This window comes from Streptomyces sp. NPDC041122 (assembly GCF_055592445.1).
In genome coordinates this window covers 683,401-739,555 of sequence record NZ_JBVIYQ010000001.1, presented here as the reverse complement: position 1 = coordinate 739,555, position 56,155 = coordinate 683,401, and the positions used below count along the sequence as shown (strand labels likewise).

Below are 56,155 nucleotides of genomic sequence, written 5' to 3'. Positions count from 1 at the left end.
TGCCGAAGTAGGGGTTCTCGGCGCCCTTCACCTCGGGCAGGTCGTACGCGGCGTCGGCGCTCGGGAAGCTGGCCCGCTGGTCGAAGAGGGTGGCGAGCTGCTTGGGCTCGGTCAGCCAGGCGGCGAGCTTGGCGGCCTCCTCCTTGTTCTTGCCGGCCTCGGGCACGGTCAGGAAGGAGCCGCCCCAGTTGCCGGGCCTGGGGGAGGGGGCCACGTCCCACTTGTCCTTGCCCTTGTCGCCCGCCTTGTCCTTGATGTAGCCGAGCATCCAGGGCGGGCAGGTGAGGGTGGCGAACGAACCGTTGGAGATGGCCTGGTCCCAACTGGGCTGGAACTGCTGGAGCTTGGCGGTCAGGCCGGACTCGGCGAAGTCGGCGGCGATGTCCCAGCCCTCCTTCACCGCGGCGCTGTCCTTGTAGATCAGCTCGCCGTCCTTGTCGTAGAACTTCTCCTTGCCCGAGGCGTGCACGGCGGCCATCACGCCGGTCGCGCCGTCCACGAAGGAGGTGCCCTTGGGCGCCTTGGCCTGGTAGCGCTTGCCCGCCGCGAGGTACTTCTTCCAGTCGCCGGCCCAGAGCTTGCCGACCTCGTCGCGGTCGGTGGGCAGGCCGGCCTTCTCGAAGAGGTCCTTGCGGTAACAGATGCCGGTCGGGCCGATGTCGGTGCCGAGTCCGATCGTCTTGCCGTCCTTGCTGGTGCCCTGCCGCCACTTCCAGTCCAGGAAGTCGTTCTTGTCGACGCCGTCGACCTTGCCGAGGTCCATCAGCTTGGCGGAGTGCGTGGTGGTCAGCTCGGCGATGTTGCCGACCTCGACGGCCTGGATGTCGGAGAGTCCGCTGCCGCTGCTGAGGTGGGTGAGCAGGGCGGGCCAGTAGTTCTCGTTGCGCTGCACGGAGTTCTGTTTGATCTTGATGTCCGGGTGGAGCTTCTCGTACTCCTTGTAAAGACCGGCCTCCTGGAGGCCGAAGGCGCCGAATACGCCGATCGTGAGCGTCGTCCTGCCCTTGCCGCCGCCCCCTCCGCCGCCGCCGCCCGAGGCGCCGGTGTCGTCTCCGTCGTCGGCACAGCCGGCCAGCAGCCCGGCGGCCAGAGCGGTGACGGCCGCGAGGACGGTCACCCTGCGGTATGTGCGAGTCCTGTGGCGCATTACGTCCTCCTCGTGCCCTGACGTGCCGACCGCCCTCGGTCAACTCGGCAGCGATGGCTGTGAGTTGAGGAGTCGAACGCGGGCGGGGGACGTGCGGGTCGGGTAAGAGCCGAGTACGGTGGGAGCGCTCCCATGTGTGATGTCTTGAAGAGTCGCGGCTCTCCGCGGGGGTGTCAAGGCAGCGGACGCCAAGAGTTGAAGGCAGCGGATGCCACGGGTCGAAGGCAGCGGATGCCAGGAGTCGAAGGCAGCCGTCCGGCGGTGGCCGGGCCGTCCGCGGTCCGGGTCCGGCCCGCGGGCGGGCCGCGCACCGGCTGTTAGATTCGCGTCGACGGGAGGCACGGATGGGGACTGGTCAGCCCAGGGGGCGCAGTGGTGGGCGGCCCACGCTCGAAGAGGTGGCGGCGCGCGCCGGAGTCGGCCGCGGCACCGTGTCCCGGGTGATCAACGGCTCGCCGCGGGTGAGCGAGCGCACCCGCGCCGCGGTCGAGGAGGCGGTGGCGGAGCTCGGTTATGTCCCGAACACGGCGGCGCGGGCGCTGGCCGCGAACCGTACGGACTCCATCGCGGTCGTCGTGCCCGAGCCGGAGGCGCGGTTCTTCGCCGAGCCGTACTTCTCGGACATCATCCACGGCGTCGGCCAGGCCCTCGCGGACACGGACATGCAGCTGGTGCTGACCTTCGCGGGCGGCGACCGGGAGCGCAGACGGCTCGCGCAGTATCTGGCCGCGCACCGGGTGGACGGCGTCCTGCTGGTCTCGGTGCACGCCGACGACCCGCTGCCCGACCTCCTCCAGCAGCTGGACACGCCCGCGGTGATCAGCGGCCGCAGGTCGGCCCACGAGACGCTGGCCTCGGTGGACTCGGACAACTTCGCGGGCGCCCGGGCGGCCGTCGCCCACCTGGTGGCCCGCGGCCGCCGCACCATAGCGACGATCACCGGCCGTCTCGACGTGTACGGCGCCCGGCGCCGCCTGGACGGATACCGCGAGGGTCTGCGGGCCGCGGGCCACCCGGTCGACGAGACGCTGATCGCGCGGGGCGACTTCACCGAGGAGGGCGGCAGCCGTGCCATGGCCGAACTCCTGGAACGCAACCCGGACTTGGACGCGGTCTTCGCGGGCTCGGACGTGATGGCGGCCGGCGCCCGGCAGGTGCTGCGCGCGGCGGGCCGGCGCATACCCGAGGACGTGGCCCTGGTCGGCTTCGACGACTCGGCCATCGCCCGCCACATGGACCCGCCCCTGACGAGCGTGCGCCAGCCGATCACGGAGATGGGCCGCACGATGACGGAGGTCCTGCTCGCCGAGATCGCGTCGAGGGCCGAGGCGGGGGAGTCCGGGCAGACCAGAGGGGCGGGGGAGACCGGGGGGCGGCGCGCCGCCGGTGGCGGTGCCGGGTCCGGGTCCGGGTCCGGCGGTCGGCGGCAGATCGTGCTGCCGACGGAGTTGGTGGAGCGCGCCTCGTCCTGAGCCCCGCCGGGCCGGGGAAGGCGGGAAACCGGCCCATGACCAGCCGTCACCACGCTGCGTGACGCTCCGACGTGCGCCTCGCCGCACCGCGCCGGAAGCTGTCAGCGGAGGGCAGGAGTCCCCCCGCGAAGGAGGCCCACCATGGGCATGAAGGACCAGTTCCAGGACAAGGCCAAGGCGCTCGAGGAGCAGGCCGATAAGGCGCGGCGCGGCGCCCGGGACGAGGCGTCGGAGCGCGGCCGTCAGGCCGGGGACCGGGCCGAGCGGGGCCGGGACCGGGCCGAGCAGGGCCGGGACCGGCTCCGCGACACCGCGGACGACGCGCGGGACCGCTTCCAGTCCTGACGGCGCGATCCCGGCAGGTCCTCGGCCGATGGCCAGGGCCCCGGTGAGCACACGGTAGCGGCTGTGGCGCCCCGTGAACGCGTGAACGAGCCCCCGTCTCGTCGATCGAGGCGGGGGCTCGTCGCGCGTTCTCAGTTGTTGGCGTTGACGCAGGTGTTGCCGGCCGCCGGGTTCAGCAGGGCGAGGACGTCCACGCCGATGCCGCAGGCGTTGACGGGGACCTCGACCGGGATCTGGACGTTGGTGCCGGAGAGGATGCCGGGGCTGTTGCCGGTCGTCGCGGTCGGCCCGTCATCGGCCAGGGCCTGCCCTGCTCCTCCCAGAACGGTCAGGCCCGACAGCAGTACGGCGGCGGTGAGAACTCGGGCACGGCGCATGGAAGACCTCCAAGGGTTCGGGAACGCGTGCGAGTCCAACTCACCCCAGTCCCGTCCAACTCGCGACCGCTGACGGCCATATGAACGACGGGGCACTTCGCGGCGCGCCCCGCGCAGCGCCGCCCGAGGCCCTCCGCGATCGCTGAACCGCCGTCACCTCGAACGGGGCCCCGCGCGACCTCTCCGGTGGCGGGCCGCAGGAAGCGTGCATAGAACGGGAGACACACGCTCACCATGCGGGGCGAGAACGCCCTGCTGAAATGGAGAAGTGACATGGCCGCTGAGCCTTACTCTGCCGCCGGGGAAACGTCCGGGACCGGCGAACCTGTGGTTTCGACGACGCTCCACTGGGGCACCGCGCAGCTCGGCGCCCCACCCCGCGAGCAGCCCGCCCCGATACCGCAGACGGCGGAGTCCGACACGCGTCCCGCCGCGGGCCCCGCCGGCCACCCGACCGGCCCCACCACTGACCACACGGCCCACATCACCGAGCCCACGGGCCGCATCACCGGCCCCACGGCCGACATCACCGACCCCACGGGCCACATCACGTACCCGCCGGCCGGTGTCGTGGTCCCGGAACGGCCCACGCACGAGCCGGACCGGCCCCCCACCGACCCCGACCGGCCCCCGCAGGAACCGGGGCGGCCCCCGAACGCCCCGGCCGAGCGGCCCGCCGAGCAGGCGGCGCCCGCCCCCGAGGCAGAGGCGGAAGCCGACGCCGACGACGACGCCGTGGTCGAGCTCATACGCGTCGCCGTGGTGTCCCGTCCGCTGGACGACGTCGTCGACCTGGTCACCCGCCTGGAGCAGTCGCCCGAGGAACGTGCGACCGCGCGGTCGGTCCTGCGGCTCGCGGCCGTGGCGCGCTCCGTCGAGGACGTCACCCGGCTGGTCGAACTCCTCGGCCCGCCCGAGTACCCGGCCGACCACATGGACGAGGCCATCCGGCACGCCGCCGAGGAGCGGCCCATCCCCGAGGTGAGCCGTCTCGTCCAGCTGCTCTCCCGTCCCCCGCACGACCCGCACAGCGGCGCCGAAGTGGTGCACGCGGCGGGCACGGCGCGCTCCGTCGAGGACCTGATGGAGCTGATGGACAGCCTGCGCGACCACGCGGGTGACGGCTCCACCACGCACCCCATCAACCTCGCCGCGCTCACCAGGCGGGCGCCGGCCGAGACCGACGCCTCGACCGCGCCGGGCACCCCGGGCGCGCAGCCCGCCGGTGCCGGTCAGGCCTCGCCCGCCGTGGCGAAGGACGCCGCCGCCCCCGGGCGGGCACGTGAGCGCACCCCCGTGACGTGGCTGCGCCGCGTGGCCGGCGTGCTGTTCCTGCTCTGCGCGGCGGCCCACGTCCCGATGGACTGGTCGCACACGCCCACGGCGGGTCTCTCCGTCGCGGTCGGCGTCGCCGCCGTGTGCGCGGTGGCGGGCGTGGCGCTCTGCCTGAGCGGTTCGCCGCTCGTGGCGGTGGCGGCCACCCTGGTGGCCGGTGCCCTGACCGTGGGTCATCTCATCGACGACCGGGTCAACTCCAGGACGCTCGGCTACGTGCTGCGTCCCGACGGGGTGGCACCGCCGCTGCCCGCCGTGTCAGCGATGGTCGCGACGCTGGCCGCGCTGCTGGTCGTGGCGCTCACGGTGGCGGGCCTCAGGGCGGCGGCCAACCGGACCCCCACCCAGGCCCCGCGCCGCTAGGCCGGCCGAGGCAGACCAAGGACATGAGCAGGGCCGACCCGTTCGCACAGGTCGGCCCCGCTCATGTCGTCGGTCGTGCGCCCCCTCTCCATGAGGGCGGGAGGAGTTGTGAGTTCAGGCCGAGTCGCCCGACGAGGCGCGGACGGCGGCTCGTGCGGCCCGCAGCGCGCGACGGATCCTCTCGCCCTCCTCGCAGTCCGCCCAGCGGTGACAGGGCATACACCCGTCCAGGTGCGTGAGGAGGCGTTGGTACGCCTGCCGCTCCCGGTGTTTCTCGGCCTCGGCCATCCGCTTGGTCAACAAGACTCCGCCCCCTCGCCGGCGCTGCGGCCGATGTGGCCGAGGGCCTCCACGGCCAGGGGCTCGCACAGGTGACCCTCGAAGCGCGGCGCCACCACCCAGTGCGTGCCGGGAGGTTCGGTACGGGTGAGCTTCGGTACGCCGAGGTAGGTGCCGGCCCCCAGCCACGGGGCGACGTCCTGGTGCCGCCAAGTCCCCTGGCGCCGGGGCCTGGTCAGCGCGTAATAGGCGCCGCCCATGGTGCGGCCGTCGAAGATCACGGGCCCGTCGAGGTTCTGCGCGAGCCGGGCTGCGATCACCGTCGGGTCGGTGGACCGCACAGCGCTGTGCACGAGACGCTCGGGGAGGCGGACCGCATCGAACCGGCGACCGCAGGGCAGCAGGGCCACGCCGGTGTCGGCCCATTCGCGCCGGGCCTGCGCCGGCTCCTGCTGGGAACGTGCGAACCAGTCGGCGGCTTGTTCCACCACGGTGCTCATGCCGGTACCCCTGCGGGCCCGCCCCCGGCGGGCGGCAGCCATCGGCCCACCCACTTGTGCGGTGCATACCTGTTCCACGGACGCAAGGAGCCTCTCCTCGCTTGTCGTCTCACCCATCGTGCCCCCTGACCTGTCGGCGTCGATGCACAGATCATGGGAGTGGGACGAGGTGGTAAGGACTACACCTTGTATCCCCGGAACCGCTTGCGTCACGCGGCCCCGAGCCACCCGACGAAGTTGTCGAGTGACTCTTCGTCCGCTCGTTTCAGCCGGCGCAGGGTCACCGCCGTCTCGCGGACCCACGGATGCTCGCGCGTATGCAGAGGAGCGATGGCGCGGGCTACTTTCAGGGACTCGAAGGCCTCGTCGAAGCGCTTGCCCCACAACTGCGCGCGGGCGAGCTCGATCCAGAAGCCGGAGCGCCGTTCGGCGGGCAGAGGGTCGGACGGCGCCCAATCCCGAGCGACGGCGAAGGCGCGGCCGATGTGGTCGTTGCCCAGGCTCACGGCCACCGACACCTCATGAATCCGTACCGATTCAGGCCCGAACGCCGTGCCCAAATAGTTTCCCTCGCGTACGCCCTCGCTCAACTGGCGGGCCGCTCGCAGGTGTTCCTCCGCGGCGTCCGCGTCTCCGCCCCTGCCGGCGATGACGGCGGCGCGCATGTGCAGGGCACCCCTTGCGGCCGAGGCCTGCGGAGCGGTCGCGGCCGGCGCGGCGTCGACGGCCGTCTCCAGGGCTTTCAGGCCTGCCTCATGAGCGCGGGCGACGAAGAACGTCTCTGTGCGTACGTATGCCGCCGATGCCGTCAGAAGAGGGTCCTCGACGTGTGGAACGGCCCACCGCATGAGGTCGATGAGGCGCGCCGAGAGATCGCGGGCGCCGTACTTGTAGGCGACGGCGTCGGCGGAGCGGGCGGCGCCGACCACGAGGCGTGCCGCGGTCCTGCGGTCCGGTGCGGTGTGAAAGGCGGCGAGCGCGTCACCGAGGAGAGCGGGGGCGTGCTTGGCGATCCGGCCGTACTGGGCACCGAGCCGCCAGGCGATGGCGTCCCCCACGGTGTCGTACAGCTCGTCGAGGCTACGACGGGGCGGAACAGGGGGGACGTCGTAACCGGCGATGCTCGCCGAGATGTCCGGCAGTGCCGCATGCACGCGGCGTTCGGTCCCCGTATAGGAGGACAGGAGCCGGGTCGGGTCGACGCCGAGCGCGGCTGCGATCGCTTCGAGAGCCGCGTCGCTCGGCCGACGCGCCCCCTGCTCGATTCCTTTGATCGTGGCCAGGGGCAGGTACGCCCTGCGGGCCAGATCGACCTGTCGCAGGCGCTTCGTCTTACGGGTGGTGGCGATGCGCCGCCCCACATGATCGTCAACTGCGCTCATGCTGGCTCCGGTTCGAGGCATCCGCTTCGAACCGTACTCACGTCGTCACACGCCCGTACGCGTACGGCAGCCATTCATCCGCTGGTGGCACCGCTTCATTCGCGATCAGCGGTGGACGATGCCCACGAGATCCATGAGTGAGTCGATCCGGTGGTCCGCCACAGCGATGACTTCCGGGGCGTCCGCCCACAGATGGCCCCACGGGCCACGACGAAGGTGGGCGGTGCGCAGTCCCGCCGCGTGGGCCGGGAACGTGTCGTTGTGCGGGTGGTCGCCGACGTAGAGGATCTCTTCCGCCGCGGTGCCGGACACCGAGATCAGCCGCTCGTAGAACGCGGCCGAGGGCTTGGCGACGCCCCACTCCCCAGACGTCGCGACCACGTCTGTCGGCAGGTCGAGGGCCCGCAGCAGTTCGCCGGCCTTCACCGTCTGGTTGCCCGCGACGATGACGCGGATACCGGCTCGGCGCAGCGCGGCGAGGGCCGGGCGCACGTCGTCGTACACGTCCCTTTCGTCGAGGTCCTCGCCCCGGCCAGCCTCTTCGCGGGCCCGGTACTCCGCCGGGACGTCGATGTGCGGCCGGATCAGGTGCAGCGCCTCGGCGTTGTCCTTGCCCTGCGCGACCACCGCGCCGACGAGCGCTGACACCGTGTGGCGCGGCACACCCAGCCAGTCGGCCCAAGCGGCCCAGTACCGGTCGTCCCGGACGAGGGTCTCGCCTACGTCGAATGCGATGGTACGGATCATGGAGCGACCCTAGTAGGACCGGCCGGGGGCACGACGGAAACCCCACCCGGCCGGAGATGACGGGACGGGGCTCGGCCTATCAGCCGGGCGATCTCGATAGTGGCCCTTGCCTCACCATGCAGGCGGATGATTTTCGCGCGTTCCGTGTCGGCGACCTTCCGCATGTTCTTACGTACGGCCATGACGGTCACCTCATGAAGGCTTGCGACGGCTCTGTTGCGTGAGCAGGGCCAAGCCGCGCTGCGACCGTCTCCGAGGTAGAGGCAGAGCAACCGCAGTCAGCAGCGATCACCGGAGCGAGCCAGCTAGTAGTGGCAGTGGACGCTCCAGGAGAGGGGAAGGATCACGCCATGCAGATGACAGATGCCTTCGCCACGACAGTCGCCGCAGTCGCACCAGTGATTGTGCTCGTGGGTGTTGTGGAAGTAGACCAGCGCCGAAAGTTCCTTCGTGAAGCGCTGGTTGCCGATGTTGAGGAATTCCGCACCGCCCTGGGGCATCTCCCAGGGCATCCGACGCGGGAAGACGTAGACACCGCGCGAGCTCGGCTCGTACCTCTACTTCCTCAAACGCGACGGTGGAGCGACCCATCCTTACGCGCGTACTGCGCAGGGCTGGGGTGGATTCTGATTGTGTTTGCGCTCGTTACGGTCGAGGGGGTGGCGCTTGGCTGGCTTGCGAAGGCAGAAGGCAAACCGGAAGCGGGCCAAGCCATGTTCTGTCTCATGACCGTAATCGTCGGCATGTTCTGGGTGGCGACCCCGCCGATGGTGCGTCTCCTGCGGGCTCCGGTAGATCTACTAGATCAGCGAGCACGTGAGATGCGCAGATTGCAGCAATTGGAAAGGGAAGTATCGGACCGCCGAGACTCTTGAGTTCGCAAACATTCCAACGGCGGACTGTAGTTTCCGGGCATGTCGGATCTGCAGCGTGCACGATCACCGGGAAGAATGCAACGCTCGCCGAATAGGGGCGGGCTATATAACGAAGTGGTGACTCCGGTGCCTTCCGCAATCCCGTTGGTCAGAATCGCTCACACCACGAGCAGGAGTACCGGGAGGGGCTATGGACACTGGAGACCTTGCGACATGGGTGGGCGCGGGCGTCGCCGCTGCCGCTACCTTGTGGACTCTCAAGAGCCAGCGGGATCAGATTGCTGAACAACGTGAGTTCATCGAGCGGCAGTCCGCCGTCCTTGACTTGGAGCGCTCAGAGCTTGTAGCGCTGGCTCAGGACAGAAGGTGGGCACAAGCGAGGCAGGTTCGCCGAGCCGCTTCTACGGCGGGCGGCGTCCTGCTTGACTCGGTCTTGGGGATTAGGGACTCGGACACCCATTGGAACGTCACGGTGACGAACCGCAGTGACAAGCCTCTCTACCACGTCACTATCAACTTCGAGCGTGAGGGTGGCGGAAGTTACAAGGCCGAAATTGTGAGTGGTGGACACCGCGCGCCTGTTCCGATCCTTGGGCCCGAGAAGGAAATCACCTTCGAATCCCGTCGGTGGGGCGCCCATCACGATGTATGCGCACACCGCCCAACCCTGTACTTCCGTGATGCGCAAGGTGTGGTCTGGCGTCTTGATGCTGACGACGAGTTGGTGGAGTGGGACACGATCCCGAGCTAAGCATGACGCGTTCCCGCTGCACCGGGGGCGCGGCGGGACTCGGTTCTCAGGGTGTCACTTTAGAGGGGCGCCCGGGGTGGGCTTGTCGTCGCCCTTTACCTAACCGCCCTGTGTGCTGCGGTAGTCGGTGGCGTGGCGTTGCGGCGCCGTGCGGGCCCCCGGCGTGCGGGCCGGCGGCCGGGGCGTTCCACGATGCTCGCCATAGCGGGAGGCTATGACCCTGGGGTCATGATCGGTTCCCGCTGTGTTCCCAAAGTTTTGGACACGAAGAAGGACCGACCTGCTTTCGCAGGTCGAGCCTTGATCAATCAGGGTGAGTGACGGGACTTGAACCAGATAATCGACCCTATTGCGACCTGCAACGATGCAGAATATCGATGCAAATAGGGCCAGCTTGATGTCAGTCAGTGTCGGTACGCTGTATCGCGTGCCCTCCGGTTTGGCCGCGGCCAAACGGTGGCTACCTTCCGTCCCCGGCCCCACCACGGGTGAGTGCAAAGCGGCGTACCCGAAGACCTAGAACTGACAGCGCCCCGGCGTGAGGCGGTGGCGCCGCTGGCTCTCGCCCGGAACATGCCGCAGCGAGCGTTGAGCGGGTGCCGCCCGCTCCGCCGTCGCCCCGCGTCCTTGCCGCCCGACGGGCCGTAGGCGATCGCATTTGAGTCGCACGACTCCGCGCGGAACTCAGCCAGGAGCGCCTTGCCGATAAGGCCGGCCTCGACCGCCAGGCCATCAACCGCATCGAGCAGGGCCACGCCTCTCCCCTCGACAACCTGATCCGTATCGCCGACGCCCTCGGCGTCCCGCTCCGCGACCTCGTCTGACCTGAAGAGGGTCCGACTCAGCGAACGAGCCGGACCCTCAACGAGGTCAGGTCGCTGGCCCGCCCTCACGCCAGTACGGACTGTTCAGGATGGCGTTCTGCCGCCGTACGGCCGTCCACGTCTGCTCGGGCGTAGAGCCGAGCGGCGTACACAGGTGGCAGATGTAGCTGCCCGCGGCACTGTGCACTGTCGGGGCCGGTGGTCCGGGGTGCTGCGAGCAGACCGGGCCGCCCGTCAGAGAACGGAGATTGTCGCGAGGCGGGGTCCAGGCCTCGCGCTCTCCGCCCGCGGTTTCAGGCTGCGGCGCTGGCCTCGGCGAGTTCCTCTGCGCTCGCCCGGAAGCTGTCGAACTCACCCGCGATCACCCCGTCGAAGAACTTGCTGATCTCCACCCGGCTCATCAGCAGCACCGGTGCGGCCGGGTCCTTGTCGTCGCTGATTGCGATGAGCCGGGTGCCGTCGGGGATGCCGTGGTGTGGATGGCCCTGCGCTTCACCGGCGTCCGCGAGGATCACACAGTCCTTCAGGATCGGGTCGAGATCGGTCCGGCCGGCCTTGCGCCAGTCGAGGCCGGGTGCGGTGTGGTGCTCGTAGGGGACGGTGGTGCGGCCGTTCGTGAGCGTGCCCATGGGGCGCCTCCTGTTGAGTGGTTCGGGCCCCCGGGGTTCAGCCAGGGGCTGGTCACCCTCCGCGGGTGCGGTAGGAGTTGAGAGGGGGGCGGGTCAGTCCGCCGGACGGGCGGCCATCCGGGCGGCGCGGAGTGCGCGCCGGATCCGCTCGCCCTCCTCGCAGTCCGCCCACTCGTGGCAGGGCGCGCACCCGTCGAGGTGGGCGAGGAGACGTTGGTACGTCTCCTGCTCTCGACGCTCCTCGGTGGTCCGCTTGGTCAACACGGCTCCGCCCCCTCGTCGACGCTGCGACCGATGCGGCTGAGGGCCTCCACGGCCAGGGGCTCGCACAGGTCACCCTCGAAGCGGGGCGCCACCACCCAGTGCGTGCCGGGCGGTTGGGTACGAGTGAGCTTCGGTACGCCGAGGTAGAAGTCGGCCCCCAGCCACGGCGCCACGTCCTCGTGCCGCCAAGTCCCCTTCCGGCGCCGCCTGGTCAAGGCGTAGTACGTGCCGCCCATGGTGCGGCCGTCGTAGATCACCGGGCCGTCGAGGCTCTGCGCGAGCCGGGCGGCGACGACCTGTGGGTCGGTGGAGCGCACCGCGCTGTGTACGAGGTGCTCAGGGAGGCGGACCGCGTCGAACCTGCGGCCGCAGGGGAGCAGCGCTACTCCGGTAGCCGCCCACTCGCGCCAGGCCTGCGCAGGCTCCTGCAGGGAGCGGGCCAGCCAGTCGGAGATGGCGGAACCATCTCTTTGGCCGACAGACTCCACGGCTGTGAACGGGTCGACGCTCGCGGCGTCGTTCAACTCGGATGCTGAGGCCATGCCGAGGACGGTAGGGACGCACAACCGTGAGGACCTAGGCAGTGTTCTCGAATGTTCTCGAACTCTGGCCGGATGTTCTCGTGTGTTCTCGTATCGGGTGCTGCACCCTCTGGAGCGGGGCACATCGCAGCATGATGCTGGTGGCGACAACCCGAACTGAGGGGGCGGCATGGCGCGACGACTGCGTTTCATCGGCACGGACAGCAAGAACGGTGCCTGCCCAGCGCTGCACGAAGATCCCGACTCCGGGCAGGTGATCGTGCAGGGAACACCCGTCAATGACCCCGAGGACGTTTCCCAGCTCCAGCACTTCGGCCCGGACGACGCTGCGGTGGCCGTACCGCGCGAACTGCTCGTCAACCACGGGCCCAAGAAGATGGTGCGAGTGCCCGAGCTGATCGGCCTCGAAGAGTTCGGTCAGCTCTTCGAGACGTTCGCGCACTCGGCCTGGCACCTGGAGACCCGCCGCGGGTACGCCTCCGACAGGGACGATCCCGGCTTCGCCGAGTTCCGGCGCACGGGCCAGGCGCCCATGGATCTCGGCAGCGACTGGTGCACGAACATCCTTCGGCAGACGTCCAGCGGCAAGTACGTGGGGCGCGTGCGTGTGGTCGATGATCCCCCGACCGAGGGGCAGTTGTTCCTCATGGACTACTCCCGCTGCAATGCGGCGACAGGGGAGGACGTACGCAGCATCTGGCGTGCGGACGCGCAGCGCGCGCACCTGCCCGAAGAGGACTTCTGGATCTTCGACAGCCGTCTGGTGGCAGTGCTGCGCTTCGACGACGAGGACACCTTCCACGACGTCGAGGTGATCACCGAGCCCGCTGAGGTCCTGCGCTACTGCCAGGTCCGGGACGCAGCTGTGTGTCACGCTCTCCCGACCGAGGCGTTCACGGCGCAGTTGCGCGCGGACTGACGGCAGGAGGACGGTGAGCACGGACTTTCAGCAGGCCCGCGAGGCTCTCGGAGCCCGGCTCCGCGAGCTGCGACTCTCTGGTGCTGATGGTCGGCTCACCGGCCCGCAACTCGCCCATCGACTCGGCTGGCCACACTCCAAGATCTACAAGTTGGAGAACGGCCGGCAGACGGCGACGTCTGAGGACGTGCGCACGTGGGCCGAAGGTGTCGGCCGGCCCGAGGTCTTCGCCGAGCTCGACGCGCGTCTCAAGGGGTTCGAGTCCCACATCCGTTCCTGGCGTCGACAACTCACATCGGGACACCGGCCCGTACAGGACGGCTGGAATCTTGACGTGAGCCGGTCCACGGTCATTCGCGCGTGGGAGGAGGCCGTGGTCCCCGGCATGCTTCAGACCGCCGACTACGCCCGTGCCGTGTTCCTGCGCTACGCCGACCTCCATGGCACGAAGCGCGACACCGACGAAGCGGTGCGCCTGCGCATACGGCGCCAGGAGTGGCTGCACGAGACGGGGCACCGGTTGCACGCCCTGGTGTGGGAGGCGGCCCTCCACGCGCTGATCTGCACACCGGCCGTCCTCGCGAGCCAGCTCGACCGGCTCGCGGGCACGATCGGCATGGACACTGTGCACCTCGGCGTCATTCCGCTCTCCGCCCCGCTCAAGGTCCCCGCCGCCAACGGGTTCTGGGTCCTGGACGAGCGGCTCGTCATCACCGAGGACTGGCACGCGGAGCTGTGGTTGGACGACGACGACAACGTGGCCACTTACCTTCGCATCTGGAACACGCTCAGCGCATCGGCTGTGTATGGGGCAGACGCACAGATGATCATCACGCGTGCACATCGGGCGGTCCGCCCCCGCTGACCGCTTGCCGGGGCATGCCGCAGAGCCCTCGGCTGAGCCAGAGGGCCAGGGAAACGATCAAGGCCCGATCTGCTTTCGCAGATCGGGCCTTGATCATTCAGGGTGAGTGACGGGACTTGAACCCGCGGCCACCTGGACCACAACCAGGTGCTCTACCAACTGAGCTACACCCACCATGTCCGGTCTTCTGTCGTTCTTCCGACCGGCCGAGAAAAAGTGTACAGGGTCCGAAGGGGTGCTCGCGCCCACGTTTCCCGGACCCCGTACAGGGGGACCCGCGGAGGCTACTCCGCAGGCAGGACGTGCTTGGCCGCGATCGTCTTCGCGGTGTCCGAGTCCGGGCCCGGCTGCGGGACGAAGATCGCCTCGCGGTAGTAGCGGAGCTCGGCGATGGACTCGCGGATGTCGGCGAGCGCGCGGTGGTTGCCGTTCTTGTCCGGGCTGTTGAAGTACGCCCTCGGGTACCAGCGCCGGGCCAGCTCCTTGACGGAGGAGACGTCGACGATCCGGTAGTGGAGGTACTCCTCCAGGGTCTTCATGTCCCGCAGCAGGAAGCCGCGGTCGGTGCCGACCGAGTTTCCGCACAGCGGAGCCTTGCGGGGCTCCTTGACGTGCTCACGTACGTACGCCAGGACCTGCTCCTCGGCGTCGGCCAGCGTCGTGCCGCCGGCCAGTTCGTCGAGGAGCCCCGAGGCGGTGTGCATGGTGCGCACCACCTCGGGCATGGTCGCCAGCGCAGCGTCCGGCGGGCGGATCACGATGTCCACACCGTCGCCGAGCACGTTCAGTTCCGAGTCGGTGACCAGTGCGGCCACCTCGATAAGTGCGTCGTCCGTCAACGAGAGCCCGGTCATCTCGCAGTCGATCCACACCATGCGATCGTTCATGCGTCTTACCCTACGGCGCACTCCTCTGGCCGGGCAGGGGCGCACGTCCTGGCGCGTACGCGTCGGAGTTCGGTTTGCCGGGGTCGGTGGGCACCGAGGCCGAGGGGCCGAGCGCGCTGGCGGCCGCCGTGCGCCGGGTCTGGCTCGGCACCGGGCCCGCCTCCACCAGGGCCGGCACGGACTGCGCCGTCGCCGGCACCGGCTCCAGAGCCCGCTCGCCCTGCGGCCTGCGGGCGCGGTAGGCGGCCCGGTAGGCGGCGGGGGAGGAGCCGAGCTGGCGCCGGAAGTGGCCCCGCAGCGCCACCGGCGAGCGGAAGCCGCAGCGGCCCGCGACCTCGTCGACGGAGTAGTCGGAGGTCTCGAGCAGCCGCTGCGCCTGGAGCACCCGCTGGGTGATCAGCCACTGCAGCGGCGCGCTGCCGGTCAGCGAACGGAACCTGCGGTCGAAGGTGCGCCTGCTCATGTACGCGCGCGCGGCCAGGGTCTCCACGTCGAACTGCTCGTGGAGGTGCTCCAGGGCCCACGCGACGACCTCGGCGAGCGGGTCGGCACCGATCTCCTCGGGTAAAGACCTGTCGAGATAGCGCTCCTGGCCGCCGGCCCGGCGCGGCGGCACCACGAGCCTGCGGGCGAGCGCGCCCGCCGCTTCGTTGCCGTGGTCCGTGCGCACGATGTGCAGACAGAGATCGATTCCGGCCGCGGTGCCGGCGCTCGTCAGGACGTCCCCGTCGTCGACGAACAGCTCGCGCGGATCCACGTGGACGGACGGATAGCGCTTCGCGAGCGTCGGCGCGTACATCCAGTGGGTGGTCGCCGGGCGGCCGTCGAGCAGGCCCGCCGCGGCGAGTACGAACGCGCCGGTGCACAGCCCGACGATGCGGGCGCCCTCCTCGTGCGCGCGGCGCAGCGCGTCGAGCGCCTCCGGCGGTGGCGGCGACGTGATCGACCGCCAGGCCGGTACGACGACCGTGCCCGCCCGGCCGATGGCCTCCAGGCCGTGCGGCGCGGTGAGTTCGAGCCCGCCGGTGGTCCGCAGCGGTCCCTCCTCGCCGGCGCACACGAGCAGCCGGTAGCGGGGGACGCCGGCGTCCTGCCGGTCGATGCCGAAAACGGAGAGCGGTATGGAACTCTCGAAGATGGGACCGCCGCTGAAGAGCAGCACCGCTACGATCTCCCGGCGGCGCCGCCCCGAGAGTTTCCGGGCCGCGGTCTCCGGCGCGGCAGTGGAGTCGTGGCTCATGGTGCTAAACCCCCCTCGGTCGTCGCGGCTCCCTGTCCTTGACGTGCTTGCCTGGCTTGTCGCTGCTGCACGTTTCCCCTCGGTCCTCCACCAGTCCCCCGCCGTAATACAGTCAAGATCGAATCTACTGCGTCCCGTGCTGCCGGGGTGACCAGTTCATCACTCGGCAGATTGTCGACATGGCAACTTGGCGTGAAGCATTCGATCACGAAGCGTTGCACTCGCGCGGCCCGCTGGGAAGTGCGCCTCGGCTCCATGGCCGGTCCCCGTAGGGTGCGGAAGGCCCGAGAGCACCTTTCAGCCCTGGTCGGACGGGGGTTGAGGGGGCGTTCGGCCAGGGGATCCGTGGATCCCGGAAGTTGGCTGAAAAGCTACGGGAGCGTGTGTGTGAATCAGTCAGTCGACCGGCGTGCTGTCGGCACTGTGACGAGTGCCCCTGTGCGCCCCCGGAGCCGTCCTGCCGTGGCGCCCCCGGTTCCCGTTGTTCTGTTCTGCAAGCAGTCGCGCGGCGCCCCGTTCGGACTGGCGCAGGAGCACCCGGCAGACGCCGGTGACGGCCACGAGACCGAGCGCCGAGCCGGCGGCGCCGGCCAGTGACGTCCCGTATCCCACGAGGACGACGGGGACCAGCACGCAGCTGAACGCGGCCCAGCGGACCACGTCGCTCGCCGAATCCGGCGCGGGCGCGTCCCGCTGGTCCCGCGCGCGGGGTGCGGGCACCCCGCCGGGGCGGTGTTCGTGTGCCCCCTCGGACGGGCGCCGGTGGCCGTGGGCCGGGCCGTGCTGCCCCTGCCGGGACTGCCGGGCCGCGGGGGTCTGCCGGTGCTGCGGGCCTTGCTCGGGTGAAGCCGGGAAGCGGGGGGCGGAGGGGGGCGCGGTCGAATGTCCAGGCACGGCGTGCTCCCTGTGGCGATGGGGTACCGAGGTTCAACGCCCGGTCCGGCGGCGGGTCACTGGGGAGGGCGCCGGGGGGCCGCCGGACGGGTGGGCAAACCGCCTGTAGGAGGCAGCAACCATTGCCATACGGGCGAGGCTCGGGCATGCTCCGGTGAACGCCGGGAGCCCTGTGCAGGCCCCGGCGGAGCTCCGTTCGGGGCTTTTCGCAGGCCCTGTGCAGGAGAGGAGTGTCGCCGTACCCTTGGGGGTATGGGGTTGGGAAGATGATTCCCGGACGACCTCCCAGGTCGCTGAACATGGGCACCACCGAAAAGCCGACCCTCCCACAGAGGACTCCTTCGCCGAGACACCGATGGCCGGTCACGAATTCTCCGAACCTGCGGACCGCAAGAGGCAGGTCGCCGATCCGACAGCGACCCCCCAAGCGGCGGAAGAACCACGTCACTCCTGCGATCCCGCCTTCCGGCACGGTGTCGTCGTCGGCTTCGACGGCTCGACCTCCAGTGAGCGGGCCCTCGCCTACGCGATCGGCATGGCCCACCGTTCCGGCTCGGGCCTGATCATCGTCCACGTCGCCAACCGGCTGCCCACCACCGTGTGGGCCGGGTGCGAGCCCCCGGTCTTCGTCGACGTGCCGGACCACCGCACCGAAGTCCTCGGCCTGGAGCTGGCCTGCGCGGACTACCTGTCCGAGGTGCCGTGGATCCTCGTCGAGCGCGGCGGCGACATCTGCCACGAGCTGGAGGAGGTCGGCCACGAGTACAGCGCGGACGCGATCGTCGTCGGCTCCACGCACGGCATCGTCGGCCGCATCTTCGGCTCCGTCGCGGGCCGGCTCGCGCGCCGCGCGCAGCGCCCCGTCATCGTCATCCCGTAACACCCGGGCGCTCCCGGCGAGTTGGGGGAGAGCCCCGCGGGTGGGGCCGGCACCTACCACCTCGACCGCCCTCGTGTGCAGTCCTTTTGTGCACAGATAAATCTACTGGCGCGTAGAGGTGCTTTGTGCCCTTGTGAAGGGTACGAAAGGGGCCTGGGCGCGGGTCGGGGTAATGGGCGACCCCGGCCCTTCGAGGAACGACCCCCTGTGTGCTGGTGGCACGCACAGGGGGTCGTTCACGAGCGAGGTGCGGGTGTCCGCTCCTCGGCTACTCGACGGTCACGGACTTGGCGAGGTTGCGCGGCTTGTCGATGTCCCGGCCGAGCGCCAACGCCGTGTGGTAGGCGAGGAGTTGCAGCGGGATGCCCATCAGGATCGGGTCCAGCTCGTCCTCGTTCTTCGGGACGACGATGGTCTGGTCGGCCTTCTCCTGCTCCTGGTGCGCGACCGCGAGGATCTTGCCGCTGCGGGCCTTGATCTCCTCCAGGGCGGCGCGGTTCTTCTCCAGCAGATCGTCGTCGGGGACGATCGCGACCGTCGGCAGCGCGGGCTCGATGAGGGCGAGCGGGCCGTGCTTCAGCTCGGAGGCGGGGTAGGCCTCGGCGTGGATGTACGAGACCTCCTTGAGCTTGAGCGAGGCCTCGCGGGCGACGGGGTAGCCGCGTACGCGCCCGATGAAGAGCATGGAGCGGGCCTCCGCGTAGCTCTTCGCGATCTTCTTGATCTCGTCCTCCTGCTTGAGGATCTCCGAGATCTGGCCGGGCAGCTTGCGCAGGCCGTCGATGATCCGCTTGCCGTCGGAGACCGACAGGTCGCGGATGCGGCCCAGGTGCAGGGCGAGCAGGCCGAAGGCCACGGTGGTGTTGGTGAAGCACTTGGTGGAGACGACGCAGACCTCCGGGCCCGCGTGGACGTACACGCCCGCGTCCGCCTCACGGGCGATCGCCGAGCCGACGACGTTCACGACGCCGAGGACGCGGGCGCCCTTGCGCTTGAGCTCCTGGACGGCGGCGAGCACGTCGTAGGTCTCGCCGGACTGGGAGACCGCGATGTAGAGGGTGTCGGGGTCCACGACCGCGTTGCGGTAGCGGAACTCGCTCGCCGGCTCCGCGTCGGCGGGGATACGGGCCAGCTCCTCGATCATCTGGGCGCCGATCATGCCCGCGTGGTACGAGGTGCCGCAGCCGAGGATCTTGACGCGGCGCACCTTGCGGGCGTCGTGCGCGTCGAGGTTCAGGCCGCCGAGGTGCACGGTGGAGAAGCGGTCGTCGATGCGGCCGCGCAGGACGCGGTCCACGGCGTCGGGCTGCTCGAAGATCTCCTTGTGCATGTACGTGTCGTGGCCGCCCATGTCGTACGACTCGGCCTCCCACTCCACGGTGGTCGGCGAGGCCGTCGTGCGCGAGCCCTCGGTGGTGTAGGTGCGGTAGTCGTCGGCCTTGATGGTGGCCATCTCGCCGTCGTCCAGGGTGACCACCTGGCGGGTGTGGGAGACGAGCGCGGCGACGTCCGAGGCGACGAACATCTCCTTCTCGCCGATGCCGAGGACGACGGGGGAGCCGTTGCGGGCGACGACGATGCGGTCGTTGAAGTCGGCGTGCAGGACGGCGATGCCGTACGTGCCCTCGATGTGCCGCAGCGCCTCGCGGACCTTCTCCTCCAGGGTGTCGGCCTGGGAGCGGGCGACGAGGTGGGCGAGGACCTCGGTGTCGGTCTCGGAGAGGAACTCGATGCCGTCGGCGGTGAGCTTGGCGCGCAGCTCGGAGGCGTTGTCGATGATGCCGTTGTGGACGACGGCGACCTTGTCGTCACCCGACATGTGCGGGTGCGCGTTCTCGTCGGAGGGGGCGCCGTGGGTGGCCCAGCGGGTGTGGGCGATGCCGGTCGTGCCCTTGAAGCGGGCGGGGACCCTGGCCTCCAGGTCGCGGACGCGGCCCTTGGCCTTCACCATCTTCAGGCCGGAGGCCTTGGGACCGGTGACGGCGATGCCCGCGGAGTCGTAGCCGCGGTACTCCAGGCGCTGCAGGCCTTCGAGGAGGAGAGGGGCGACGTCACGCTTGCCGATGTATCCGACGATTCCGCACATGAAGGGATTCCTAGCCGTAGACGATGCGGCGCAGCTGCCGGAGGGTGAGCTCCGGAGGCGCGACCGCGCGGTATGCGAGATCCGCCGAGATCTTCTCGAAGATCGCCGCGTTCAGCAGGCCCTGACCCTGCAGTTCGCGGTGGCGGCGACGGACGAACTCCTCGGTCGTCTCGTCGAAGTAGGCGAGCACGTCCTGGATGACCCGCAGCGCTTCGCCCCGCTGGAGCGGGGTGCTGCGGGTGAGGTGATCCACCAGGTCGTCGTGCATGCGTTGATCCTGGGGTATCGCATGCCGCTTCGCAAGAATCCTGCCCGGAATCGGGCAGGATCGTGTCGCAACGGGTTCCGGCGGTACGGACCAAGGGTCGGCAGGGGGCTCGGGGGCGCGCTCACATGCGGCGCAGCACCGCCTGCTTGGCCGTCGTGAACTCCTCCTCGGTGAGGATCCCCGCCTGGTGCAGCTCGCCCAGCTCGCGCAGACGCCGCAGCAGCGCGTCGTGGTCCTCGGCGGCGGGCTGCGGGGCCGGGACGGCCGGTGCGGAGCCGGGCGGGGGAGCGAGCGACTTCCCGGTCGGGGGCGCGGTCGCCGGCGCCGCGGGGTGCGGCAGCCGGGCCTGCACCGCGGCGGCCACCAGGGCCATCAGCGGGTCCTTCTTGAAGCCCCACAGCTCGACGGCGTTCGGGTCGTACTTCGGCGGCGCCTTGGTCGGCGCGTTCCGCACGGTGAACCGGAGGTGGCCGTTCTCCAGGCCGGCCGCCGGCTGCCACTCCACGGCGACGATGTCGTCGAGCGCCAGCGACCGGGTACCGGCCGCCGACTTCGCCTCCTCCGTCTTCCAGTTCCACTCCAGGCGGACGGTCTCCCCGTCGAAGTTCGCCGTGCCGTCCCCGGCGGAGACGGAGAGCGGCACGGCCGGCCCCGCGAGCAGATAGGCCTCGCAGGGCGTGGCCGGCACCTGTTCGAGCAGCTGGGCGTTGCGGACCTCGTCGGCCAGATACTCCGCCACCCCGTACCGGCCCGGCTCCACGCCCAGCTGGTACGGGTCCGCGGAGCCCGACAGCATCCCGCCGGTCGCGAGGAGCAGCGGGTCGGCGCCGTCCCGCAGCCGCAGCCGCAACCGGCCCGACTTCTTGCCCTGTTCGAAGGCGATACCCGCCAACGCGCCGAGCGGTACGGACAGTTCACCCAGCGCCCTGCGCAACAGGGAAACGTTCTTGTCGTGGCCCGGCACCAGGCGCAGCGTTTCGCCGTCGAAGGTCCAGGTCCCGTCGCGCTGGATGATTTCCGCCATGCGTGGATTCTCGCACCGACCCCTTGGACACCTGGTCTACACCCCTTGACCCCTTGTAGGGGCCGGGTTACCAATGGGGACCGTTCGATTGCGATGCACCACAGTTGCGTCACGCGCCACCACAGACGCGCCGCACACGTGCCCCACCGCGGCGCCGGCCCGTCGAAGGGACCCGCTTGTGAGCTCGCAGAGAAGATCGACACGACTGTTCGGCGCGCTGCTGCTGGTGGCGACCGCCGGAGTCTCCTCGTTCGCCGCCGCGCCCGCCCCGGCGCCGGCCGCGCCGCCCGTCACCCCGCTCGGCCAGGTCGTGCCCGCCCCGCTGCAGGCCGAGCCGGGCGGCACCGGATACGAGATCACCGCCACGACCCGGATCCGGGTCGGCAAGGGCAGCGCACAGGAGCGGCGCGTCGGCGAGTACCTCGCCCGGGTGCTGCGGCCCTCCACCGGCTACCGGCTCCCGGTCACCGCCGACCGGGGCGGCGACGGCATCCGGCTGCGCATCAGCAACGCGCGGGCGGACGAGGCGCTCGGCGCCGAGGGGTACCGCGTGGTCTCCGCGCACGGCTCCCTCACCATCACCTCCCGTACCGGCGCCGGACTCTTCCACGGCGTCCAGACGGTGCGCCAGCAACTGCCCGCCGCCGCCGAGAAACAGAGCAGGCAGCGCGGACCGTGGCGGATCGCGGGCGGCACCATCAAGGACGCGCCGCGCTACGGCTACCGCTCCACCATGCTCGACGTCTCCCGGCACTTCTTCACCGTCGACCAGGTCAAGCGCTACATCGACCAGGCGGCGCTCTACAAGATGAACAAGCTGCATCTGCACCTCAGTGACGACCAGGGCTGGCGCATCGCCATCGACTCCTGGCCGCGGCTGACGACGTACGGCGGCTCCACGCAGGCCGGCGGCGGGCGGGGCGGCTTCTACACCAAGGCGCAGTACAAGGAGATCGTCGACTACGCCGCCTCCCGGTATCTGGAGGTCGTCCCGGAGATAGACATGCCGGGGCACACCAACGCCGCGCTCGCCTCGTACGCCGAGCTCAACTGCGACGGGGTCGCCCCGCCGCTCTACACCGGCACCGAGGTCGGCTTCAGCTCGCTGTGCGTCAAGAAGGACGTGACGTACGACTTCGTGGACGACGTGATCCGGGAGCTCGCCGCGATGACGCCCGGCAAGTACCTCCACATCGGCGGCGACGAGGCGCACTCCACCAGCCACGAGGACTTCGTCGCCTTCATGGACAAGGTGCAGCCGGTGGTCGGCAAGTACGGCAAGACGGTGGTCGGCTGGCACCAGCTGACCGGCGCGAAGCCGGTGGCCGGGGCCGTCGCGCAGTACTGGGGCTACGACCGGACCGGCGCCGCCGAGCGCGAGCAGGTCGTGAACGCCGCGAAGAACGGCACCAAGCTGGTCCTCTCGCCGGCCGACCGGGCCTACATCGACCACAAGTACACCAAGGACACCCCGCTCGGGCTGTCCTGGGCGGGCTACGTCGAGGTGCGGCGCTCCTACGACTGGGACCCCGCGACGTATCTCCAGGGCGCCCCCGCGGACTCGGTCATCGGTGTCGAGGCGCCGTTGTGGACGGAGACCCTGTCCACCTCCGCGCACCTGGACTACATGGCGTTCCCGCGGCTGCCCGGCATCGCCGAGCTCGGCTGGTCGCCCGCGGCCACGCACGACTGGGACACCTACAAGGTGCGGCTCGCCGCGCAGGCCCCGCGCTGGGAGGCGCTGGGCATCGGCTACTACAGGTCGCCGCAGGTGCCCTGGCCCGCCACGTAGGGGGGATCGGGCACGTGTTCAGGAGCGGGGCTCCCGGGGACCGTCCCGGAAGCCCCGCTCGGCCTGGAACCGCTCCCGGGTGCAGAAGCTCAGGAGAGCCTCCTTCTCCGGCTTCTGCACGACCGTCTCGGCGCGGAAGCCGACGGACTCGTTGAGGGCGTGGGCCCGCGTGTCGCGCACGTCGGGGTCGATCACCACCCGCTCGGCCGCCGAGTCGTCGAACAGCTCCCGCAGCACCGCGGTGAGCACGCCACGGGTGAAGCCGGGGACCTGCACGGCGGACGGGGCGGTCAGATAGCGCGTGCCGATGTCGCCGGGGCGCGGCTCGTAGAGGCCGACCAGCTCCGCGTACGCGGGGTCGTACCGCTCCACCAGGAACGACGGCACGCCCTTGTACAGACCGAGGAACGCCTCGTGGTGCCCGGAGGCGGCGATCGCCATGTACGTGCGCTCGACGTCGGTCAGGGTGGCGCCCCGCATCATCCAGTGCTCCGATTCGGGGTGCGTCACCCAGGTGTGCACCAGCTCGGAGTCGGTCAGGGGATCGAGCCGCCGGAGCGTGAAGTCGGCTCGCCCGCGGCCGGTGATCCCGCGGAGGTCAGCAAGCGCGGGCAAGGTGCTCTCCCCTCTCCGGCAGGTACTGCTCGGCCAGGTACTGCTCGGCGTGGTCGGCGACGAGGTCGAGGACGGCCTCGATGTCGGCGAGGGTCGTCTCGGGGTTGAGCAGCGTGAACTTCAGGTACTGGCGCTCGCCCACCCGGACGCCCGCGACCACCGCCTCCCCGGCGGCGAACAGGGCTTTGCCCGCGTACCGGTTGGCGCGGTCGATGGCGGCGGGAGCGCAGATCGCGGCGGGGAGGTAGCGGAAGACGAGCGTGGACAGCTGGGGTTCGTGCACGACGTCGAACCGCGGGTCGGCGACGAGGTGTTTCCAGCCCTCGGTGGCCAGGGCGCACACCGCGTCGAAGAGGTCGCCGACGGCGTCCGCGCCCATCACGCGCAGCGTCATCCACAGTTTCAGGGCGTCGAAGCGCCGGGTGGTGCGCAGGGACTTGCCCACCTGGTCGGGGACGCGCTCGCGGTACGTCGTGCGGGACAGCGCCGCCCGGTCGCGGACCAGGAGCGCCGACGAACCCACCGGCTGGAAGAAGGACTTGTGGAAGTCCACGGTGACGGAGTCGGCGTGCTCGATGCCGTCGAGGAGGTGCCGGTACCTGCGCGAGGCGAGCAGCCCGCAGCCGTACCCGGCGTCCACGTGCAGCCAGGTGCCGTACCGCGCGCACAGCCGGGCGATCTCGGGCAGCGGGTCGATGGAGCCGAAGTCGGTGGTGCCTGCGGTGGCGACGACGGCCATGGGGGAGAGGCCCGCGCGCCGGCAGCGCTCCAGGGCGCGGGCGAGGGCCACGGTCTGCAAGCGCTTGTTCCGGTCGGTGGGGAGGCTCACCACGGCGTCCTCGCCGAGGCCGAGCACTCGGGCCGCCTTGCGGATGCCGGGTCGTGCGGCCTCCGAGGTGAAGACGCGCAGGGTGGCGGGGTCCCGGTCCCCGGCCGCCTCGCGGGCCAGCAGCAGGGCGTGCAGGTCGGATTCGGCGCCGCCGCCGGTGAACACGCCGTCGGCGTCCCGGCCGAGGCCGATGCGTCCGGCCGTCCAGTCGACGACGCGGCGCTCGATGAGGGTGGCGCCCGTGGACCGCTCCCAGGTGTCGAGGGAGGAGTTGACGGCGCTGAGCACGGCCTCGCCCACCAGGGCGGGGATGACGACGGGGGAGTGCAGGTGCGCGAGGTGGCGCGGGTGATGGAGGTGCACGGCGTCGCGCAGGTACAGCTCTTCGAGCTCGTCGAGTGCGGCGAGGGTGTCGTGCAGCGGCTCGTCCAGGTCGACGGCCCCGACGCGGGGGGCGAGGGCGTCGGCGGTGATCCCGGTGAACGGCCGGGAAGCGGTGGCGAGTCGGGCAGCCACCCGCTCGACCCCTTCGGTCACGGAGTCGCGGTACCGCTCCGCGGTGGTGGCGTTGAGCAGGTGCGAGCGCATGAACTGCCCTCCAGGTGAGGGAATGTGAGTAACTAAGGTAAGCCTAACCTAATTCGATACTCATATGGGGTCGGGCCCGGAAAACGGAACTGCCCCCTCCCGGGCGGGAGGGGGCAGTCGGTGGGGCCGGGCGCGCGGGGCCCTACTTGAGCTTCTTCGCCTTCTCGATCGCGTCGGCCAGGTCCTCCAGGATCGGCGCACACTTGGCGTACGAGAAAATGGGCTCGGTGACGCGGGGGATGACCTGTCCGGCCTTGACCGCGGGCAGCTTCTTCCAGGTCGGCTTGGTCTTGTCGAGGTCGGCCGGCTGGAGGGCGGAGGTGCGGTTGTCCATCATGATGACGTCCGCGTCGTACTTGTCGACGTTCTCCCAGCTGAGGTTCTCGAACCAGCCGCCGGACTCCTTCTTCGCCGCCTCCGGCGGCTCGACCAGGTTCACGCCGAGTGCCTTGAAGTACTCCAGGTCGACGGAGAGGTTCGAGCCGGAGACGTAGAACAGGTCCTGGCTCGCGGAGCCGACGAGGACCCTGATGTCCTTGTGTGCCCTGGCGACCTTGCGCAGCCGCTCGGAGGCGTCCTCGAAGCGCTTCTTCGCCTGGGTGACCTTCTGCGACTTCACGTCCGCGCCGAGCGACTCGGCGAGCGCCTGGATGCGCTGCAGCGGGTGCGTGATCTGGCGGTCGTAGACGCTGATGCCGACGCTCGGGGCGAGCTTCAGGATCTTGTCCTTGCTCTCCTCGGGCACGTACCAGAGGGTGCCCTTGTCGTCGAACATCGTGGAGATCAGCACGTCGGGCGCGAGGCCCGCGTACTTCTCGATGTTGAACTGGCCCCAGGTGTTGCCGATCACCGTCAGCTTGCTGACGTCCATGTCCCCGGCCTGGACGTCGGGCTTGCCGTCCTTCGTCCTCGTCGGGCCGAAAACGCCCTTGACCTCGATGCCGTAGTCGAACAGGGCGGCGGCGACACCGGTGAACGCCACGATGTTCTTCGGCGTCGCGTCGCGCTTCGCGGTCGTGCCGCGGTCGTCCTTGAAGCTCCAGGGGCCGGTCTTGCCGCTGCCCCCGGTCGTGCCGGAGTCGTCCTTCTTCTCGGTGCCGCAGGCCGCCAGGGCGGCGGTGAGGCCGAGGGCGCCGCCGGCGGCGAGGATGCCGCGACGGGACGGCTGGGGGAAGCGGGCCTGGGGCATGGGGGTCTCTGCTTTCGTGACGTACGGCGGCGGGGGCCGCTGGCCGGAACTAGAGCTTAGGCTAACCTAAGCTAACTCCTGGTCCAGCGGCCCCCGGCGTCCCTCACGTCACTCCCGGCCGCGCGCGGGCCCGCCTCAGCCCGCGAAGCCCAGCTCCCTGGCGATCAGCATGCGCTGCACCTCGCTCGTGCCCTCGCCGATCTCCAGGATCTTGGAGTCCCGCCACATGCGCGCCACGGGGTACTCGTTCATGAAGCCGTATCCGCCGTGGATCTGCGTGGCCTCCCGGGCGTTGTCCACCGCGACCGTCGAGGAGTAGAGCTTGGCGATGGCCGCCTGCTTCTTGAAGGGCTCGCCCGCGACCAGGCGCGATGCCGCGTCGTGCCAGCCGACGCGGGCCATGTGCGCCCGGGTCTCCATGTCGGCGATCTTGAACTGGATCGCCTGGTTCGCGCCGATCGCCTTGCCGAAGGCGTGCCGCTCCTTGGCGTACTTCACCGACTCGTCCACGCAGCCCTGGGCGAGACCGGTGGCGAGCGCGGAGATCGCGACCCGGCCCTCGTCGAGGATGCGCAGGAACTGGGCGTACCCGCGGCCCTCCTCGCCCAGCAGGTTCGCGGCGGGGACCCGGACGTCGGCGAAGGACAGCTCACGGGTGTCCGAGGCGTTCCACCCCACCTTCGAGTAGGGCGCCGCCACCGTGAAGCCGGGCGTCCCGGACGGCACGATGATCGAGGAGATCAGCGGGCGGCCGTCCTCCTTGCGGCCGGTCACGGCGGTGACGGTGACCAGGCCCGTGATGTCCGTACCGGAGTTGGTGATGAAGCACTTGGAGCCGTTGATCACCCACTCGTCGCCGTCGCGCACCGCCGTCGTCCGGGTGCCGCCGGCGTCCGAGCCGCCGTCCGGCTCGGTCAGGCCGAACGCGCCGAGCATCTCGCCCGTGCACAGCTTCGGCAGCCAGGTGCGCTTCTGCTCCTCGGTGCCGAACAGGTGCAGCGGCATCGCGCCCAGCGAGACGCCCGCCTCCAGGGTGATCGCCACCGACGAGTCGACGCGGGCGAGCTCCTCCAGGGCGATGCCGAGGGCGAAGTAGTCGCCGCCCATCCCGCCGTACTCCTCGGGGAAGGGCAGGCCGAACAGGCCCATGCGGCCCATCTCGCGGACGATCTCGTAGGGGAACTCGTGGCGCTCGTAGAAGTCGCCGATCTTGGGGGCGACGACGTCATGGGCGAACGCCTCCACCGTGCGGCGCAGTTCCTCGTGCTCGGGGCTCAGGCGGTGGTCCATCGTGTCTTCACTGCTCCTGGTGGGAGGCGTCGCGCGACGCGGTCTGCTCGTCCTGCGAGCGGGCCGTGAGGGCGCGGACGGTGCGGGACGGGCTGGGTCGGCCCAACTGATCGGCCATCCAGGCGCTGGTGGCGCTGAGACGGACCAGGTCGACCCCGGTCTCGATGCCGAGGCCGTGCAGCATCCAGACGAGGTCTTCGGTGGCGAGGTTGCCGGTGGCGCTCTTCGCGTACGGGCAGCCGCCGAGGCCGCCCGCGGACGCGTCCACCGTGCTCACGCCGTGCTGCAGCGCGGCGAGGGTGTTGGTGAGCGCCTGGCCGTACGTGTCGTGGAAGTGCACGCCGATGCGCTCGGTCGGCACCTGCACGGCGTTGAGCGCGGCGAGCATCGCGGAGACGTGGCCCGGGGTGGCCACGCCGATGGTGTCGCCGAGGCTCAGCTCGTCGCATCCCATGTCGATCAGGGCGCGGCAGACGCGGACGACCTTGGAGATGGGCACCGCGCCCTCCCAGGGATCGCCGAAGCACATCGAGAGGTAGCCGCGCACGTGCGCGCCCTCCGCACGGGCGCGCGCGACCACCGGGGCGAACATGGCGAGCGCCTCGTCCACCGTGCGGTTGAGGTTGGCCCTGGCGAACGAGTCGGTGGCGCTGGCGAACACGGCGACGCGGCGCGCGCCGAGCGCGAGGGCGCGGTCCAGGCCGCGTTCGTTCGGCACGAGGACCGGCAGGCGGACGCCGTCGAGGTCGGCCAGGAGCGGGAACAGCTGCTCGGCGTCGGCCAGTTGGGGCACCCACTTGGGGTGCACGAAACTCGTCGCCTCGACCGTCGTCAGGCCCGCCTCGGCCAGGCGGTGGACGAACTCCGCCTTGATCTCGGTGGGGACGACCGCCTTCTCGTTCTGCAGGCCGTCGCGGGCGCCGACCTCGTGGATGCGGACGCGGGCGGGCAGGCCCCGGGTGGGCACGACCATGGGGAGCGGCGCCTCTGCCAGCTCCAGCGGCTCGTCCTGCGGTGTCGGGGTGGGGCTGGTCATTCCTGCTCCTCCTCGGGGGTGACGACGGCGAGGACCTGGTCCATGGCCACGGTCGTGCCCGGGGTGACGTCGAGCTCGGTGACGGTGCCGGCATGCGGGGCGGAGATGACGTGCTCCATCTTCATCGCCTCGACCACCAGCAGGCTCTGGCCGGCGGCCACCTGATCGCCGGGGGAGACCTTCACGACGGTGACGGTGCCGGGCATGGGGGCGGTCAGGGCGTCGGCCCCGGCGTGCGCGGCGCCGGTGAGGGAGGCCGCCACCGGGTCGTGGTCCTGGACGTGCCAGGCGTCGCCGCCGGCGCCGAGCCAGTCGCCCGCGCGGCGGAAGGTGTGCTGGGTGCCGTCGACCGTGACGCGCACGTGGTCGGCGGTGACGGTGTGGCCGGTGCCGCGCAGGCGGTGGGCGACGGGGTCGGCCCCCGCGGCCTTGAGCCAGTGCGTCACCGGCGCCGGTGTGCCGCCGAGCCGCCAGCCGCTGGGCACCGAGAAGGGGTTGGTCCAGCCCTCGCCGGTGGGCCGCAGCGCGTCGGCGCGGACCGCGGCCGCCGCCTCGTACACCTCCTCGGGCACGCCGTCCGGCACCAGGCCGTCCGCCTCGCGCTCCACCAGGCCGGTGTCCAACTCGCCGGCCACCACGGCCGGGTGGGCCAGGAGCCTGCGCAGGAAGCCGGCGTTCGTCGGCACGCCGAGCGTGACCGTGTCGGCGAGGGCCGCGCGCAGCTTGCGCAGCGCCGTCGCCCGGTCCGGGCCGTACGCGATGACCTTGGACAGCATCGGGTCGTAGAGGCTGCCGACCTCCGTGCCCACGCTCAGCCCGGAGTCGGTGCGCACGCCGTCGCCCCGCGGTTCGCGCAGCGCCAGGACGGTGCCGCCGGACGGCAGGAAGCCCCGGGAGGGATCCTCCGCGCAGACGCGCGCCTCCACCGCGTGCCCGGTGAGGGTGATGTCGTCCTGGGCGAACGGGAGCGGCTCGCCGGCGGCGACCCGCAGCTGCCACTCCACCAGGTCGAGCCCGGTGATCAGCTCGGTGACCGGATGCTCCACCTGGAGGCGGGTGTTCATCTCCATGAAGTAGTACGACGAGGGGTCGCTGCCCGGCACGATGAACTCCACTGTGCCCGCGCCCGCGTACCCGCAGGAGCGGGCCGCCTGGACCGCCGCCTCGCCCATCGCCGCGCGCGTGGCCTCGTCCAGGAAGACGCTGGGCGCCTCCTCGATGATCTTCTGGTGGCGGCGCTGCAGCGAGCACTCGCGCTCACCGAGGTGCACCACGTTCCCGTGGCCGTCGGCGAGGACCTGGATCTCGATGTGCCGGGGCCGGTCGACCCAGCGCTCCACGAGCAGCGTGTCGTCGCCGAAGGAGGCGCGCGCCTCGCGCCGGGCAGCCGCGATCTCGTCGGCGAGGAGCGCCTCGTCGCGCACCAGGCGCATGCCCTTGCCGCCGCCGCCCGCGCTCGGCTTGAGCAGCACCGGGGTGCCGATCTCGCGTGCCGCGTCGGCCAGTTGGGCGTCGGTCAGGCCGCTGCCCGAGGAGCCGGGGACGACCGGCACGCCGGCCGCCCGCACCGTCTCCTTGGCGCGGATCTTGTCGCCCATGAGGGAGATGGCGGAGGCGGGCGGGCCGATGAAGGTGAGCCCGGCGTCCGCGCACGCCTGCGCGAACTCGGCGTTCTCCGCGAGGAATCCGTAGCCCGGATGGACCGCCTGGGCGCCGGACTTCGCCGCGGCCTCCAGGAGGCGGTCCGCGCGCAGATAGCTCTCGGCGGCCGGCGCCGGACCGATGCGCACCGCCGTGTCGGCCTCGCGCACGTGCCGGGCGTCGGCGTCCGCGTCGCTGAAGACCGCGACGGAGCGGACGCCGAGCTCGCGCAGCGTACGGATGACGCGCACCGCGATCTCGCCGCGGTTGGCGACGAGCACCGTGTCGAACATGGTCCCTCTCCCCGGGGTGGTCCGTTCCTTGAAGTCGCTCATCGTCGGCCCCTCACATCCGGAAGACGCCGAAGCCGGGCTCGCCCAGCGGGGCGCCCGCGCACGCGGTCAGGGCGAGGCCGAGGACCTGCCGGGTGTCCAGGGGGTCGATGACGCCGTCGTCCCAGAGCCGGGCCGTGGCGTAGTAGGCGTTGCCCTGCTCCTCGTACTGCGCGCGGATCGGGGCCTTGAAGGTGTCCTCGTCCTCGGCGGACCACTCCTCGCCGCGCGCCTCCAGCTGGTCGCGCTTGACGGTGGCGAGAACGGAGGCGGCCTGCTCGCCGCCCATCACGGAGATCTTGGCGTTGGGCCACATCCACAGGAAGCGGGGGCTGTAGGCCCGGCCGCACATCGAGTAGTTGCCCGCGCCGTACGAGCCGCCGACGACGACCGTCAGCTTCGGCACGCGGGTGCAGGCCACGGCCGTCACCATCTTCGCGCCGTGCTTGGCGATACCGCCCGCCTCGTAGTCCCGCCCGACCATGAAGCCGGAGATGTTCTGCAGGAAGACCAGGGGGATGCCGCGCTGGTCGCACAGCTCGATGAAGTGCGCGCCCTTCTGGGCGGACTCGGAGAACAGGATGCCGTTGTTGGCGACGATGCCGACCGGGTGGCCGTGGATGTGGGCGAAGCCGGTGACCAGGGTCGTGCCGTACTCCGCCTTGAACTCCTGGAAGCGGGAGCCGTCCACCACGCGCGCGATGACCTCGCGGACGTCGTAGGGGGTGCGGGAGTCCGTCGGGACCGCGCCGTACAACCCCAGCGGGTCGACCTTCGGCTCCTCCACGGGCTGCACGGACCACGGCGCCTCGCGGCGCTCGGGGAGCGTCGCGACGATCGTGCGCACGATGCGCAGGGCGTGGGCGTCGTCCTCGGCGAGGTGGTCGGTGACCCCGGAGGTCCGCGAGTGGACCTCGCCGCCGCCCAGTTCCTCGGCCGTGACGACCTCGCCGGTCGCGGCCTTCACCAGGGGCGGGCCGCCGAGGAAGATCGTGCCCTGATTGCGGACGATCACCGCCTCGTCGCTCATCGCCGGTACGTACGCCCCGCCGGCCGTGCAGGAGCCGAGGACCGCGGCGATCTGCGGGATGCCGGCCCCGGACATCCGGGCCTGGTTGTAGAAGATCCGCCCGAAGTGCTCGCGGTCGGGGAAGACGTCGTCCTGCATCGGCAGGAAGGCGCCGCCCGAGTCGACCAGGTAGAGGCACGGGAGGTGGTTCTCCAGGGCCACCTCCTGCGCGCGCAGGTGCTTCTTCACGGTCATGGGGTAGTACGTGCCGCCCTTGACCGTGGCGTCGTTGGCGACGATCACGCACTCGCGGCCCGAGACCCGGCCGATGCCCGCGATGACGCCGGCCGCCGGGGCGTCCCCGCCGTACAGCCCGTCGGCCGCGAGGGGGGCCAGCTCCAGGAAGGGGGAGCCGGGGTCCAGGAGCGCGTCGACCCGGTCGCGGGGCAGCAGCTTGCCGCGCGCCACATGGCGGGCCCGCGCCCGCTCCCCGCCGCCGAGCCCGGCCGCCGCGAGCTTGGCCCGCAACTCCTCGGCGAGGGCGGTGTGCGCCGCCTCGTTCGCCCGCCACGCCTCGGACGCGGGGTCAGCCGCGCTCGCCAGCACTGGTGCCTGCCGCATCAGTCGAGCCCCCTTGCTCGGTTAATGACCGTTAACGGTTTCCCTTAGGTTAACGATCGCTAACCGGCCTGTCTAGAATCAATTCCATGGCCACGAGAACCGACGCCCCCACCCGTCGCGAGCAGATCCTCAAGGAAGCCGCCCGGCTCTTCGCCGAGCGCGGCTTCCACGGAGTCGGAGTGGACGAGATAGGGGCCGCCGTCGGCATCAGCGGCCCCGGTCTCTACCGCCACTTCGCGGGCAAGGACGCGATGCTCGCCGAGCTGCTCGTCGGCATCAGCGGGCAGCTCCTGACCGGCGGCAAGCGGTGCGCGGCGGACGTGGGCGGACCGCCCGGGCAGGTCCTGGACGCGCTCATCCAGGGGCACATCGACTTCGCGCTCGACGACCGCTCCCTGATCACCCTGCACGACCGCGAGCTGGACCGCCTGCGGGACAGCGACCGCAAGCTGGTCCGCCAGCTCCAGCGGCAGTACGTGGAGATCTGGGTCGACGTGGTGCGCAAGGTCTACCCCGACCTCGCCGAGAACGCGGCGCGGGTGGCCGTGCACGCCGTCTTCGGGCTGCTGAACTCCACCCCGCACCTGAGCCGGCGGGACGCCCTGCCGAGCCGGGCAGCCATGGCGGACCTCCTGCACCGCCTCGCGCGCGGGGCGTTCGCGGCGGCGGTCGGGTGACGGGGGCGACAGGAGGTTTCTCTGGACGGGTCCGGTGACCGGCGGGTAACGTTGCTCTGAGCAAGCGCTTAGTCGACGTCGTGTAGAGGGAGCTCCCGTGCGCCGTACCGTTTTCAATGAGGACCACGAGGCGTTCCGGGAGACCCTGCGCGCCTTCATCGAGGCCGAGGTCGTGCCGGTCCACGACGAGTGGTTCGCCGCGGGCCAGGTGCCGCGGGAGTTCTACTACAAGCTCGCCGAGCTGGGCCTCTTCGGCATCAACGTCCCCGAGGAGTTCGGCGGCGCCGGCCTGGACACCCACAAGTTCGAGGCCATCCAGTACGAGGAGACCGCCCGCGCGGGCGTCACCTTCGGCGGCTCCGGCGTGCACGTGCTGCTCGCCCTGCCGTACATCAAGTCGCTCGCCACCGACGAGCAGAAGAAGCGCTACCTGGAGAAGTTCGTCTCCGCCGAGGAGATGTGGGCGCTGGCGATGACCGAGCCGGGCACCGGCTCCGACCTCGCGGGCATGAAGACCACCGCCAAGCTCTCCGCGGACGGCAGCCACTACGTCCTCAACGGCTCCAAGACCTTCATCACCGGCGGCGTGCACGCCGACCGCGTGATCGTCTGCGCCCGCACCTCCGCGCCCACCGCCGAGGACCGCCGGTACGGCATCTCCCTCTTCGCCGTCGACACCAAGTCCGAGGGCTACTCCATCGGCCGCAAGCTCGACAAGCTCGGCCTGAAGACCTCCGACACCGCCGAGCTCGCCTTCGTCGACGTGAAGGTGCCCGTCGAGGACCTCCTCGGCGAGGAGAACAAGGGCTTCTACTACCTCGGCAGCAACCTCCCCTCCGAGCGCTGGGGCATCGCCTACGGCGCGTACGCGCAGGCCAAGGCCGCCGTCCGGTTCGCCAAGGAGTACGTGCAGGACCGCACGGTCTTCGGCAAGACGGTCGCCTCCTTCCAGAACACCAAGTTCGAACTGGCCGCCTGCCAGGCCGAGGTGGACGCCGCCGAGGCCGTCGCCGACCGCGCCCTGGAGGCGCTGGACGCCGGTGAGCTGACCGCCGCCGAGGCCGCCTCCGCGAAGCTGTTCAACACCGAGGTCGCGCACCGCGTCATCGACAAGTGCCTCCAGCTGCACGGCGGGTACGGCTTCATGAACGAGTACCCCATCGCCCGCCTGTACGCGGACAACCGCGTCAACCGCATCTACGGCGGCACCAGCGAGGTCATGAAGATGATCATCGCGAAGAACATGGGTCTGTAGGGATCATCCGGGAGAGGCAGGCCGGTAGAGACGCCCTGGAGAACTACGTTCATGAACCAGGCACTTGACGCCCTCCTCGATCTGCTCGACCTGGAGCAGATCGAGGAGGACATCTTCCGGGGCGTGAGCCGCTCGGCGCTCGTGCCCCGCGTCTTCGGCGGCCAGGTCGCCGCGCAGGCCCTCGTCGCCGCCGGACGCACGGTCCCCGACGACCGTTCCCCAAGCTCTCGGCTTCGCTCGAGCAGGGGAGGCCCCAATGCCCACTCCCTGCACGCGTACTTCCTGCGCCCCGGCGATCCGGGCGCGCCCATCGTGTACACGGTCGACCGGATCCGCGACGGCCGCTCCTTCACCACGCGCCGGGTCGTTGCCGTCCAGCACGGGCAGCCGATCTTCCACCTCTCCGCGTCCTTCCAGACGTACGAGGAGGGGCTCGATCACCAGGCGCGGATGCCGCCCGCGCAGGACCCGGAGACGCTGCCGACCGCCGCCGAGATGCTGCCGCGCCACCTGCCGCGCGAGGTCGCCGACCGGCTCCTGGAGACCCGCGCCGCCGTCGACCTGCGCTACGCCGACGCGCCGCCCTGGGGCACCGTCGGACAGCCGCGCGAACCGCGCTCCCAGGTGTGGTTCCGGACGGGCGGGAAGCTGGCGGACGACCCGTTGCTGCACGTCTGCCTCGCCACCTACGTCTCCGACATGACGCTGCTCGACTCCGTGCTGCTCGCCCACGGGCGCGGCGGCTGGGCCGTCGGCGACGTCGTCGGCGCCTCGCTCGACCACGCCATGTGGTTCCACCGGCCCTTCCGCGCGGACGAGTGGCTGCTGTACGACCAGGAGTCGCCGACCTCGTCCGGCGGGCGGGGCCTCGGCCAGGCGCGGATCTGGACGCAGGACGGCCGGCTCGCGGTCACCGTCATCCAGGAGGGGCTGATCCGGGTACCGAGGTGAGCCCCGGGGGTTCGCGTGGCCCGCTGATCGGACATACCGTCCGATACATGTGGGAGGAAGCGGAACAGCAGGAGAAGACGGAACAGCAGGCGAGCGGCGAGAGCACCTTCACGGTCGTCGTCGCGGCCGTCGCCAACCTCGGGATCGCGCTGGCCAAGGCCGTCGCCGGCGTCCTCAGCGGATCCAGCGCGATGCTCTCCGAAGCGGCGCACTCGGTGGCCGACACCGTCACCGAGCTGATGCTGCTCGTCTCCCTGAAGGCCGGCGACAAGCCCGCCGACGAGGAACACCCGCTCGGCTACGGGGGCGCCCGCTACATCTGGGCGCTGCTCGCCTCCGTCGCCACCTTCGTCGGCGGCGGCGTCTTCGCGCTCTACGACGGCGTCCACGCCCTCACCCACGGCGAGGATCCCGGCGACCCGCTCATCTCGTACATCGTGCTCGCCGTCGCCTTCCTCCTTGAGGGGTACTCGCTGCGCACCGGTCTCAAGCAGGCGCGCGGCGAGGCGGACCGCTTCGGGGTGCACATCAAGCGCTACCTCCGCCACACCCCCGACACCGCGGTCAAGGCCGTCGTCATGGAGGACTCGGCGGCGCTCGTGGGTCTGGTGCTCGCCGCGGCCGGACTGCTCGGCGGGCAGCTCACCGGGTCCGGCGCGTGGGACGGCGTCGCCTCGCTCTGCATCGGGGTCCTGCTCATCTACGTGGCGTGGGTGCTCGGCCACGCCAACTCCGAGCTCCTGATCGGGCGCCCGCTGCCCCTGGAGATGCGGGCCGCGGTCCGCGCCGAACTGCTCGCCGACCCGCACGTCGTCGACGTCCTGGAGCTGACCACGCTCCTCCAGGGGCCCAGGGAGGCGCTGGTCGCCGCGAAGGTCGACTTCCGGGACATGGCGTCGGCCGGGGACATCGAGCGGGCCTGCGACCGGATGGCGCGGCGCCTCCAGGAACGGTTCCCCGCGATCAGGCGGGTGTACCTGGACCCGACGCCGGGGCCCGGTCAGGAGCCGGACGTGAGCCCCGCCGCGTCCAGCAGGTAGGCCGTCATCGGGTCGTAGTGGCGCGGGCTCGTGACGTGGTCATCCAGCGGGACCGTCACCTGGAGGGTGCCCTCGGCCTCGCCGATGAACAGCGCCGGGTCGTTGCAGTCCGCGTACCCCACGGAGTCCAGGCCGCGCTGGCCCGCGCGGCCCGCCCAGCCGTGATCGGCGACGACGAGGTCGGGCCGCGGCCTGCCCTCGCGCTCCAGGCCGTCCAGGATCGCGTTCATCGGCTCGGGGGAGTGCGTGTGCCACAGGGTGGCGCCGCGCTCCAGCATCGCCACGTCGGCGAACTGGAAGACCATGCCCTCGTCGGCGGTGAGGCCCTCGGGGATCACCACGATCTCGCAGCCGGCCGCGCGCAGCGCCGCGGCGGTCGCGCGGTGCACGTCGAGCAGGCCGCCGGGGTGGCCGGTGGCGAACAGCACCCGCTCCTTGCCGGCGGCCGCCTTGCGCAGCCGCGCGGCCATCCGCTCCAGGGCGTCGACCGTCAGCTCCGGGTCGATGGTGTCCTGGCCGTACCGGTGCTGGGGGTCGTCGATGACGCCGCACCGCTCGGCCATCACCGCGAGGACGTCCTGCTCGTCCGTCCAGCGGTCGCCGAGCTCCAGACCGAGCCAGTAGTGGCGGTCGCCGTTCGAGAGCTTCCGGTAGTGGCTGAGGTTGTTCTCGCGGGGCGTGGCGACGTCACCCGCGATGCGGGTGCGGACGAGATGGTCGACCAGGGCGGGACGGGTGGGTATCGGCATGGGTCTCATTGTGCCGTCGCTCGGGCCGCGGGGCCTCGGCGTCCCACAGCTTGGCCCTGTGAGTTGCGTTGCCCCGTGCCGGGGGGGGCTGGGGGTGGGGGCGTTCAGGATCTGCCGCGGGTGGGTGGGGGTTGGTCGCGCAGTTCCCCGCGCCCCTAACGGGGCGCTCCCTGCCGGGCGCCCCCACCGGGCGCCCCTAGCGGCTCAGGGCGAACCAGAGTTCCATGCGGACGTCCGGGTCGTTCAGGTCGAGGTGCAGGAGGGACTCGCAGCGGGCGATGCGTTGGCGGACCGTGTTGCGGTGGACGGAGAGCGCCACCGCCGTGCGGTCCCAGCTGCCGTGCAGGGAGAGCCAGGTGCGCAGCGTCGGCGCCAGGGCCTCGCCCGCGGCCAGCGGGGCGAGCAGCACGCGCGCGTGCGCGTCGGCCTCCTCGGGGGCGACCAGGCCCGCGAACCCGTTCTCGCGGTGCCGCACCAGCGGGACGCGGGTGGCCTCCGCGCGGCGCAGGGCGCGCGCTGCCTGCGCGTCGGCGGAGGGGAGTTCGGCGGGCGGCGCGGGGGCGGAGACGCCGAGCGTCCAGCCGTCCGTGGCGCTCACCGCGCGGTCGGCGGGGACGAGGAGCCGTACCGCGTCCCCCGGCTCGCGCGGGTCCACCAGGCCCGTGCCCAGCGCCGCCGCGAGGGCGGCCGCGGCCGGCGGACCGTCCACCCCGCGCGCGTGCACCACGGTCCACAGGCCGCCGCCCAGGAGCGGCCCCGCCTGGGCCACGGGCGCCCCCAGCAGCAGCCGGACCAGCGCCGCCGATCGGGCCGCCTCGGAGACGCCCTGGTGCTCGCCGGTGAGGAGCGAGAGCAGGACGACCGCCGCCCCGGCGATGGTGTGGTCGCCCGGTTCGCGGCGGTCCGTGGCGACGCCCAGCGCGAAGCCCCGGCCGCCGCCCAGGGCGTAGGCCGCGAGGTGCGTGGAACCCGCCGTGTCGGCGGCGGACGCCGGGGCGGCGGGGGCGGCGCGCCGGACGACCACGGTCAGCTCCCGCAGCGCGTCCCGGACGCCGTCGCCCGGTTCGTGCCCGGCCCTCTGCAGCTCCGCCCCGTCCGGCCCGTACAGCGCCGCGATCCCGCCGAGCCGGGTCGCGAGCTGCCGCAGCACGGCCGGGACCGGGTCGGGGCGGGCCGCCGCCGTGGCGAGGCCCTGCTGCGCCTCCGTCACCCGGCGCAGCTCCGCGTGCCGTGCCTCGGCCATCAACCGCCACACGGCGCGGGCGACGCCGCTGAACGTGGTGCGCGGCGGGACCTCGACCAGCGGCAGGCCCAGCCGGTCGCAGGCCTCGACCAGGGCACGCGGCACCGTGTCGTGCAGCGGCGCGACGCCGAAGCCGAGGGCCGCGCCGCCCGCCGCGAGGATGCGGGCCACGTAGTCGTCCAGGTGGCCGTCCGCGCCCGCCGGGTCGGTGATGTGCACGCCCGCGGTGAGCAGCAGCTCGCCGCCGAGGAGGTACGGGTAGGGGTCCGGCATCTCCGAGGTGTGCACCCACTGCACGGCCGTGCCGGCGGCCCGCGCGTCGGGGCCCGCGAGCTGGCGCAGGCCCAGGTCCTCGCGGGCCAGCAGGGCGGCGAGCGGGACGGGCGGGGTCGGTGGGGCGGCCGGGTCGGTCATGGTGGACGTTCCATCCGTATCGGTCGGGCGGAATGGAGGAAACGTACACTTCAGCGTTGCTTTCCGGCCACCTAAGGTCGTGCCGACCACAGGCAGCGGGTACGGGCGGATGTCCCCGCGGCCGGTCGCTGGCTGGACCCCCCCACTCCATCTGCACGACACGCCACCGAGGTGCGCGAAGGAGGCCCCCCTTATGGCCGTCGACTACACAGTGATCGTCGTCTATCTCGCCGGGATGCTGGCCATGGGCTGGTGGGGCATGCGCCGCGCCAAGTCGAAGAGTGAGTTCCTGGTCGCGGGCCGCCGCCTCGGACCCTGGATGTACTCCGGGACGATGGCCGCCATCGTCCTCGGCGGCGCCTCCACCATCGGCGGCGTCGGCCTCGGCTACCAGTACGGGCTCTCCGGCGCCTGGATGGTCTTCACCATCGGCCTCGGACTCCTCGCCCTCAGCGTGTTCTTCTCGGCCCGCATCGCGCGCCTGAAGGTGTACACCGTCTCCGAGATGCTCGACCTGCGCTACGGCGGGCGCGCGGGCGTCATCTCCGGAGTGGTCATGTGGGCGTACACACTGATGCTCGCGGTCACCTCGACCATCGCCTACGCCACGATCTTCGACGTCCTCTTCGACCTGAACCGCACCGTGGCGATCGTCCTCGGCGGCGCCATCGTCGTCGCGTACTCGACGCTCGGCGGCATGTGGTCCATCACGCTCACCGACATGGTGCAGTTCGTCGTGAAGACCATCGGCGTGCTCCTGCTGCTCCTGCCCATCGCAGTCGTCAAGGCGGGCGGCTTCGGGGCGATGAAGGCGAAGCTGCCCACCTCCTACTTCGACCCGCTCGGCGTCGGCGGCGAGACGATCTTCACGTACGTGCTGATCTACACCTTCGGCATGCTCATCGGGCAGGACATCTGGCAGCGCGTGTTCACCGCGCGCAGCGACAAGGTGGCCCGCTACGGAGGCACCGTCGCCGGCACCTACTGCCTCGTCTACGCCATCGCGGGCGCCGTCATCGGCACCGCCGCCAAGGTCATGTACCCGAAGCTGCCGAGCGCCGACGCGGCCTTCGCCACCATCGTCAAGGACGAACTGCCCGTGGGCGTACGGGGGCTGGTCCTGGCCGCCGCGCTCGCCGCGGTCATGTCGACGTCCTCCGGGGCGCTCATCGCCTGCGCGACCGTCGCCAACAACGACATCTGGTCGCGGCTGCGCGGCGCGGTCGGCAGGCCGGCCGGCGAGGAGCACGACGAGGTCAAGGGCAACCGCGCCTTCATCCTCGTCATGGGCGTCGCCGTGATCGCCATCGCCATCGTGCTCAACGACGTCGTCGAGGCCCTGACCGTCGCCTACAACCTGCTCGTCGGCGGCCTGCTGGTGCCGATCCTCGGCGGGCTGCTGTGGCGGCGCGGCACCGCGGCCGGGGCGCTCGCCGCCGTCGTCGCCGGCGGACTCTCCGTCATCGGCCTCATGTGGGGGTACGGGATCCTCGCCAACGAGCCCGTCTACTACGGCTTGTTGATCTCGCTGGCCGTGTACGCCGCCGTCTCCCTCGCCACGAAGCCCACCGACGCCGCCGTGCTCGCCGCCTGGCGCGAGCGGCTGGCCGGGCGGGGCGCCGAGGAGCCGGAACCGGAGACCCCGGTGACCGTCTAGACCTCCGCGCGGCCCGCTGTCGGTGGGCCGCGCGACACTTGAACCGCAACACCCGTACCAACAGGAGGAAACCGACCATGAGCAGCGCCGAGACCCCGACGACCCCCCGCGGCCCCGTCGACTCCTCCCGCATCCCGAGGTACGCGGGCCCGGCGACGTACGCCCGCCTGCCCCGCCTCGACGAGGTCGGCGGCAAGGCGGACGTCGCGGTGGTCGGCGTGCCCTTCGACACCGGTGTCTCCTACCGCCCCGGCGCCCGCTTCGGCGGCAACGCCATCCGTGAGGCCTCCCGCCTGCTGCGCCCCTACAACCCGGCGCAGGACGCCTCGCCCTTCGCGCTCGCGCAGGTCGCCGACGCCGGCGACATCGCCGCCAACCCGTTCAACATCAACGAAGCGGTCGACACCATCGAGGCCGCCGCCGACGACCTCCTCGGATCCGGCGCCCGGATGATGACCCTCGGCGGCGACCACACCATCGCGCTGCCGCTGCTCAGGTCCGTCGCCAAGAAGCACGGCCCGGTCGCGCTGCTGCACTTCGACGCCCACCTGGACACCTGGGACACCTACTTCGGCGCCGAGTACACCCACGGCACGCCGTTCCGCCGCGCCGTCGAGGAGGGCATCCTCGACACCGAGGCGCTCTCCCACGTCGGCACCCGCGGCCCGCTGTACGGCAAGAAGGACCTCACCGACGACGAGAAGATGGGCTTCGGCATCGTCACCTCGGCGGACATCTACCGCCGCGGCGCCGACGAGGTCGCCGACCAGCTGCGCCAGCGCATCGGCGACCGCCCGCTGTACATCTCCATCGACATCGACTGCCTCGACCCGGCCCACGCGCCCGGCACCGGCACCCCCGAGGCCGGCGGCATGACCTCCCGCGAGCTCCTGGAGATCCTGCGCGGCCTCGCCTCCTGCAACCTGGTGTCGGCCGACGTCGTCGAGGTCGCGCCCGCCTACGACCACGCGGAGATCACGGCCGTCGCCGCCTCCCACACCGCGTACGAACTGACCACGATCATGTCCCGCCAGATCGCGGAGGCCCGCGGGACGGGGAGCGAGAAGTGACCCACGACCACGACGTGGTCCTCCGGCCCACCGCCGCGCAGACCGAGGCCGCCCTGAACCCGCCCCCGGGGCGCAACGGCGGCGACCTCGTCGTCGAGACCCTCCAGGGCCTCGGCGCCACGACGGTCTTCGGCCTGCCCGGCCAGCACGCCCTCGGCATGTTCGACGCGCTGCGGCGCTCCGCCCTCTCGTACGTGGGCTTCCGCGTCGAGAACAACACCGGTTTCGCGGCGGACGCGTACGGCAGGATCACCGGCGAGGTCGCCCCGCTGCTGCTCTCCACCGGGCCCGGCGCGCTGATGTCGCTCGCCGCGCTCCAGGAGGCGGCGGCCGGTTCCTCGCCGGTCCTCGCGATCGGCAGCCAGGTCCCGGTGGCCGGGCTCGGCGGCGGCCGCCACGGCTATCTGCACGAGCTCCGCGACCAGCAGGCGTCCTTCCGCGACGTGGTCAAGTCCGTGCACACCGTGCGTACGGCCTCGCAGATCCCCTCCGCCATCGCCGCGGCCTGGGAGTCGGCGCTCACCGCGCCGCACGGCCCGGTCTGGGTGGAGATCCCGCAGGACGTGCTGCTCGCGGAGACCACGCTGCCCGCCGTCACCGCGATGGACGCCACCCCCGAGGACGTCGTGCCGCGCCCCGAGCTGACCGCGGTCGCCGCCGACCTGCTGTCGCGCGCGGAGCGGCCCGCGATCATCGCGGGCGGCGGAGTCGTCCGGTCGGACGCCTCCGGCAAGCTGCGCGCGCTCGCCGAGCTGGTGAACGCGCCGGTGGTCACCACCTTCGGCGGCAAGGGCGCCTTCCCCTGGGAGCACCCGCTCTCGCTCCAGTCCTGGCTGGAGGACCGGCACACCACGGACTTCCTGGAGGACGCGGACGTCCTCCTGGTGGTCGGCTCCGGCCTCGGCGAGCTCTCCTCGAACTACCACACGTTCGCGCCCCGCGGCCGGGTGATCCAGATCGAGGCGGACGCCGGCAAGCTGGAGTCCAACCACCCCGGCATCGGCATCCACGCGGACGCCCGCATCGCCCTCTCCGCGCTCCTGGAGACGATCGACGCGCCCCGCGAGGACCCCTCGGTCCCCGAGCGGGTCGCGGGGGTGCTCGCCCGGGTCCGTGAGCGCATCGACGCGCAGGACCTCACCCTGGAGCGCCAGGTGCTCGCCGCGGTCCGCGAGGCCCTGCCGGACACATCGCCGTCCTTCTGGGACATGACGATCCTGGCGTACTGGGCGTGGTCGGCGTTCGACGCGCGGCGCCCCAACACCATGCACTCGGCGCAGGGCGCGGGCGGCCTCGGCTACGGCTTCCCCGCGGCGCTCGGCGCGGCGGCCGCCGACCCCTCGCACCCGGTCCTCGCGGTCTCCGGCGACGGCGGCGCGATGTACTCGATCGCGGAGCTGGCGACCGCCCGGCAGTACGGGCTGAACGTCACCTGGCTGATCGTCGACGACGGCGGCTACGGCATCCTGCGCGAGTACATGTCCGACGCCTTCGGCGAGGCCACGGCGACGGAGCTGGCCCGGCCGGACTTCGTGGCGCTCGCGGAGTCCTTCGGGGTGCCGGGGGTCAGGACGACCCCACAGACCCTGCGCGACGACCTCACGAAGGCGCTCGCGGAGCCGGGGCCCTCCGTGGTGGTGCTGCCCGCGCTCCTGAAGATGTTCGCTCCGACACATCTCGGCTGAACATCTGGCCAGATCGGGCGAGATTGTCGTACAAGTTCATACAACCCTTCACCGGTACCGGTGAGTCATGTGTGACGAGTGCGTCGGGGGGCGCGCTTGTACGGACCCCGAGGGTCGCGTACGGACCCAAGGGGATCGGAAGAAACCATGACTCACCCGGTAGCCGGGATGTCCCGGCGTGCCCGCATACTCTCGGCGGGCCTCGCCGCCGGAGTGCTCCTGCCGCTCGGCGCGGTCGCGACCGCGCCGCCCGCGCTCGCCGCCACCGCGCCGAAGCCCGCCTGCACCTCCGCACAGCCCGGCCTGGCCGCCAAGCTGAGCAAGGACATCGCCGCGGCGCTCAAGAACCGCAAGGGCACGGTCGCCGTCGGCCTGCACGACCGCACCACGAACACCACCTGCACCCTGCGCGCCACCACCGCCTTCGACTCGGCCAGCGTCGTCAAGGCGACCGTCCTCGCCACGCTCCTGTGGGACGCCCAGAAGAGCCGCCGGTCCCTCACGTCGCGCGAGAAGTCCCTCGCCACCGCCATGATCACCAAGTCGGACAACGCGGCCACCAGCACCCTGTGGCGCCAGCTCGGCGCGACCAAGGTGAAAGGTTTCCTCAGGGCGGCGAAGATGACCGGGACCGTCCCCGGCTCCGGCGGCTACTGGGGGCTCACCCGCATCAACGCCGCCGACGAGCAGAAGCTCCTCGCCCTGGTCACCGGCAGGAACACCGTCCTCACCGACGCCTCCCGCGGCTACCTCCTCACGCTCATGGGCAAGGTGATCCCGTCCCAGCGCTGGGGCACCCCCGCGGGCGCGCCCTCCGGCGTCTCCATCCACGTCAAGAACGGCTGGCTGCAGCGCTCCACGCACGGCTGGCGGGTGCACAGCATCGGGGCGTTCCAGGGCGGCGGCCACGACTACACGCTGTCCGTGCTCACGCACGGGAACAGCACGATGAACTATGGCGTCGCCACGATTCAGGGCGTGGCCAAGGCGGTCCACAAGGACCTCGCGCCCCGCGCGTCGGCGACGGGCCGGTACGCCCCGACCGTGGCGCCGCGGGAGGCGTTCGTGGCGGTGCCCGGCGCCTGAGCCGCCGATTTGTTGCGGCGGGATGAAATCCGCCCGTCACGACGTTGGTGCCTTCCGGCAGGGAAGACGACTGGGAGGCACCGCGTGACAGAGCAACGGGGCTGGGCGAAACGGCTCACCGGATATGCGTGGCGGTATCCGAAGGACGTCGTGCTGGCGCTCGGCTCCTCGCTCGGCGGCATGGCCGTGATGGCCCTCGTACCGCTGATCACCAAGGTGATCATCGACGACGTCATCGGCGACGACGGCCAGGGCGGCGGACGCTCCATGGGCCCCTGGGCCGGCGCGCTGATCGGCGCCGCCCTCATCGTCTACGTCCTGACCTACATACGCCGCTACTACGGCGGCCGCCTCGCCCTCGACGTACAGCACGACCTGCGCACCGAGATGTACGGCACGATCACCCGGCTCGACGGACGGCGCCAGGACGAGCTGTCCACCGGACAGGTCGTCGGCCGCGCCACCAGCGACCTCCAGCTCATCCAGGGCCTGCTCTTCATGCTGCCGATGACCATCGGCAACATCCTGCTCTTCGTGATCTCCCTGGGGATCATGGCGTGGCTCTCCCTGCCGCTCACCCTGGTCGCCCTCGCCGTCGCCCCCGCCCTGTGGGTCATCGCCCGCCGCTCCCGCTCCCGCCTGCACCCCGCCACCTGGTACGCGCAGGCCCAGGCCGCCGCCGTCGCCGGAGTCGTCGACGGCGCCGTCAGCGGCGTCCGCGTGGTGAAGGGCTTCGGGCAGGAGGAGCAGGAGACCGGCAAGCTCCGCGAGGTCGGACGCAAGCTGTTCGCCGGACGGCTGCGCACCATCCGCCTCAACTCCCGCTACACCCCCGCCCTCCAGGCCGTCCCCATGCTCGGCCAGGTCGCCATGCTCGCCCTCGGCGGCTGGCTCGCGGTGCGCGGGGAGATCACCCTCGGCACGTTCGTCGCCTTCTCCACCTACCTCGCCCAGCTCGTCGGCCCGGTCCGGATGCTCGCCATGGTCCTCACCGTGGGCCAGCAGGCCCGCGCCGGCGTCGAGCGCGTGCTCGAACTCATCGACACCGAGCCGAGCATGACGGACGGCACCAAGGAGCTGCCCGCCGACGCCCCGGCCACCGTCGAGTTCGACGACGTGAGCTTCGCGTACGAGGACGACCGCCCGGTCCTCGACGGCCTCTCCTTCGAGATACGCCCCGGTGAGACCCTCGCCGTCGTCGGCTCCTCCGGCAGCGGCAAGTCCACCGTCTCGCTGCTCCTGCCGCGCTTCTACGACGTCACCCACGGCGCCGTCCTCATCGGCGGCCACGACGTGCGCGAGCTGACCCTCGACTCCCTGCGCTCCGCCATCGGCCTCGTCCCCGAGGACTCCTTCCTCTTCTCCGACACCGTCGGCGCCAACATCGCCTACGGCTTCCCCGAGGCCACCCGCGAGCAGATCGAGACGGCCGCGCGCGCCGCCCAGGCCCACGGCTTCATCTCCGAGCTGCCCGAGGGGTACGACACCACCGTCGGCGAGCAGGGCCTCACCCTCTCCGGCGGCCAGCGCCAGCGCATCGCGCTCGCCCGCGCCATCCTCACCGACCCCCGCCTCCTCGTCCTCGACGACGCCACCTCCGCGGTGGACGCGCGCGTGGAGCACGAGATCCACGAGGCCCTCAAGCAGGTCATGGCCGGCCGCACCACGCTCCTCATCGCCCACCGCCGCTCCACCCTCGGCCTCGCCGACCGCATCGCCGTCCTGGACGACGGCCGCCTCGCCGACCTCGGCACCCACGAGGAGCTGGCGGAGCGCTCCGCCCTCTACCGGCGGCTGCTCACCGACCCCGACGAGCTCGGCGGCGTCTCGCCGGGACACGCCCTCCCCGCCGACCTGCCCGAGGACACCTCCGTCCGCGCGGAGCTCGACGCCGAGTTCGACGCCGAGCGCGGCATCACGCCCGCCCTGTGGACCGGCGACCGCGAGGCCGGCGGCGGCAAGGACCCGGCGCTCTCCGGGATGCCCTCGACCCCCGAGCTCCTCGCCCAGGTCGAGGCGCTGCCCCCGGCCACCGACACCCCCGGCATCGACGAGGCGCGCGCCGTCACCCCCGAGAAGTCGTACGGGCTGCGCAGGCTGCTCGCCGGCTTCGGGGTGCCGCTGCTGTTCAGCCTGCTGCTCGTCGCCGTCGACGCCGGCATGGGGCTGCTGCTCCCCGTCCTGATCCGGCACGGCATCGACGAGGGCGTCAACCAGCTCGCCCTCGGCGCCGTCTGGGCCGCCTCCGGGCTCGCGCTCGCCGCCGTCGTCGTGCAGTGGGCGGCGCAGACCGGCGAGACGCGGATGACCGGACGCACCGGCGAGCGGGTCCTCTACTCGCTGCGGCTCAAGATCTTCTCGCAGCTCCAGCGGCTCGGCCTCGACTACTACGAGCGGGAGCTGACCGGGCGGATCATGACCCGGATGACGACCGACGTCGACGCGCTCTCCACCTTCCTGCAGACCGGCCTCGTCACCGCGTTCGTCTCCGTCGTCACGTTCTTCGGGATCATGGTCGCCCTGCTCGTCATCGACGTGCAGCTCGCCCTCGTCGTCTTCGCGACGCTGCCGCTCCTCGTCGTCGGCACGTACTTCTTCCGCAAGTCCAGCGTGAAGGCGTACGAACTGGCGCGTGAGCGGGTCTCCGCGGTCAACGCCGACCTCCAGGAGTCCGTCGCCGGGCTGCGCATCGTGCAGGCCTTCCGGCGCGAGCACACGGGCGCCGAGCGGTTCGCGGCGAGCAGCGACAGCTACCGCCAGGCCCGCATCCGCGGCCAGTGGCTGATCTCCGTGTACTTCCCGTTCGTGCAGTTCCTGTCGTCCGTCGCCGTCGTCGCCGTGCTGGTCGTCGGCGCGGGCCGGGTCGAGGCGGGCACCCTGACGACCGGCGCGCTCGTCGCCTACCTCCTCTACATCGACCTGTTCTTCGCCCCCGTCCAGCAGCTCTCCCAGGTCTTCGACGGCTACCAGCAGGCCACCGTCTCCCTCGGCCGCATCCAGGAGCTGCTCCAGGAGCCGACGTCGACGCGGGCCGCGGACGAGCCGGCCGAGGTCCTCTCGCTGCGCGGCGAGATCGCCTTCGAGGACGTGGACTTCGCCTACGCGGCCACCGGCGAGGGCGACCCCGAGGAGGCGCTCAGCGACGTCCGCCTGCGGATCCCCGCGGGCCAGACCGTCGCCTTCGTCGGCGAGACCGGCGCGGGCAAGTCGACGCTGGTGAAGCTCGTCGCCCGCTTCTACGACCCGACCGGCGGCCGGGTCACCGTCGACGGCGCCGATCTGCGCACCCTCGACCTCACCTCGTACCGCCACCGCCTCGGCGTGGTGCCGCAGGAGGCGTACCTCTTCGCCGGCACGGTCCGCGACGCGATCGCCTACGGGCGGCCCGACGCCACCGACGCCCAGGTGGAGGCCGCCGCCCGCGCGGTCGGCGCGCACGACATGATCGCCACCCTGGACGGCGGCTACCTCCACGAGGTGAGCGAGCGGGGCCGCAACCTCTCCGCCGGACAGCGCCAGCTGATCGCGCTGGCCCGCGCCGAGCTGGTCGACCCCGACATCCTGCTCCTCGACGAGGCGACGGCCGCGCTCGACCTCGCCACGGAGGCGCAGGTCAACCACGCCACCGACCGCATCGCGGGCCGGCGCACCACGCTGGTCGTCGCCCACCGCCTGACCACGGCCGCCCGCGCGGACCGCGTCGTGGTGATGGACCACGGCCGGGTCGCGGAGGACGGCACGCACGAGGAGCTCCTCGCGCTGGACGGGCGCTACGCGCGGCTGTGGCGGACGTTCGTGGGGGAGCCGGCGGAGCCCGTGGAGTCCATGGACGCCGTCTGAGGGCCGGGCGGGAAGGCGGCCGATGACCTGCGGGGCAGCGGCCGGGGTCCTCGGGGGCAGGGGTCGGAAAGGGCGGGGGACCCCGCAACCGCACGGGCCACGGCCTGCGTCCGTACATCAGTACGTGGACGCCCGTACGCCAGTACGTGAGAAGTCAGTACGGTGCCTCCGTACGTAAGGACGTCCATGCGTGAAGGGTGAGGCAGGCGTGGTGGGAGGGACAACTGTGAGCAGTGGTCGCGGCGAAGGCCGCATACGGCGGTGGCCGGCGCTCGCCACCGCCGTGCTCGCCGCCGCCGTCCTGCTCGCCCTCGCGGGCCCCGGCACCGCCTCGGCGGAGGCCGCCACCGGCGGCTGCGCCGGCCGCAAGGTGCGCTCGCTCTCCTTCGCCACCGGCCGCGTCGACGTCTTCAAGAGCCGCGGTTACGTGTGCGCCACGGCCGTCGCCAAGCACACCGGCGCCCGCAAGACCATGTCCGTCAGCGTCAAGGCGCGCGGCGGCAGGCCCGAGCGCGACAAGGGCCGCTACACCCACCACGCGGGCCCGGTGACGGTGCACGCCGGCCACCGCTGTGTATGGGTGAAGGGCCGGATCGGCAAGCGCGGGGTCAGTTCGGGCTGGATTCTCTGCTGACGTCCGACAACTCCCCCTGGTGCGGATTCAGTTGCTCCGTTAGGTTCCGGGCATTGCTGTGTCGACAGGGGAGGGTGTATGCGCAAGGCGCTCAGATGGCTGCTGTCGCTCGTGGTGCTGATAGGCACGGTGGGCGTGGCCGGAGCGACGGCCGGGACGGCGGCCACCGCCGCGGAACCGGGCGGGACCACAGGGGCGGGCGCCAGGAGCGCGGCCGCCACCGACATCAAGGACAGGCTGCTCGCCATACCCGGCATGAGCCTGATCGAGGAGAAGCCGTATCCCGGCTACCGCTTCTTCGTCCTCAACTACACCCAGCCGGTGGACCACCGGCACCCCTCCAAGGGCACCTTCAAGCAGCGCCTGACGGTCCTGCACAAGGACACCGCCCGCCCGACGGTCTTCTCCACCGGCGGCTACAGCGTCTCCACGCGCCCCGGCCGCAGTGAGCCGACACAGATCGTCGACGGCAACCAGGTCTCCATGGAGTACCGCTTCTTCACGCCCTCACGTCCCGATCCTGCCGACTGGACCAAGCTCGACATCTGGCAGGCCGCGAGCGACCAGCACCGCATCTACCGGGCGCTCAAGCCGATCTACGGCAAGAAGTGGCTGGCCACCGGCGCGTCCAAGGGCGGCATGACCGCGACGTACTACGAGCGGTTCTACCCGCGCGACATGGCGGGCGTCGTCTCCTACGTGGCCCCCAACGACGTCGTCGACAAGGAGGACTCGGCGTACGACACGTTCCTCGCGGGCGTCGGCCCCAAGGAGTGCCGGGCCAGGATCCAGGCGGTGCAGCGCGAGGCGCTGGTGCGCAGGGAACCGCTGAAGGCGAAGCTGGCGGCCCTCGCCGAGGCGGAGGGCTACACCTTCGAGACCGTCGGCACGCTGGACAAGGCGTACGAGGCCGTCGTCATGGACCTGGTGTGGGGCTTCTGGCAGTACCAGCCGGCCGCCACCGCCTGCGGCGAGATCCCGGACCCGGCGACCGTGACCGACCAGGCGCTCTTCGACTACGTCGACGCGGTGGGCGGCTGGTCCTCCTACGCCGACCAGGGCCTGGCCGCCTACACGCCGTACTACTACCAGGCGGGCACGCAGCTCGGCGCGCCCACCATCAAGCAGCCCTGGCTCGGCGACCTGAGCCGCTACGGCTACCAGCCGCCGCGGAACTTCGTGCCGCGCGACATCCCGATGAGGTTCGACAAGCGGGCGATGCCGGACGTGGACCGCTGGGTGCGGCACAACGCGCATCAGATGATGTACGTGTATGGCGAGTTCGACCCGTGGGGCGCCGAGCAGTTCCGCCCCGCGCGCGGCGCCAAGCACGACAGCCACGTCTTCACCGCGCCCGGCGCCAACCACGGCGCGAACGTCGCCCAGCTCGTCCCGGACCAGAAGGCCAAGGCGACGCAGCGCATCCAGGCGTGGGCCGGGGTCGCCCCGTCGGCGTCGTCGTCGAAGGCGGGCAAGCCGCTGGCTCCGTACGACACGAAGCTCGACAAGCGGGACGTGCGCAAGGAGTCGGCGCTGCGGCCGTGAGGCCCTGACGGTGCCGTACCGGTCAGCGGTCAGTACGTCAGACCGTGGCCGATCGGGTACAGCACCCGCGTCGGGTCGTCCGCCCGCCGCACGGGTACCGGCAGCCGCCCCTGAGGGGCGGTCTTCCCGGCGATCACCCGTGCGGCGGCGCGGAGTTCGACGTCCGTCCAGCAGTACGAGGCGAGGGCGGCGTCGACGGGGGGCAGGTGCGCGACGTCGTACGGGTTGCGGATCGCGAGGGTGACGACCGGGAGGCCGGTGGCCTTGAGGGCGCTCACGAGGGCGATCTGACCGTCGGCTCCCGCTCGGTCTCCCGACGGGTCCGTGGCCTGGTGGGTGCGGGCCTTGCCGGTCCCGTCCAGGTCGGTGTTGGCGGCCTGGGTGTTGTCCTCGGTACGGGTGTGGGTGGTGACGTTGTACGTGGCCACCAGGACGGCGTGCCGCTCCCGCGCCGCGGCCACGGCCTCCTCGATCGTCGCGGGGTCCGGCGCGGTGCCGGTGGGCAGCGCCACGGCCCGGAACCCGAGGCCGTTCAGGGCGCCCGCGAGGACGGTGGTCGGCGGGCCCGTGGTGCCGGACGGCGAACGGGGGTCCGCTCCGACCACCAGGATGTCGCGGTGCGTGGCGGGCGACAGTGGGAGCAGGCGGCCGGAGTTGACCAGCAGGGTGGTCGTGGCGTCGGCGATGGTGTCGGCGGCGACCAGGTGGGCGGGGCTGCCCACGGTGGCGTCGATCGCTTCGGGGGAGCTGGGGGAGACGGGGGCGCCGGCGGCGGGGTTCCCCGGTTCCTCTTCGCCCAGGTGGGCGTCGAGGAGGCCCGCGTCCGCCTTCATGCGCAGGACGCGGAGGACCGACGCGTCGATGCGCTCCTCGGTCAGTTCGCCGTCCGCGACCGCCTGGAGGACCGCGTTCCACGCGACGTCCGGGCGGGGCGGGTTGAGGAGCTGGTCGACGCCCGCCTTGAGGGCGAGTACGGCCACCCGGTCGTCGCCGTACTTCGTGCGGACACCGCGCATCGCGAGCGAGTCCGTGGAGATCACCCCGTCGAAGCCGAGCTCCTCGCGGAGGATGCCGGTGAGGATCGGGCGGGAGAGCGTCGCGGGGTCGCCCGAGGGGTCGAGCGCGGGCACCACGATGTGCGCGGTCATGACGGAGTCGACGCCGGCGGCGACGGCGGCGCGGAAGGGGGGCGCGTCGTGCCGGTCCCACTCCTCGCGGGTGTGGTGGATGTGCGGCAGCTCGGTGTGGCTGTCGTCGGTGGTGTCGCCGTGACCGGGGAAGTGTTTGGCCGCCGTGGCGATGCCGGCGCTGTGGTAGCCCTCGATCTGTGCGGTGACGAAACCGGCGACCGCGTCGGCGTCGGCGCCGAAGGAGCGGACGCCGATGACGGGGTTGGCGGGGTCGACGTTGACGTCGGCGTCCGGGGCGTGGTCCTGGTGGATGCCGAGGGCGCGGAGCTCGGCGCCGGCGATGCGGGCGGCCTCGCGGGCGTGGTCGTGCGAGCCGGACGCGCCGAGGGCCATGGCGCCGGGAAGGAGGGTGGCGGGGGCGCCGACGCGGGCGACGGCGCCGTGCTCCTGGTCGACGGAGACGAGGACGGGGAGGGTTCCCGACGCTGCCGCCGCCTGCTGGATGCCGTGGGAGAGGGCGGCGATCTGGTGCGGGGCACGGGTGTTGTGGGCCCAGCCGAAGTAGATGACGCCGCCGAGCCGGTAGCGGGCGATCAGTTCGGCTGCGTCGCGGACGCCGAGTTCGCGGAGGTTGGTGTCGACGTCGGCCTGGTCGGGGTCGGTGGCGGTGTGGCCGTACACGTGCATGACGAAGAGCTGGCCGACCTTGTCCTCCAGGGAGAGCGTGCGCAGGAGCTCTCGGAGGCGCTGGTCGCGGCGGGCGGGCTGCTGTGGCTGGGACACCGGGGCGGGCTCCTGCGGGCTGGAGGAAACTTTCAGGAGTTACCGATATCCCGAAGATTTCTGCCGGTCAAGGCCGGACGCGGACCGCCACCGGCGCGGTGGAGGGGAGCGCACCGGTGACGGCGGGCTGCCGGCCGCGGGCGGCGGAGAGAGGGAGGTCGGTGGTCGCGACGAGCGGCACCGACACCGCCCACGGACGCGTGGCAGCGTGCGGGTTGGACGGGGGCGGGGGTGTGGCGGTTCCCGATTGGGCGTGGGCGGCTGCGGTTGGGGGCCGGCTTCCCGGGTGCGGGGTGCGGGGTGCGGGGTGCGGGGTGCTGTGGGCCGGGGTCTGCGCGTTCCGTCGGTCCGTGGGTGCGGGGCCGCGGGGGTATGTCCGCACTCGCCATCCCTGCGTCACGCCTCGCGGACAATTTTGTTAGTGCTGGCTTGCTCCGTGCGGACATGCCCCCACGTCCCCTCCCGCGCCTTCGCGGCTGCGGGGCGGCGGTCACTCCTGGGGGCCGAGCCGGACCCCGCGGGCTTCGGCGATGACGTCCAAGGCGTGGACACGCCACGGGTAGAAGTCTGTCGACCTGCGGCAGAATGCCAGTACGTGTTCGTGCGCCTCGGCCGTGCCGATCCTCAGGAGGGCGGTGACGGCAGGTTCGTGCGCGCCGGACCAGGAGCCGGGGGCGAGGAGTGTCACCAGAGGCGTGAGGCATGCGGCTGTGCCCCGCTCGACGAGCGCGAGGGCCGCGGCCTCCCGCGCGGGGCAGGCGGTGGCCAGCGGTCCGCCGAGAGGCGCGGCGAACCTGATGCGTGGCGGCGGGGGCGGTGTCGCGGCGAGCCGGCCCAGGGCGGCGGTCGCCTCGGCCTCGGGGAGCGCGGCGAGCGCCGCGACGAGCTGGGCGCCCAGATCGTCGCCCAGGGCGTCGACGGGGCCGTCGGCGAGCGCGACGAGGGTCGGCAGTGCCGGGGAGCCGATACGGGAGAGGGCCCGCACGGCGGCGCGTGCGAGGAAGGGCTCGGCATGGGGAGCGACGAACCCGCCGAGCGCGTGGGCCGACTCCGTCACCGGGAACGCGCCCAGGGCCGCCACCGCGCGCGCCCGCACCGCCTCGTGCGGCGAGCGCGCGCAGGCCAGCACCACCGCGAGGGTGTGCGGTGCGCCGATCGCGCCGAGAGCCCGCACGGCGTGCGCGCGCAGGGTGCCCGGAGCCTCTTCGTCGGACGCCAGGGCGGCGAGTACTTCGGTGGCCTCCGCGTGCCGCAGGGCGCCGAGCGCGTCGGCGGCGGCCGCGCGCACGGTGACCGGTGCCGAGTCCTGCGCCAGGACGGACCGGAGAGCCGGGGCGGCCTCATGGCTCCCCGCGAGCCCCAACGCGCGTGCGGCACCGACGCGTTGGACCGCGGCGCCGTCCGGCCGCGTCAACAGCCCCACGGTCTCGGGCGGGGGCACGGGCATCGTGGCGATCAGCTCCGTCACCGCGTCGCTGATGTGTCGGTCGCCCAGTGCCGCGAGGAGCGGTCCGGCCGCCTCGGTTCCCGCGCAGGCGGCGAGAGCACCGGCCGCGGCCCGGCGCACCGGTGGCGCCGGTGACTCGCGCAGATGACGGCGGAGCGCGGCGATGTGCCCGTCCCGGTCCGCCGCCGCGAAGAGTTCGGGCTCGGCCGCGATGCGGGCGCAGACCGCGGCCACGGCGTGCGGCGGTCGCTCGGCGTCGGCGGACTCGGCCGCGCGGCGGAGCACGGACGACAGGTGGTCCCGGCCTTCCTCGGTCCTGGCCAGCAGCTCAGTGGCGAGTCGTGCCGTCTCGGGATCCGGGTCGCGCTGTGGTGCCTGAAGGAGCTGCTCCGTGGACGGCCACGTGCGCGGGGGCGGCCATGCGGCGGCGGGCAGCGCGTGCAGTGCCGTGAGCGCCGCCCTGCGCAAGGGAGTGGACGAGGCGGACGAGTGCGCCAGCACCAGGAGTGCGGAGGCCGCCCGCGGGTCCCCGATCGCCCCGAGCGTCCGCACCACGTGCTGCGCACGGTCCGGCAAGTACTCCCACAGCGCGGCGAGGAGCAAAGGCACGGCCTGCGTCGCGCGCAGCTCGGCCAGCGCGTCCAGCACCAGCGTGGTCCAGTAGCCGCGGCCGGGCGCCAACTGCCCGCACAGTGCGACGAGCCCACGCACCACGTCCGGCCCGCCAATGGCGACCAGGGCCTTCGCCGCGGGCTTCGCCAACTGCTCGCGGGGGTCGTCGGGGTCGGTGAGGGCACGCAGCAGGACGGGAACCGCATGGGGTGTGCGCAGCCTCCCCAGTGAGCGGACGGCATTCCAGCGCACTCCGTGCAGCGGCCGGTCCTGACGGATGCAGAAGTCGAGCGTTGAGGCGACTTCCGGTGTGGGCGTGGCGCTGCCCAGCATCGCGATGGCGTACACGGCCACCTCGTTGTCCTGGGACCGGGTGGCCGCGCACAGCCCCGCCACGTCGCCGGCCAACCGCAGGTCCATCAGCTCCGCGATCGACGAGGCCCGCTCCACTCAGGCCCCCGTGCCCTCGGGCACCTGGTCCGACATCGCGACGAAGAGCGGAGTCCCGACGAGGACGGTCACTTCCCGCCCGTCCGGACGCGTCACGGTGTCCCGCAGCAGGTGCCGCGCCAAGAACTCGCAGTTCATGGGCGGCACGGTCAACGACTCGGCGCAGCGCAGCACGTTCTCGGTGACGCTTCCCCGGCTCGGCATGCGGCCCCGGACCCGTACCTCGAACTGCCTCTCCCACTCGGGTGGGGTGTCCTGGAGCAGTCGGAAGAGCGCAGGCAGTCCCGAGAAGCCGACGCGGTGCATCTCGGGGGCCGCCTTGTGGCCGATCAGGTGATCCGCCGACCCGATGAGGGCGACGACCGTGTCACCGTCGTACCCCGTCATCAGCGTGGGGCCGTCGGGGTCCCCGTATCCCGCGATCCGCAGGGCCGCCTCTCCCCGGAACCAGGCCGCGGGCTCCGTCATCCAGCTGACGTCGTGTTCCCGGTCGAGATACGCCTCCACGAGGTCGAGCCGGTCGTATGCGGTCGTCTCGGAGCGCGGCGCCTGCAGGGCCAGGCCGAGGACCTTCAGGTCGAGCTTGGCCTCCACGGCGAGCCGCCGCAGGAGCTTCTGCGGGATCTGCCCGTACAGCATGTCCACCTTGGCGGTGGAGACGTAGAGGTAATAGCGCATCGGCGGGATCAGCCACCGTCCGTACGGGCGCTGCGGCTCGACCTGACCCGCACAAGCACGGTGCCGCCTCTCATCGATCTCCCCATGAATCGGTCAACCTGGCGTGGTGCACGGGGTGTTGAGGGATTACGAGCGGAAGCATCCCATACTCGGCGACGTTCCACGGCGCTCTCGCCATGGACGCGAAACGCCCGAGGCTTTGCCCCGACCGGCCGTAAGGGCGTCAGCCCGCCCAGTGCGCCCGCAAGGAGTCGACCGTCGCGGCGATCGCCGGCCGGCGCGAGGCTCCCGTGCGCCACAAGGCGTAGAGCCTGCGGACCGGCACCGGGTCCAGGGAGACGGTCACCGCGCCGTCCGGCAGCGGTCCGCGGCCGAGGCGGGGGATGAGCGCGACCCCGAGCCCCGCCGCGACCAGCGCGACCAACGTGGGGTTCTCCTCCGCCATATGAGCGATGTCCGGCTCGCAGCCGGCCTCGCGGAGCGTACGGATCAGCCACTCGTGGCAGACGAGCCCCGGCGGCTGCGTGATCCAGCGCTCGGACTTCAGCTCCTCGCGCCGCACCGCGTCCCGCCCGGCGAGCCGGTGCCCCGCCGGCACCACCAGGTCGCAGAGGTCGTCGCCGATGACCGCCTGCTCGACCCCTGGCGGCGCGGGCAGCGGCGCGATGTCCCAGTCGTGGACGACGGCCACGTCGACCGCCCCCTTGGCCACCAGGTCGATCGACAGGTGCGGGTCGATCTCCGTCATGCGCGCGTCCAGCGCCGGATGGCGGCGCGCCAGGTCCGCGAGGACCCCCGGCAGCAGTCCCCGCGCCGCCGAGGCGAACGCCGCGATGCCGAGCCGCCCCGCGGGCACCCCGCGCCGCTCCTCCAGCTCGGTCTCGGCGCTCTCCATGATGGCCATCAACTGCCGTGCCGTGTCCGCGAGATGGAGTGCTTCTTCGGTGAGCGCGACACCTCGGCCGCGGCGTTCGAGGAGCGTCGTGCGCGTCTCGCGTTCGAGCTTGGCTATCTGCTGGGAGACCGCGGACGGCGTGTAGCCGAGCGCGGTGGCGGCCGCGCCCACTGAGCCGTGCACGAAGACGGCGTGCAGCGCGCGGAGCCGGGCGAGATCGAGCACGGGGTGCCTCACCATTCGTAAGCGTTGCTTCATCCCATCATGCAGAGATCCGCGCTGGTCCTACACGGTCGTGCCGGGTGATCCTCGTCGCATGAGACCCGCACACATCTGTCTCGCTGTTCTCGTCGCCGCCGTCTGGGGCGTCAACTTCGTGGTGATCGAACTCGGGCTCGGCCACTTCCCGCCACTGCTCTTCTCCGCCCTCCGCTTCCTCGTCGCCGCACTGCCCGCCGTGTTCTTCGTGGGCCCGCC

At 71.7% G+C, this 56,155-nt stretch carries 49 protein-coding genes, 1 tRNA gene and 1 pseudogene (2 of these 51 running past the window's edge); 22 read left to right on the top strand and 29 right to left on the bottom strand.

The window, feature by feature from the left end:
- A protein-coding gene (locus ACZ6B8_RS03155; protein WP_471606115.1) for an ABC transporter substrate-binding protein crosses the window boundary here: on the bottom strand, positions 1-1,147 show its 5' portion. It extends 191 nt beyond the left edge of the window; the window shows 1,147 of its 1,338 coding nt (coding positions 1-1,147); the start codon lies at positions 1,145-1,147; the stop codon falls past the left edge of the window.
- Between the two features lie 344 nt (positions 1,148-1,491).
- On the opposite strand from ACZ6B8_RS03155, the gene ACZ6B8_RS03150 reads away from it, so the two are divergent.
- Both ACZ6B8_RS03150 and ACZ6B8_RS03145 read left to right on the top strand, forming a co-directional pair.
- Complete coding sequence (locus ACZ6B8_RS03150) at positions 1,492-2,619, top strand: LacI family DNA-binding transcriptional regulator (RefSeq protein WP_471606114.1); 1,128 nt, start codon at positions 1,492-1,494, stop codon at positions 2,617-2,619.
- 141 nt (positions 2,620-2,760) lie between these two features.
- On the top strand, positions 2,761-2,964 hold the full coding sequence (locus ACZ6B8_RS03145; protein ID WP_471089162.1) for a hypothetical protein: 204 nt from the start codon (positions 2,761-2,763) through the stop codon (positions 2,962-2,964).
- A gap of 131 nt (positions 2,965-3,095) precedes the next feature.
- Here ACZ6B8_RS03145 and ACZ6B8_RS03140 read toward each other — a convergent pair whose 3' ends face one another.
- Complete coding sequence (locus tag ACZ6B8_RS03140; RefSeq protein ID WP_471089164.1) at positions 3,096-3,341, bottom strand: chaplin; 246 nt, start codon at positions 3,339-3,341, stop codon at positions 3,096-3,098.
- A gap of 327 nt (positions 3,342-3,668) precedes the next feature.
- Here ACZ6B8_RS03140 and ACZ6B8_RS03135 point away from each other — a divergent pair, with 327 nt between their 5' ends.
- Entirely contained in the window at positions 3,669-5,039 is a 1,371-nt protein-coding gene (locus ACZ6B8_RS03135) for a hypothetical protein (protein ID WP_471606113.1), read from the top strand.
- A 114-nt stretch (positions 5,040-5,153) separates the two neighbouring features.
- Here ACZ6B8_RS03135 and ACZ6B8_RS03130 read toward each other — a convergent pair whose 3' ends face one another.
- The 4 genes from ACZ6B8_RS03130 to ACZ6B8_RS03115 form a co-directional block, all read right to left on the bottom strand.
- Positions 5,154-5,339: a hypothetical protein gene (locus ACZ6B8_RS03130; protein ID WP_471606112.1), complete on the bottom strand. Its 186-nt coding sequence runs from the start codon at positions 5,337-5,339 to the stop codon at positions 5,154-5,156.
- Positions 5,336-5,818, bottom strand: a complete 483-nt coding sequence (locus tag ACZ6B8_RS03125) for a hypothetical protein (protein ID WP_471606111.1) — start codon at positions 5,816-5,818, stop codon at positions 5,336-5,338. Before ACZ6B8_RS03125 ends, ACZ6B8_RS03130 begins: the two co-directional genes overlap by 4 nt.
- Positions 5,819-6,027: 209 nt before the next feature.
- Positions 6,028-7,200 (bottom strand): helix-turn-helix domain-containing protein, encoded by a 1,173-nt coding sequence (locus ACZ6B8_RS03120; RefSeq protein ID WP_471606110.1) that lies wholly within the window; start codon positions 7,198-7,200, stop codon positions 6,028-6,030.
- Between the two features lie 105 nt (positions 7,201-7,305).
- Positions 7,306-7,947, bottom strand: a complete 642-nt coding sequence (locus ACZ6B8_RS03115; RefSeq protein WP_471606109.1) for an HAD family hydrolase — start codon at positions 7,945-7,947, stop codon at positions 7,306-7,308.
- A 350-nt stretch (positions 7,948-8,297) separates the two neighbouring features.
- Between ACZ6B8_RS03115 and ACZ6B8_RS03110 the strand changes: the two genes are divergently transcribed.
- From ACZ6B8_RS03110 to ACZ6B8_RS03100, 3 genes and pseudogenes are all read left to right on the top strand, one after another.
- Positions 8,298-8,822 carry a hypothetical protein gene (locus ACZ6B8_RS03110; RefSeq protein ID WP_471606108.1) on the top strand — a complete coding sequence of 175 codons (525 nt, stop codon included), beginning with the start codon at positions 8,298-8,300 and terminating at the stop codon, positions 8,820-8,822.
- A 190-nt stretch (positions 8,823-9,012) separates the two neighbouring features.
- The gene (locus ACZ6B8_RS03105; protein ID WP_471606107.1) at positions 9,013-9,573 is read left to right on the top strand and encodes a hypothetical protein; all 561 of its coding nucleotides are present in this window, start codon (positions 9,013-9,015) and stop codon (positions 9,571-9,573) included.
- Positions 9,574-10,250: 677 nt separating this feature from the next.
- Positions 10,251-10,397, top strand: a pseudogene (locus ACZ6B8_RS03100) (helix-turn-helix transcriptional regulator); the annotation flags it as partial.
- A 293-nt stretch (positions 10,398-10,690) separates the two neighbouring features.
- On the opposite strand, the gene ACZ6B8_RS03095 reads toward ACZ6B8_RS03100, so the two are convergent.
- The 3 genes from ACZ6B8_RS03095 to ACZ6B8_RS03085 form a co-directional block, all read right to left on the bottom strand.
- Entirely contained in the window at positions 10,691-11,026 is a 336-nt protein-coding gene (locus tag ACZ6B8_RS03095) for a DUF397 domain-containing protein (RefSeq protein WP_471606106.1), read from the bottom strand.
- 93 nt (positions 11,027-11,119) lie between these two features.
- Entirely contained in the window at positions 11,120-11,287 is a 168-nt protein-coding gene (locus tag ACZ6B8_RS03090) for a hypothetical protein (RefSeq protein ID WP_471606105.1), read from the bottom strand.
- A complete protein-coding gene (locus tag ACZ6B8_RS03085; protein WP_471606104.1) occupies positions 11,284-11,832 on the bottom strand; it encodes a hypothetical protein in 549 nt (182 codons plus the stop codon). The genes ACZ6B8_RS03090 and ACZ6B8_RS03085 overlap by 4 nt, the downstream gene beginning before the upstream one ends.
- A 169-nt stretch (positions 11,833-12,001) precedes the next feature.
- On the opposite strand from ACZ6B8_RS03085, the gene ACZ6B8_RS03080 reads away from it, so the two are divergent.
- Complete coding sequence (locus ACZ6B8_RS03080; RefSeq protein WP_471606103.1) at positions 12,002-12,751, top strand: DUF6879 family protein; 750 nt, start codon at positions 12,002-12,004, stop codon at positions 12,749-12,751.
- A 13-nt stretch (positions 12,752-12,764) separates the two neighbouring features.
- Positions 12,765-13,616 carry a helix-turn-helix domain-containing protein gene (locus ACZ6B8_RS03075; RefSeq protein WP_471606102.1) on the top strand — a complete coding sequence of 284 codons (852 nt, stop codon included), beginning with the start codon at positions 12,765-12,767 and terminating at the stop codon, positions 13,614-13,616.
- 101 nt (positions 13,617-13,717) lie between these two features.
- On the opposite strand, the gene ACZ6B8_RS03070 is transcribed toward ACZ6B8_RS03075, so the two are convergent.
- From ACZ6B8_RS03070 to ACZ6B8_RS03055, 4 genes are all read right to left on the bottom strand, one after another.
- Positions 13,718-13,790: transfer RNA gene (locus ACZ6B8_RS03070), tRNA-His, on the bottom strand.
- A 110-nt stretch (positions 13,791-13,900) separates the two neighbouring features.
- A complete protein-coding gene (orn, locus tag ACZ6B8_RS03065; protein ID WP_471606101.1) occupies positions 13,901-14,503 on the bottom strand; it encodes an oligoribonuclease in 603 nt (200 codons plus the stop codon).
- A 10-nt stretch (positions 14,504-14,513) separates the two neighbouring features.
- The gene (locus ACZ6B8_RS03060; RefSeq protein WP_471073633.1) at positions 14,514-15,743 is read right to left on the bottom strand and encodes a GlxA family transcriptional regulator; all 1,230 of its coding nucleotides are present in this window, start codon (positions 15,741-15,743) and stop codon (positions 14,514-14,516) included.
- 396 nt (positions 15,744-16,139) lie between these two features.
- Entirely contained in the window at positions 16,140-16,463 is a 324-nt protein-coding gene (locus ACZ6B8_RS03055; RefSeq protein WP_471076365.1) for a hypothetical protein, read from the bottom strand.
- A gap of 529 nt (positions 16,464-16,992) precedes the next feature.
- On the opposite strand from ACZ6B8_RS03055, the gene ACZ6B8_RS03050 reads away from it, so the two are divergent.
- Complete coding sequence (locus tag ACZ6B8_RS03050) at positions 16,993-17,517, top strand: universal stress protein (protein WP_355819833.1); 525 nt, start codon at positions 16,993-16,995, stop codon at positions 17,515-17,517.
- Between the two features lie 268 nt (positions 17,518-17,785).
- On the opposite strand, the gene glmS is transcribed toward ACZ6B8_RS03050, so the two are convergent.
- The 3 genes from glmS to ACZ6B8_RS03035 all read right to left on the bottom strand — a co-directional run bounded on the left by glmS (position 17,786) and on the right by ACZ6B8_RS03035 (position 20,895).
- Positions 17,786-19,603, bottom strand: coding sequence for a glutamine--fructose-6-phosphate transaminase (isomerizing) (glmS, locus tag ACZ6B8_RS03045; RefSeq protein ID WP_471606100.1), 1,818 nt, complete (start codon positions 19,601-19,603; stop codon positions 17,786-17,788).
- Positions 19,604-19,613: 10 nt separating this feature from the next.
- A complete protein-coding gene (locus ACZ6B8_RS03040) occupies positions 19,614-19,871 on the bottom strand; it encodes a hypothetical protein (protein ID WP_362368930.1) in 258 nt (85 codons plus the stop codon).
- 121 nt (positions 19,872-19,992) lie between these two features.
- Positions 19,993-20,895, bottom strand: coding sequence for a DUF4429 domain-containing protein (locus tag ACZ6B8_RS03035; protein WP_471606099.1), 903 nt, complete (start codon positions 20,893-20,895; stop codon positions 19,993-19,995).
- A 178-nt stretch (positions 20,896-21,073) separates the two neighbouring features.
- On the opposite strand from ACZ6B8_RS03035, the gene ACZ6B8_RS03030 reads away from it, so the two are divergent.
- Positions 21,074-22,687 carry a beta-N-acetylhexosaminidase gene (locus ACZ6B8_RS03030; protein ID WP_471606098.1) on the top strand — a complete coding sequence of 538 codons (1,614 nt, stop codon included), beginning with the start codon at positions 21,074-21,076 and terminating at the stop codon, positions 22,685-22,687.
- Between the two features lie 18 nt (positions 22,688-22,705).
- Here ACZ6B8_RS03030 and ACZ6B8_RS03025 read toward each other — a convergent pair whose 3' ends face one another.
- From ACZ6B8_RS03025 to ACZ6B8_RS02995, 7 genes are all read right to left on the bottom strand, one after another.
- Complete coding sequence (locus ACZ6B8_RS03025; protein WP_471606097.1) at positions 22,706-23,302, bottom strand: GNAT family N-acetyltransferase; 597 nt, start codon at positions 23,300-23,302, stop codon at positions 22,706-22,708.
- Positions 23,286-24,719: a pyridoxal phosphate-dependent decarboxylase family protein gene (locus tag ACZ6B8_RS03020; RefSeq protein ID WP_471606096.1), complete on the bottom strand. Its 1,434-nt coding sequence runs from the start codon at positions 24,717-24,719 to the stop codon at positions 23,286-23,288. The genes ACZ6B8_RS03025 and ACZ6B8_RS03020 overlap by 17 nt, the downstream gene beginning before the upstream one ends.
- A gap of 142 nt (positions 24,720-24,861) precedes the next feature.
- A complete protein-coding gene (locus tag ACZ6B8_RS03015; RefSeq protein ID WP_471606095.1) occupies positions 24,862-25,908 on the bottom strand; it encodes an ABC transporter substrate-binding protein in 1,047 nt (348 codons plus the stop codon).
- A gap of 135 nt (positions 25,909-26,043) precedes the next feature.
- On the bottom strand, positions 26,044-27,198 hold the full coding sequence (locus tag ACZ6B8_RS03010; protein ID WP_471073655.1) for an acyl-CoA dehydrogenase family protein: 1,155 nt from the start codon (positions 27,196-27,198) through the stop codon (positions 26,044-26,046).
- Positions 27,199-27,205: 7 nt separating this feature from the next.
- Complete coding sequence (locus tag ACZ6B8_RS03005; RefSeq protein ID WP_471606094.1) at positions 27,206-28,234, bottom strand: hydroxymethylglutaryl-CoA lyase; 1,029 nt, start codon at positions 28,232-28,234, stop codon at positions 27,206-27,208.
- Positions 28,231-30,168, bottom strand: coding sequence for an acetyl/propionyl/methylcrotonyl-CoA carboxylase subunit alpha (locus ACZ6B8_RS03000; RefSeq protein ID WP_471606450.1), 1,938 nt, complete (start codon positions 30,166-30,168; stop codon positions 28,231-28,233). The genes ACZ6B8_RS03005 and ACZ6B8_RS03000 overlap by 4 nt, the downstream gene beginning before the upstream one ends.
- 52 nt (positions 30,169-30,220) lie before the next feature.
- The gene (locus tag ACZ6B8_RS02995) at positions 30,221-31,837 is read right to left on the bottom strand and encodes a carboxyl transferase domain-containing protein (protein ID WP_362368951.1); all 1,617 of its coding nucleotides are present in this window, start codon (positions 31,835-31,837) and stop codon (positions 30,221-30,223) included.
- 86 nt (positions 31,838-31,923) lie between these two features.
- Here ACZ6B8_RS02995 and ACZ6B8_RS02990 point away from each other — a divergent pair, with 86 nt between their 5' ends.
- The 4 genes from ACZ6B8_RS02990 to ACZ6B8_RS02975 all read left to right on the top strand — a co-directional run bounded on the left by ACZ6B8_RS02990 (position 31,924) and on the right by ACZ6B8_RS02975 (position 35,760).
- Positions 31,924-32,514 carry an SACE_7040 family transcriptional regulator gene (locus ACZ6B8_RS02990; protein WP_355819851.1) on the top strand — a complete coding sequence of 197 codons (591 nt, stop codon included), beginning with the start codon at positions 31,924-31,926 and terminating at the stop codon, positions 32,512-32,514.
- A 97-nt stretch (positions 32,515-32,611) separates the two neighbouring features.
- Positions 32,612-33,769 (top strand): acyl-CoA dehydrogenase family protein, encoded by a 1,158-nt coding sequence (locus tag ACZ6B8_RS02985; protein WP_471073663.1) that lies wholly within the window; start codon positions 32,612-32,614, stop codon positions 33,767-33,769.
- Between the two features lie 51 nt (positions 33,770-33,820).
- The gene (locus tag ACZ6B8_RS02980) at positions 33,821-34,720 is read left to right on the top strand and encodes an acyl-CoA thioesterase (RefSeq protein ID WP_471606093.1); all 900 of its coding nucleotides are present in this window, start codon (positions 33,821-33,823) and stop codon (positions 34,718-34,720) included.
- Between the two features lie 47 nt (positions 34,721-34,767).
- Positions 34,768-35,760, top strand: coding sequence for a cation diffusion facilitator family transporter (locus ACZ6B8_RS02975; protein ID WP_471606092.1), 993 nt, complete (start codon positions 34,768-34,770; stop codon positions 35,758-35,760).
- Here the strand turns inward: ACZ6B8_RS02975 and ACZ6B8_RS02970 are convergent.
- On the bottom strand, positions 35,721-36,509 hold the full coding sequence (locus tag ACZ6B8_RS02970) for a phosphatase (RefSeq protein ID WP_471073672.1): 789 nt from the start codon (positions 36,507-36,509) through the stop codon (positions 35,721-35,723). The genes ACZ6B8_RS02975 and ACZ6B8_RS02970 overlap by 40 nt on opposite strands.
- 196 nt (positions 36,510-36,705) lie before the next feature.
- Complete coding sequence (locus ACZ6B8_RS02965; protein WP_471606091.1) at positions 36,706-38,166, bottom strand: PucR family transcriptional regulator; 1,461 nt, start codon at positions 38,164-38,166, stop codon at positions 36,706-36,708.
- Between the two features lie 193 nt (positions 38,167-38,359).
- On the opposite strand from ACZ6B8_RS02965, the gene ACZ6B8_RS02960 reads away from it, so the two are divergent.
- The 7 genes from ACZ6B8_RS02960 to ACZ6B8_RS02930 all read left to right on the top strand — a co-directional run bounded on the left by ACZ6B8_RS02960 (position 38,360) and on the right by ACZ6B8_RS02930 (position 49,683).
- Entirely contained in the window at positions 38,360-39,823 is a 1,464-nt protein-coding gene (locus tag ACZ6B8_RS02960; RefSeq protein WP_471606090.1) for a sodium:solute symporter family protein, read from the top strand.
- 77 nt (positions 39,824-39,900) lie between these two features.
- The gene (gene speB / locus ACZ6B8_RS02955) at positions 39,901-40,893 is read left to right on the top strand and encodes an agmatinase (RefSeq protein WP_471073681.1); all 993 of its coding nucleotides are present in this window, start codon (positions 39,901-39,903) and stop codon (positions 40,891-40,893) included.
- On the top strand, positions 40,890-42,578 hold the full coding sequence (locus ACZ6B8_RS02950; protein ID WP_471606089.1) for a thiamine pyrophosphate-binding protein: 1,689 nt from the start codon (positions 40,890-40,892) through the stop codon (positions 42,576-42,578). The genes speB and ACZ6B8_RS02950 overlap by 4 nt, the downstream gene beginning before the upstream one ends.
- A gap of 147 nt (positions 42,579-42,725) precedes the next feature.
- Positions 42,726-43,664 carry a serine hydrolase gene (locus ACZ6B8_RS02945; RefSeq protein WP_471073687.1) on the top strand — a complete coding sequence of 313 codons (939 nt, stop codon included), beginning with the start codon at positions 42,726-42,728 and terminating at the stop codon, positions 43,662-43,664.
- Positions 43,665-43,748: 84 nt separating this feature from the next.
- Positions 43,749-47,504 (top strand): ABC transporter ATP-binding protein, encoded by a 3,756-nt coding sequence (locus ACZ6B8_RS02940; protein ID WP_471073690.1) that lies wholly within the window; start codon positions 43,749-43,751, stop codon positions 47,502-47,504.
- A gap of 226 nt (positions 47,505-47,730) precedes the next feature.
- Positions 47,731-48,138: a hypothetical protein gene (locus ACZ6B8_RS02935; RefSeq protein WP_471606088.1), complete on the top strand. Its 408-nt coding sequence runs from the start codon at positions 47,731-47,733 to the stop codon at positions 48,136-48,138.
- Between the two features lie 78 nt (positions 48,139-48,216).
- The gene (locus ACZ6B8_RS02930; protein ID WP_471606087.1) at positions 48,217-49,683 is read left to right on the top strand and encodes an aminopeptidase; all 1,467 of its coding nucleotides are present in this window, start codon (positions 48,217-48,219) and stop codon (positions 49,681-49,683) included.
- 29 nt (positions 49,684-49,712) lie between these two features.
- On the opposite strand, the gene ACZ6B8_RS02925 is transcribed toward ACZ6B8_RS02930, so the two are convergent.
- From ACZ6B8_RS02925 to ACZ6B8_RS02910, 4 genes are all read right to left on the bottom strand, one after another.
- Complete coding sequence (locus ACZ6B8_RS02925) at positions 49,713-51,500, bottom strand: glycoside hydrolase family 3 protein (protein WP_471606449.1); 1,788 nt, start codon at positions 51,498-51,500, stop codon at positions 49,713-49,715.
- A 586-nt stretch (positions 51,501-52,086) separates the two neighbouring features.
- The gene (locus ACZ6B8_RS02920; RefSeq protein ID WP_471606086.1) at positions 52,087-54,105 is read right to left on the bottom strand and encodes a HEAT repeat domain-containing protein; all 2,019 of its coding nucleotides are present in this window, start codon (positions 54,103-54,105) and stop codon (positions 52,087-52,089) included.
- Positions 54,106-54,783: a DUF7019 family protein gene (locus tag ACZ6B8_RS02915; RefSeq protein WP_471606085.1), complete on the bottom strand. Its 678-nt coding sequence runs from the start codon at positions 54,781-54,783 to the stop codon at positions 54,106-54,108.
- A 223-nt stretch (positions 54,784-55,006) separates the two neighbouring features.
- On the bottom strand, positions 55,007-55,903 hold the full coding sequence (locus ACZ6B8_RS02910) for a LysR family transcriptional regulator (protein ID WP_471606084.1): 897 nt from the start codon (positions 55,901-55,903) through the stop codon (positions 55,007-55,009).
- 91 nt (positions 55,904-55,994) lie between these two features.
- Between ACZ6B8_RS02910 and ACZ6B8_RS02905 the strand changes: the two genes are divergently transcribed.
- Positions 55,995-56,155, top strand: partial view of an EamA family transporter gene (locus ACZ6B8_RS02905; RefSeq protein ID WP_471606083.1) — the 5' end (the start) only. The gene runs 832 nt beyond the window's last position; 161 of the gene's 993 nt are visible here — the first part of the coding sequence; the start codon lies at positions 55,995-55,997; its stop codon lies beyond the right edge, outside the window.

Excerpts from the sequence above, each read along its gene's own strand:
- ACZ6B8_RS03150 (WP_471606114.1), top strand. The coding sequence starts at position 1,492 with ATGGGGACTGGTCAGCCCAGGGGGCGCAGTGGTGGGCGGCCCACGCTC.
- ACZ6B8_RS03145 (WP_471089162.1), top strand. The coding sequence starts at position 2,761 with ATGGGCATGAAGGACCAGTTCCAGGACAAGGCCAAGGCGCTCGAGGAG.
- ACZ6B8_RS03140 (WP_471089164.1), bottom strand. The coding sequence starts at position 3,341 with ATGCGCCGTGCCCGAGTTCTCACCGCCGCCGTACTGCTGTCGGGCCTG.
- ACZ6B8_RS03125 (WP_471606111.1), bottom strand. The coding sequence starts at position 5,818 with ATGAGCACCGTGGTGGAACAAGCCGCCGACTGGTTCGCACGTTCCCAG.
- ACZ6B8_RS03120 (WP_471606110.1), bottom strand. The coding sequence starts at position 7,200 with ATGAGCGCAGTTGACGATCATGTGGGGCGGCGCATCGCCACCACCCGT.
- ACZ6B8_RS03115 (WP_471606109.1), bottom strand. The coding sequence starts at position 7,947 with ATGATCCGTACCATCGCATTCGACGTAGGCGAGACCCTCGTCCGGGAC.
- ACZ6B8_RS03110 (WP_471606108.1), top strand. The coding sequence starts at position 8,298 with ATGCAGATGACAGATGCCTTCGCCACGACAGTCGCCGCAGTCGCACCA.
- ACZ6B8_RS03105 (WP_471606107.1), top strand. The coding sequence starts at position 9,013 with ATGGACACTGGAGACCTTGCGACATGGGTGGGCGCGGGCGTCGCCGCT.
- ACZ6B8_RS03095 (WP_471606106.1), bottom strand. The coding sequence starts at position 11,026 with ATGGGCACGCTCACGAACGGCCGCACCACCGTCCCCTACGAGCACCAC.
- ACZ6B8_RS03085 (WP_471606104.1), bottom strand. The coding sequence starts at position 11,832 with ATGGCCTCAGCATCCGAGTTGAACGACGCCGCGAGCGTCGACCCGTTC.
- ACZ6B8_RS03080 (WP_471606103.1), top strand. The coding sequence starts at position 12,002 with ATGGCGCGACGACTGCGTTTCATCGGCACGGACAGCAAGAACGGTGCC.
- orn (WP_471606101.1), bottom strand. The coding sequence starts at position 14,503 with ATGAACGATCGCATGGTGTGGATCGACTGCGAGATGACCGGGCTCTCG.
- ACZ6B8_RS03060 (WP_471073633.1), bottom strand. The coding sequence starts at position 15,743 with ATGAGCCACGACTCCACTGCCGCGCCGGAGACCGCGGCCCGGAAACTC.
- ACZ6B8_RS03050 (WP_355819833.1), top strand. The coding sequence starts at position 16,993 with ATGGCCGGTCACGAATTCTCCGAACCTGCGGACCGCAAGAGGCAGGTC.
- glmS (WP_471606100.1), bottom strand. The coding sequence starts at position 19,603 with ATGTGCGGAATCGTCGGATACATCGGCAAGCGTGACGTCGCCCCTCTC.
- ACZ6B8_RS03040 (WP_362368930.1), bottom strand. The coding sequence starts at position 19,871 with ATGCACGACGACCTGGTGGATCACCTCACCCGCAGCACCCCGCTCCAG.
- ACZ6B8_RS03035 (WP_471606099.1), bottom strand. The coding sequence starts at position 20,895 with ATGGCGGAAATCATCCAGCGCGACGGGACCTGGACCTTCGACGGCGAA.
- ACZ6B8_RS03020 (WP_471606096.1), bottom strand. The coding sequence starts at position 24,719 with ATGCGCTCGCACCTGCTCAACGCCACCACCGCGGAGCGGTACCGCGAC.
- ACZ6B8_RS03015 (WP_471606095.1), bottom strand. The coding sequence starts at position 25,908 with ATGCCCCAGGCCCGCTTCCCCCAGCCGTCCCGTCGCGGCATCCTCGCC.
- ACZ6B8_RS03010 (WP_471073655.1), bottom strand. The coding sequence starts at position 27,198 with ATGGACCACCGCCTGAGCCCCGAGCACGAGGAACTGCGCCGCACGGTG.
- ACZ6B8_RS03005 (WP_471606094.1), bottom strand. The coding sequence starts at position 28,234 with ATGACCAGCCCCACCCCGACACCGCAGGACGAGCCGCTGGAGCTGGCA.
- ACZ6B8_RS03000 (WP_471606450.1), bottom strand. The coding sequence starts at position 30,168 with ATGTTCGACACGGTGCTCGTCGCCAACCGCGGCGAGATCGCGGTGCGC.
- ACZ6B8_RS02995 (WP_362368951.1), bottom strand. The coding sequence starts at position 31,837 with ATGCGGCAGGCACCAGTGCTGGCGAGCGCGGCTGACCCCGCGTCCGAG.
- ACZ6B8_RS02990 (WP_355819851.1), top strand. The coding sequence starts at position 31,924 with ATGGCCACGAGAACCGACGCCCCCACCCGTCGCGAGCAGATCCTCAAG.
- ACZ6B8_RS02980 (WP_471606093.1), top strand. The coding sequence starts at position 33,821 with ATGAACCAGGCACTTGACGCCCTCCTCGATCTGCTCGACCTGGAGCAG.
- ACZ6B8_RS02975 (WP_471606092.1), top strand. The coding sequence starts at position 34,768 with ATGTGGGAGGAAGCGGAACAGCAGGAGAAGACGGAACAGCAGGCGAGC.
- ACZ6B8_RS02970 (WP_471073672.1), bottom strand. The coding sequence starts at position 36,509 with ATGCCGATACCCACCCGTCCCGCCCTGGTCGACCATCTCGTCCGCACC.
- ACZ6B8_RS02965 (WP_471606091.1), bottom strand. The coding sequence starts at position 38,166 with ATGACCGACCCGGCCGCCCCACCGACCCCGCCCGTCCCGCTCGCCGCC.
- ACZ6B8_RS02960 (WP_471606090.1), top strand. The coding sequence starts at position 38,360 with ATGGCCGTCGACTACACAGTGATCGTCGTCTATCTCGCCGGGATGCTG.
- speB (WP_471073681.1), top strand. The coding sequence starts at position 39,901 with ATGAGCAGCGCCGAGACCCCGACGACCCCCCGCGGCCCCGTCGACTCC.
- ACZ6B8_RS02945 (WP_471073687.1), top strand. The coding sequence starts at position 42,726 with ATGACTCACCCGGTAGCCGGGATGTCCCGGCGTGCCCGCATACTCTCG.
- ACZ6B8_RS02930 (WP_471606087.1), top strand. The coding sequence starts at position 48,217 with ATGCGCAAGGCGCTCAGATGGCTGCTGTCGCTCGTGGTGCTGATAGGC.
- ACZ6B8_RS02925 (WP_471606449.1), bottom strand. The coding sequence starts at position 51,500 with ATGCACGTGTACGGCCACACCGCCACCGACCCCGACCAGGCCGACGTC.
- ACZ6B8_RS02915 (WP_471606085.1), bottom strand. The coding sequence starts at position 54,783 with ATGCGCTATTACCTCTACGTCTCCACCGCCAAGGTGGACATGCTGTAC.